The following is a 57,671-nucleotide window of genomic DNA, read 5'->3' as shown; positions in this document are numbered from 1 at the left end:
TGAAATTGAGTTCCAGGTTTTCAGGACGGTCTTCCGGGCGGATTTCGTCCAGTGGCACGAATACGCGGATGTGCCTGTACAGGTTTTCGAATTCTGCCGGCAGGGTGCCGCCGTATTCACCATCCAGGTTCAGCAGGACGGTTTCTTTTGAGTGGACCTTGATCCGGTTCGCCTGGGTATAGATAACGCCAGGATCGTTGATGTGCTCGCCCCGGACAGCAAGTGTCGCGATCCGGATGAAATCGGCAAGGTTCGTCTTCTTCAGGATCAGCAGCGAGAACATGCCATCATTGATCGAGGAGTTCGGTGCCAGGCGTTCAAAGCCTCCGACGGAATTCGTCAGGCCAACGAGGAACATCATGACCTCTCCTTCGAACAGCTTGCCATCGTACTCGATCGTCACTTTCGATGCCCGCAAAGAAGGAAGCATCTCGATTCCTTTTAAATAATAGGCGAGTTGGCCCAGCATGGTCTTCAGCTTGCTTGGGACTTCATAGGTCAGTTCTGTCAGCCTGCCGCCGCCTGCAATGTTTATAAAATATTTATCGTTGATCCGTCCGACATCGACCGGAATCGTTTCGCCCTTGGTAATGATGTCGACTGCTGCCTCGATGTCCCTTGGGATATGGAGCGCACGCGCGAAGTCATTCGTTGTTCCGACTGGAATGATGCCCAGCTGCGGACGGTATTCTTGCTCAGCGATCCCGTTGACCACCTCATTGATCGTTCCGTCACCGCCAGCAGCGATTACGAGGTCGTAACGGCGCTCGACAGCAATCCTTGCTGCATGTGTTGCATCCCCTTCGCCCGTTGTCGCGTGGCAGGAGGTTTCATAGCCGGCATTCTCCAGTTTCACGAGAACATCAGCCAGGCTTTTCTTGAAAATTTCACGGCCTGAGGTTGGATTATAAATGATTCTAGCCCTTTTCATACCCATCATCCTAATTAATATGGTTTTAGATTCCATCATTTTACATCATAGCTCAATTTACGCGGACAAGCAATTGCCTGTCCTTCCTATACTACCGGATATATCATAAACCTTTTTAAGCATTTTGCCAAAGGGAATGGCGATTTTTTAAGCAAAAAGTAAGAATTGATTTTTAAAAACAGTTCCATTCACGCTGAATATTTTTTACAATACAGAAAGAGTGAATAATAAAAAAATTAAGGAGCCTGCGAGCATGGAGCTATTTACCTTTGAAGATCTTGTTTCTCGTTTTGTCAGCTGGGCCCAGGAGCAAGAAGAAATTGAGGCTGCCATTATCATTGGTTCAAGGGCAAGGTCGGAACTGCCGGCCGATGAATGGTCTGACCTGGACATCATCGTTTTGACCGGACAGCCGGAAAAGTACATTTATTCTGAAGAATGGCTTGAGGAGATTCACCCCTATTCCATCACTTTTCTTGAAAAAACGACAATCGGGGATGGCATTGAGCGGCGCGTCATGTTCGACCCATATCTGGATGTAGATTTCGCTCTCCTGTCTCCTGATGACTTCTCCCATCAGATCAAAGATGAAGAAGTTCAGCAGTTGTTCAAAAAAGGTTACCGGATCCTGTTCGATAAAACAGGCGTAACCGATTTGATCAAGCTTCAAAGTGTCCTGCCATCAACCAGGCCTCTCCCCTCGCAGGATGAATACACGAACGCCGTCAATGATTTCTGGTATCACATTGTCTGGCAGGCAAAGAAAATGCTCCGCGGCGAAGATTGGGTTGCCCGTGCGTGCCTCGATGGCAACTTGAAGGGACTGCTCACGACCATGGCGGAATGGCATGCGATTGCCGTGCTGAATCATGCACCATGGCACAATGGCCGTTTCATCGAAGATTGGGCCGACCCAAGGCTCATCGAATCCTTTTCAAAGATTTTCACTAATTACGAACGGACGAATACCTTGAAGGCCATGAAGGAAACGATGGAGATTTTCAGGCTGCTGGCAATCGAAACAGGGATTGCTCTTGAATGCCACTATCCTGCTCATGCTGACAGGGCTGCTGTAGGTTTTGTCTACTTATATGAAGATTTGATCAGCCAGGATAACGGGATGAAGACAAATCTCCATTAACATTTCGACTAAGGGTGAATGATATGACGTGGATCATTGTTTTAGCTGCTTATTTGATTGGATCGATTCCGACAGCTTTATTGATAGGCAAATGTTTTTTCAATGTAGATATCAGGGATCATGGCAGCAAAAATCCAGGCGCGACGAACACATTCAGGGTACTCGGGAAAAGGGCGGCGGTTACTGTCCTGCTGGTTGATGTCGCAAAAGGCATGCTTGCGGCATCGCTCCCTTTGCTTTTCAACCTGTCGATCGATCCGCTGTACACAGGGCTGATTGCCGTAGTCGGCCACTGTTTTCCGGTTTTTGCTGGCCTCCGGGGAGGAAAGGCGATTGCCACTACGGCAGGTACGCTCCTGGTTGCCGACCTTGAGATGTTTTTCATCGCTTATCTGGCATTTTTTCTGGTGACGTTCGCAACCAAATATGTTTTCTTTGGATCCATTTCAGTCGGGCTTGCCCTGTTTGCCCATTCGTTGATCTCTGCTGATTATTCCCATGGATTCCTTTTCCTCGGATTTACTTTCTTGCTCGTTTTCCTCCACCGATCCAATATCCGCAATTTCCTTAGTGGAACGGAAAAGAAAATCAACGACCGAAAAAGGGATGACCGCATTCCTCCCAGAAACCAAGACTTGGTTCCATAAAACAGCCATGGCATTTTGTGTCGTGGTTTTCTTAATTTATATAAGTATATTGAAAAAGTAATTTACTATTAATTCCATAATCTTTTTAATGAAAAAAAGTGATTGAATGTTCTCTATATAAAATGATAGAATATTATATGAATTAGAAATATTTCATAAAAAGGAGACAGAAATATTTCTAAAAAATTTTTCCGGTATAACAAAGGGGGAAAGATTATGTCGAATGATGCTTATCAGCTAATTTCGATCGGGGTTTACATGGCTGCCATGCTGTATATCGGCTGGTATTCCTACAAAAAGACAAGCAACCTCACGGATTACATGCTTGGCGGCCGATCTCTGGGACCTGCTGTAACCGCACTTAGCGCTGGTGCCGCGGACATGAGCGGCTGGCTGCTCATGGGCCTGCCTGGGGGAATTTATGTAAGCGGTTTAGCAAATGCGTGGATCGCGATTGGCTTGACGATCGGCGCTTATCTCAACTGGCTTTTCATTGCGCCGCGCCTCCGTTCCTATTCGCATGTGTCCAACGATTCGATTACGATTCCAAGCTTCCTGGAAAACCGATTCAAGGACAACACAAAACTTCTAAGAATAGTCGCTGGCATTGTTATTTTGGTTTTCTTCACCTTCTATGTTTCTTCAGGAATGGTCGCAGGGGCCGTTTTCTTCCAGAGCTCCTTTGACCTTGACTACCACACTGGATTACTGCTTGTATCTGCCGTTGTTGTTGCCTATACATTATTCGGCGGATTCCTGGCGGTAAGCTACACCGATTTCATCCAGGGCTTGATGATGCTCATTGCCCTGCTGCTTGTTCCGATCCTTGGCTTCTCGAAAACAGGCGGACCTGCAGAGACATTCGATACAATTAGGGCAATCGACCCTGCTTTGCTGGATCTTTTCAAAGGGACTACTGTACTTGGTATCATTTCTACCGCTGCATGGGGACTTGGCTACTTTGGCCAGCCGCACATCATCGTACGCTTTATGGCGATCACAAGCGTGAAAGAAACCAAGAGTGCTAGGAGAATCGGGATGAGCTGGATGATCTTCTCCCTGATTGGAACGATCTTTACAGCCCTTATCGGTCTTGCCTTCTTCACTAAGAACCCACAATTTAAGCTGGACAACCCTGAAGCTGTCTTCATCGAACTTGGGCAGATCTTCTTCCATCCGCTGTTCGCCGGACTGATGCTTGCAGCTGTCCTTGCAGCGATCATGAGCACCATTTCATCACAGCTGATCGTGACTTCCAGCGCTCTTACAGAAGATTTGTACAAAGTGATTTTGAAAAAAGACGGCACAGATAAACAATATGTCTTCATCGGCCGGATGGCTGTACTGCTTGTTGCGATTATCGCCGCTTCCCTTGCCTGGGTGCAGAACGATACGATCCTCGGCCTCGTCGCTTATGCATGGGCAGGCTTCGGTGCCGCTTTTGGACCAGTCATCATCCTCAGCTTGTATTGGAGGAAAATGACGAACTGGGGCGCGATCCTTGGGATGATTGCCGGTGCCGCAACCGTCATCATCTGGAAAAATGTCGGACTTGGAGATACGATGTATGAAATCGTCCCTGGCTTCATCATCAACTTCATCATTTCTGTCGTAGTCAGCATGATCACCTACAAGCCGAATGCCGAAATTGAAAAAGAATTCGACCTAAGCATCAAGAACCTGGAATCCTAAGAGTGGAAGTGCCCCGTCAACAGGGGCACTTTTTTCGTGTTAGGCGGGATTGAGCCATGGATTAGGAATAAAAATGTTACGGGGCAAACATTCCATTCTATTTATTTTCAGGTAAGGAATTCAAGTCATGCAGCAACTATGATGAAAGCTGGCGATGGAAGATTTGCCCGATTTCCTTGTCTTCTTGCCAAAGGACTCGGAATAAACTATCTTTCCTCTGATTGTTCCACATGGAGAATCAGAAAAGTATGACATCTTCTCTTCCAGACGGACTCATTAATGTTTCAGAAAAGCCGGCTAAGGTTCCCTTTAACTGCCTTTTGGCTGTTTTCATGATCGATTTTAAGAGAAACAAAAAAAATTGATTGGAACGGAAGGTGCGAGACTTCAAAGTAATGCTGGCGCACTTTCTTCGTGGGTGGATCAATTTACAGTGTCGAGCGGGTTCAGGGGAAAATCGGAGATTCCCGGCTCAACTCAGCGAGCAGCCCGGAGTGGGAATAAAAAGCAACAAAGTTTACGGTAACAGCCTTGATTTTCACTATTGAAATCCTGCAGCAGGCAGTTGGGTTCGACGATCAAGGATCATCCTGAAAGTGAATGACGATTTAAAAAAGGACCCTGACTGGGCCCTTTTTATCTGAGTCTACTGTTGAACTGTTTCATCAATGATCCCAAGAAGCATTTCTGTGATTTTCACAAGCTCTTCAATTGGGATCCGTTCACTGGTTGTGTGGATATCCTCATAGCCGACAGCAAGGTTTACAGTCGGGATTCCGCAGCCAGATATGATGTTGGCGTCACTGCCGCCGCCGCTATGAAGCAGGGCACAGGGCCTTTCAATCCTGGCGGCAGCCCTATGGGCGATCCGCACGACTTCATCTTCTTCGCAGAGCTTGAATCCTGGGTAGAGGATTTCCACTTCCACCCTGGCTTTCCCGCCCATCTCCTCGGCTGCCTCCTCAAAAGCTGCTTTCATCGTTTTCAGCTGTTGATCCAGCTTGTCGTTCACTAATGAACGGGCTTCTGCAAGGACTGTAACTTCATCACAGACAACATTCAGTTGGCGTCCGCCTTCTATTTTCCCCAAATTCGCAGTGGTGTCTTCATCAATTCTGCCAAGCTGCATTTTGTTGATGGCTGCGGCAGCGATTTGGATCGCATTGATCCCTTTTTCAGGCTCAACACCTGCATGCGCTGTCTTCCCGTATAACACCGCCTTGATTTTCGCTCTCGAAGGGGCAGCCACAACGATATTCCCAACTTTATCATGGCTGTCTATGACAAATCCATATTGGGCATCGAGCAGAGTGGTATCCATTGCCTTCGCGCCTACAAGCCCCGATTCTTCCCCAACGCTGATTACAAACTGGATTTGGCCGTGAGGCAGCCCCGCTTCTTTCAACACTTTGATAGTCTCAAGCATAGCCGCAATCCCAGCTTTGTCATCAGAGCCAAGAATCGTCGTTCCATCAGATTGAATGAAGCCATCTTTGATGAGTGGCTTGATTCCTTTGCCTGGCACCACGGTATCCATATGCGAGGAAAAGAGAATGGGATGGACCCCTGGCCTGGCAGCCTCAATGGTGCAAATCAGGTTCCCTGCTCCATGCCCGGTCCGTTCCATCGAATCATCCTCAACAACTTTAAGCCCCAGCGCTGAGAATTTTCCCTTCAGCACCTTGGCAATTTCCGCTTCATTTTTCGTTTCCGAATCCACCTGAACCAACTCTAAAAACTCTTCTATTAATCTGTCCTGGTTAATCATGGCCGCCTCCTGTTATGCTAAATGGGCGGCGATTCTTTCCCCGCCCATCATGAAATTTGACTGCTTTCCAATTGTTTTTACATTCAACTGATCTCCGGACACTTGACTTTTACATTCAACTTAAAGCCAGCTGATCTCTGGACACTTCGACTTTTACATTCAACCCATAGCCGGCTGATCTTCGGATCCCTGACTTTTACATTCAACCCATAGCCGACTGATCTCCGGACACTTCGACTTTTACATTCAACTTAAAGCAGGCTGATCTCTGGACACTTCGACTTTTACATTCAACCTAAAGCAGGCTGATCTCGCCAGAACCCTTCGATAAGATCGTGCTCCAGCAGCGAACAAGCTTTTCACTTAAGGAATGTTTTTTTATTTGAACGAACCATTGTCTCTCTGTTAAAGGTCTAAAATCACAAAAGAATGATCATTGAGACAATGGTTGCGATGATGATGCCTGGTGCATTGCGCTTTGTCAATTCCATCGGGCTGACTTTGGCGATTCCGGCGCAAACAATGGCGGCACCCGCAATTGGTGACATTGTCCGTCCAAGTGCGCCGCTAAGTAATGCGATACTTCCCATATTAACTTGGCTGATTCCAAACTTCTCTGCGAATGGGGTGACCGCTTCATTGAACGCAAAAGTTGCGGCATCACCAGACCCTGATATGACCGCGAGCACAAATGGACCAAATGTCGCTGCGAACTTGGCGATGCTTGGAGAATTGGTCATGGCTTCAATAAAGGCATCGACAAGGCCAATCGCTGTCATGCCTCCTACAAACACTGCAGCGGCGATGATAATGCCCATGATGTCTCCATACGCCTTTCCCATTCCATCAAAGAAGGATTGGGTTACTTTCGTTGGATTTGAACGGGTTACGATTAGGGTCAGGATCACACCAATCAGCATGGCTGCTGGAACACTCATTTGGATGCTTGGAATCACGGTTGAACCAAGGACCAGGATAATCAGGGGAATGACCGGCATGATGGCATACAGGATATTCAGCTTTGTTTCTTGCTCCTCTACATCAGAAATATATTTAGAGCCTTTATCTTCTTTCAAAACCTTTGCCATCACAGCAAGTGAGATTGCGATGATGAGAACCGAAAGGACGTGGGCGAATGCATGTACTTTAACTACATCCATAGCAGACATCTTTGCGATTTCAGCAATGAAGGGGTTATGGGCCGTCCCGACATTCAGGTTGCTCCCGAATGTCCCTGCCATAACCGCTGCTGCAGCAATTGCCGGTGAGACGCCCGCTCCCATCAATACCGGAATCAGGATCGCCCCAACTGCCGCTGCCGCTCCTGCTGCACTAGGCAATGCAATATTTATGGCGAAGGTTGCGAGAGTCGCTCCAGGGATAAGGAATAAATGGAATCTCTTTAGACCTCCTGCAACCAATTTCACAAGCTGCTGATCACATTTTGTATACTTCATGACAAACGCAAAACCCATTACAGACAGGATTGCTTCAATCAACCCCGCCGTAGACATCCTTTCTGTAAAAGCGGTAAAAGCGGCCATTGGCTTGCCGGCAATCAGCGCCATCAATAAGCCCGCAGCGAACAGCACCATTCTTGCTTCTTTCCGTTTGACAAGGAAGTAGATAGCCCCCAGGATAATAGCCGTACCGATAAAAATTAGCATCGCAATCGCCCTTTCTATTGTTGTATATCCTCTACATTCCTGATTATAAAGAGGGATAAAAAGGAAAACTGTAGCTATTTTATGAATCTTTATTGGGAAATGACTTTGTTAACAAAACAATCATGGAAATGTACAAAAGTGTACATAAATAGAAATGGTATTGGAGGAATTTGTCGTTTCTTTCCTTTCCCGGGAAATATTTTCTTCATTCGACGAAAAAGCTGGCGAAAATTCGCCAGCTTTTTTGTTTATCTTTTATTTAGTTCTTCCACAAGCAGTTTGTTTACGAGCTGAGGATTGGCCTGGCCTTTCGTCGCTTTCATGATCTGACCGACAAGGAAGCCTTTTGCTTTGTCCTTTCCCCCTTTGAAATCTTCAACCGACTGCGGGTTGGCATCAATGATCTCGGAAATGATCTTTAACAGCTCACCTTCATCGGAAATCTGGACAAGCCCTTTTTCCTTCACGATTTTTTCCGGGTCTCCGCCCTTCTCGATGAGCTCCTTGAGTACCTGCTTAGCGATTTTTGAAGAGATAGTCCCGTTTTCAATCAAGGCAATCATTCCTGCTAATGCCTTAGGCGTCAATGCCGTTTCTTGCAGTTCCTTCGATTCTGCCTTTAAGTAAGCGGAGAATTCACCCATCAGCCAGTTGGAAGCCTGCTTTGCGTCTGCTCCGACTTCAACTGCCGCTTCGAAGAAATCCGCCATCTCCTTGGAAACAGTCAAAACTTCCGCATCATAAGCGGGAAGCCCCAGTTCGTCAACATAGCGTTTTTTGCGCTGATCAGGCAGTTCCGGGATTTCCGCACGGACCCTCGCCATCCACTCTTCGTCAATATAAATGTCAGGCAGATCCGGTTCAGGGAAATATCGATAATCATCCGATCCTTCCTTGACGCGCATCAGGATCGTCGTATTTGTATTTTCATCGTAACGGCGTGTCTCCTGCTGGATTTCGCGGCCAGCGAGGATTTCCTGCTCCTGACGTTTTTCTTCGTATTCAAGACCCTTGCGGACGAAATTGAATGAGTTCAGGTTTTTCAGTTCAGTTTTCGTCCCGAACTCTTTTTGGCCAACCGGCCTGATGGAAATGTTAGCGTCACAGCGCAGAGAGCCTTCTTCCATTTTACAGTCGGATACGCCTGTATACTGGATGATCGACTTCAATTTTTCCAAATAGGCATAAGCCTCGTCCGGCGTGCTGATATCCGGTTCGGATACAATCTCGACGAGCGGTGTTCCCTGGCGGTTATAATCGACAAGCGAATAGCCGTTTCCGTGTGTCAGCTTGCCAGCATCCTCTTCCATATGGATCCGTGTGATGCCGATTTTCTTTTTATAGCCGTTCACTTCAATTTCGATCCAGCCATTTTCCCCGATTGGCTTATCAAACTGGGAAATCTGGTAGGCCTTCGGGTTGTCCGGATAAAAGTAATTCTTCCGGTCGAACTTCGTATGTCTCGCGATTTCGCAGTTCAGCGCCATTGCTGCCTTCATCGCATAGTCGACTGCTTTTTTGTTGACGACAGGCAGTACGCCTGGATAGCCCAGATCAATGACACTTGTATTTGTATTCGGTTCGGCGCCGAAATGGTTCGGGCTCGCCGAGAAGATCTTCGATTCTGTTTTAAGCTCCACATGGACCTCAAGGCCGATAACCGTTTCAAACTTCATTGCTTTCACCCCTTACAGCTGCGGTTTTTGTTTATGGTAATCTGTTGCCTGTTCGAAAGCATGGGCAACCTTGTAAATCGTCTGTTCGTCAAAATGGCGGCCGATAATCTGCAGGCCAAGCGGAAGCCCTCCATCGAACCCACATGGAACGGAAATCGCAGGAACCCCAGCAAGGTTCACAGGAATCGTTAAAATATCATTCACATACATGGTCAGAGGGTCAGCGATATTCTCGCCAATTTTGAACGCCGGTGTCGGTGTCGTAGGCCCTACGATCACATCGTATTGCTCGAACACTTTTTCAAAGTCTTGCTTGATCAGCGTGCGGACCTTCTGTGCTTTTTTATAGTAGGCATCATAATAGCCAGAGCTCAGCGCAAATGTTCCAAGCATGATTCGCCGCTTCACTTCCTCGCCGAAGCCTTCCGCACGTGTCTTCTTGTACATTTCGATCAGGTTCTCGGCATCTGGAGTCCTGTATCCGTAGCGGACGCCGTCAAAGCGGGCAAGGTTCGCCGATGCCTCCGAGGAAGCCAGCAAATAATAAGCGGCAAGCGCGTATTTGGAATGCGGCAGGGAAACTTCTTCCCAGGTCGCTCCTTCCTTCTCCAGGACCTTCAAGCCTCCAAGCACGGAATTACGCACTTCTTCGCTGACACCTTCGCCCAGGTACTCTTTTGGCACAGCGATTTTTAAGCCTTTTATATCTCCAGTCAAAGACTTCACATAGTCAGGAATAACCACTTTGGCGGAAGTTGAGTCCATCTCATCATGCCCGGCTATTGCTTTCAGCAAGAAAGCATTGTCTTCAACGCTGCGTGTGATCGGGCCAATCTGGTCAAGCGACGACGCAAACGCTACGAGGCCGAAGCGAGAAACCAAGCCATATGTAGGCTTCATGCCGACCACTCCGCAGAAGGAAGCCGGCTGGCGGATCGATCCGCCTGTATCCGAGCCAAGCGAGAACAGGACTTCTCCAGCCGCGACCGCAGCAGCGGAGCCGCCTGAAGACCCGCCGGGAACTCTCTCAAGGTTCCACGGATTGAATGTTTTTTGGACGCTTGAATTCTCGTTTGAAGACCCCATCGCGAACTCGTCCATATTCAGCTTGCCAATCGTCACCGTTTCAGCCTGATTCAGTTTTTCCATAACCGTCGCGTCGTAAATAGGATCAAAGTTTTCGAGAATTTTGCTCGCGCAGGTGGTGCGCAATCCTTTTGTGACAATATTATCCTTGATGCCGATCGGCATTCCATATAATGTACCGGCCGGTGCCGCTTTTTCATCCAAAGCCTTTGCCGCTGCGCGGGCGTTCTCTTCATCAAAAGTCAGGAAAGCCTGCACCTTACCTTCCACCTCGCCGATCCGCTTGTACGACTCGTCAACGAGGTCGGTAACGCTGATTTCTTTTTTATGTAAAAACTCATGCAGCTCCGAAATCTTATGTTCAAATAAACTCATCGCCGATCCTCCCTACTCCATGATTCCAGGTACTTTAATTTGCCCATCCTGATGGTCTGGCGCATTCTTCAATACTTCCTCACGCGGCAGCCCCTGCTGTGCGCGGTCCTCACGCATCACATTCCTGACCTCCAGCGCATGCGCCATCGGCTCCACATTCTCTGTATCCAGCTCATTCAGCTGCTCCGCGAACGAAATAATGTCGTCCAGCTGCTTCGTGAACTTACTCGCCTCTTCCTCTGTGATCGCCAATCTCGCCAGGTGTGCGACATGCTTTACCTGATCGACTGAAATCCTTGACATAAAAACACCTCCGTATATCCATCCGCTAATCAATATTACTACTGATCATAGCAAAGTTTTTCACGTTAAAGCAATACAAGCTTCCGATGAGTTCTATTTTATCAGAAGTAAGGCCGGATCGCAGTTTTGTGAAGAAAAAGAAATGAAAATCGGCTCTTTCGGCTTGAAAGAGGGGGGTTCCTTTGTGATTATCCCGGTGGATGCTGATATTTTCCTCATTAGAGTGGATTTTCTCCTTTTGGATGCTGATATTTTCCTCATTAGAGTGGATTTTCTCCTTGTTTAGCCGATATTCACCCAGGTCAAGGCCACATCCTCGCGATGGAAGTCAATCCCTAGATGATATTCTCCCAAAGGAAGCCAATATTCTCCCAATTGACCCATGTAATCTCCCAAATCAACTCGTTATTCTCCCAATTCTTTGCCGGATTCTCCTAATCAAACCCTGGAATCCCCCGTTTCCCCTTTTTTTTGGAAAAAACACTGCCTATTTTCCTCATTAGAGTGGATTTTCTCCTTGTTTAGCCGATATTCACCCAGGCCGAGGCCACATCCTTGCGATGGAAGTCGCTCCCGAGATGATATTCTCCCAATGGAAGCCATTATTCTCCCAATCAACCCACGTAATCTCCCAAATCAACTCGTTATTCTCCCAATTCTTTGCCGGATTCTCCTAATCAAACCCTGGAATCTCCCGTTTCCCCTTTTTTTGGAAAAAATACTGCCTATTTTCCTCATTAGAGTGGATTTTCTCCTTGTGTAGCCGATATTCACCCAGGCCGGGGCCACATCCTCGCGATGGAAGTCGATCCCGAGATGATATTCTCCCAATGGAAGCCATTATTCTCCCATTTGACCCATGTAATCTCCCAAACGAACTCGTTATTCTCCCAATTCTTTGCCGGATTCTCCTAATCAAACCCTGGAATCTCCCGTTTCCCCTTTTTTTGGAAAAAGTTATCCCAGTTTGCCATTTTCCTAAAATAAAAAGAGGCCTTCAGATGGCCCCTTAAAATCATTTTTTAAACAGCTTCCCAAATCCCGAGAAAAGCCCTTTCTTCTCCTCGAGTTGGACTTGCGGCTTTTTCTTCGCGAGGTATATATCTTCTTTATCGATTGCGTGGTCATGGGCAAAAACCAGGCCGAGCTCGGAATCGTATTCCTTATTGGTGACGATTGTAAACTCGATGCCTCGTTTTTTGGCTGCTTTGATGTATTTGGAAAGATAGGAGTAAGATATATTGCCATTCAGGAACAGGTGTGCGCTCGGGTTCTCGTCCATCAGCACCAGGACTTCCATCTCGACTCCCTTTTTCATTACTTGCGCCTTTGTGAGTGCGATCACGACCCGTTCGCGGAGCGTTGTCAGGAACCGTCTTCTTTCATCCGGCTTGGTTTGTTTGGCGCCATGGATTCCCTGCTGCAAATACTCATCGACTTTATTGTTGCCCATACGGTCACCTCCATCATCCATTACTACTATGTATGATTCGCCTGAAAAGACGGTGCTAGTTTAATCATAGCCTAATTGTAACAAAAAAACCCTCCCCTTCGACGGAAGAGGAGGCACAAATAGGAGAATGCAAGGTGAAAAAATCAATCAATATGGTAAACCCTTGCGCGAGCCTGGAGCAAAGGCACGCGCAAGGAGAAGACCCAAAAATCAGGTAGTGGTGAATTGCTCTTCTTCGGTGGATCCCTTCAGAGCAGTCGTTGAAGAGGTTCCGCCTGAAATGACCATCGAAACTTGGTCGAAATAGCCAGTACCGACTTCGCGCTGGTGCCTTGTGGCGGTGTAGCCGTGCTTTTCGCTGGCGAATTCCGCCTGCTGCAGCTCGGAGTATGCAGCCATTCCGCGATTCTTGTAGCCGCGGGCAAGCTCGAACATGCTGTGGTTCAGGGCATGGAAGCCTGCCAGTGTAACGAATTGGAACTTGTAGCCCATCTTGCCAAGCTCGACCTGGAATTTCGCGATAGTTTCATCATCCAGCTTCTTTTTCCAGTTGAATGATGGTGAGCAGTTGTAGGCAAGCAGCTTGCCTGGGTATTTTTCATGGATTGCCTCGGCAAACCGGCGTGCTTCTTCAATATTAGGCTCTGCTGTTTCGCACCAGATAAGGTCTGCATATGGTGCGTAAGCCAGACCGCGGGCAATCGCCTGGTCAAGACCGGCAGAAGTCCGGAAGAAGCCTTCAGGCGTCCTTTCGCCCGTGATGAACGGAGCATCGTAAGGGTCGACATCGCTTGTGATCAAATCTGCGGCATTCGCATCAGTACGTGCAACAATCAATGTTGGAACGCCCATGACATCGGCTGCCAGGCGCGCCGCAACCAGGTTGCGTACAGCAGTTTGTGTTGGCAGGAGAACTTTTCCGCCAAGGTGGCCGCATTTCTTTTCAGATGACAGTTGGTCTTCAAAGTGGACACCTGCCGCACCTGCTTCAATCATCCCTTTCATCAGTTCGAACACATTCAACTGGCCGCCAAAGCCTGCTTCTGCATCGGCAACAATCGGCGCGAACCAGTCGACGGAGTCGTCTCCCTCTGAATGGGTGATCTGGTCGGCTCTTTGCAGTGCCTGGTTGATGCGCTTAACAACTGCAGGGACACTGTTTGCCGGATATAAACTTTGGTCAGGATACATATGTCCAGACAGGTTCGCATCGGCCGCAACCTGCCAGCCGCTCAAATAGATTGCCTTCAGTCCCGCTTTTACCTGCTGAACTGCCTGGTTTCCAGTCAAAGCACCAAGCGCGTTGACGAAATCTTCCTCATTCACAAGCTTCCAAAGCTTTTCCGCGCCGCGGCGGGCTAGCGTGTACTCGATATCGATGGACCCGCGGAGCCTGATGACCTCCTCAGCAGTGTAGGGCCTTTCGACTCCGTTCCAGCGGGATTCCAATTCCCAGCTTTCCTGCAATTGCTTTACTCTTTCTTGTGTCATAAAAAAGTTCCTCCTAAGTAATGGATTAGTCTATTCATCTGGCAAACTATCGAATCTGTAAGAAACGATTAGGCAAGCCTCTGGTAACCTGGCAGCGTGAGAAACTCGACAAAGTCATCCTGTAAAATCAACCCGTCGAATAGTTCGACTGCTTCTTTGAATCTTCCTTTTCCAAACTGGTCTTCGCCGACTTCCTGACGAATCTTCTCAAGCTCTTCAACTTTTAGCTCTTCATACATTTCAACGGTGACTTTACGGCCGTCATCGAGAACGCCCTTCGGATGGCGGATCCACTGCCAAAGCTGGGCCCGTGAAATTTCTGCGGTTGCTGCATCCTCCATCAGATTGTGGATCGGAGCAGCGCCTCGGCCGTTCAGCCATGAAGCGACGTATTGGATGCCGACATTGATATTCATCCTTACGCCCTGCTCGGTGATCGTTCCTTCTGGGACAGCAAGCAAGTCCTCCGCAGTTACTTCAATATCCATCTGCTTGCCAGATTCAATCTGGTTGGCCTCATGCATCTCCCGGTTGAAGGCTTCAAGAGCAACTGGGACAAGCCCTGGATGGGCGACCCATGTGCCGTCATGTCCATCGCGCGCTTCGCGTTCCTTATCTGCACGGACTTTGGCAAAGGCTTCTTCGTTTGCTTCCGGATCATTCTTGATCGGGATTTGTGCAGCCATTCCACCCATAGCCGGTGCCTTGCGGCGGTGGCACGTCTGGATTGTCAACAGCGAGTAAGATCTCATGAATGGAACCGTCATCGTCACCTGCGAGCGGTCCGGTAAAATGACATCATCTTGTGAGCGGAGCTTTTTCAAATAACTGAAGATGTAATCCCATCGGCCACAGTTCAAGCCTGCCGAATGCTCCCGCAGCTCATATAGGATTTCATTCATTTCAAAAGCTGCCATGATGGTTTCAATAAGGACCGTTGCTTTAATCGTCCCCTGCGGGATTCCCAGTTCGTCCTGTGCATATTTGAATACATCGTTCCACAGGCGCGCTTCGAGGTGGCTCTCCATCTTCGGAAGGTAGAAGTATGGGCCGGACCCCTTCTCGATAAGGTTCTTGGCATTATGGAAAAAGTACATCGCAAAATCGAACAGTCCTCCGGAAATCGGATTTCCATCGAGCAGCACATGCTTTTCTTCCAGGTGCCAGCCCCTTGGGCGGACCATTAAAACAGCGGTTTCATCTTTCAATTCGTATTTTTTCCCGTTTTGATTCTCGAACGAAATCGTCCGGTTGACCGCATCCCGCAGGTTGATCTGCCCTTCGATGATGCTTTCCCACGTTGGCGAGGTTGCATCTTCGCAGTCTGCCATGAACACTTTCGCTCCAGAATTCAAAGCGTTGATGACCATTTTCCTGTCAGTCGGCCCTGTGATTTCAACCCGGCGATCCTTCAAATCATCCGGCAATGGCGCGATTGTCCATTCACTTTCACGGATATGCTTCGTATCCGCCAAAAACTCCGGCAGCTTGCCGGCATTGATTTCTTCTTGACGTTGTTCCCGTGCCTCCAGCAATTCCCTTCGGCGCTGGCCGAAACGACGTTCAAGCTGTTCGACAAAATTCAGTGCTTCCGGGGTTAGGATCTCGCTGTATTCGGTTTTCAAGTTGCCAATAATCTCAATTCCTGTTGTCTGTGTCGACATCTGCAGCCTTCACTCCTTTTGTTATAGTACAGTAAGAATTACTATAATTCGTATTATATAACAGAAAATTCGAAATGCAATTGTTTTGTTGAATTTTTCTGAAAAAATTTTAGAATTGATTCAAATGCCCTAAAAGCGGAAAAGCCTCTTTTCCTTCGAAAAGAGGCAGTCTATCAGGGTTTAATCTACTTTTGAATAAGTCTTTCTTACTAATGGGAATCTTTGATGAATAATCTGAAGGGCCAGATTTAAACCCAGCAGATCAGAAAAATCTCTTGATGAGGGATGTAGCGGGATCTGTTTGACATCCTCAAGAACCTTAACCTTACATTGGAATTCAAAAAACTCTTTTACTCCCCAAGAACGGCTTAACCCCTCACATCGGAATCCAATGAACCACTTTGACTTCTCAAGACCAGCTTAAATACACATTGGAATCCAATGAAGCTGTTTGACATCCTCAAGAACAGCTTAACTGCAGATTGGAATCCAATGAAGCTGTTTAACATCCACAAGAACAGCTTAATTGCAGATTGGAATCCAAAAAAATTCGCTGACTCGCCCCTTAACCACGCTCTGGGACCGTTTGAACGTTTTTTGCTTACTAAGAGCCTGCTTACTCCTATGCTGGGGCCCTTTGATCCTGCCTGGCAATTCCAGGGAAGGAGCTGAGGGACAAAAAAACCCTTCTCTGAAAAAAGAGAAGGGTTTCACTTGTATTAGAACATTTCTGAAGTTGTCTTCGCTTGCATGTGGAGGAGCAGATAGTCTGGTCCGCCGGCTTTTGAGTCGGTTCCTGACATGTTGAAGCCGCCGAATGGCTGGTAACCGACAATGGCACCGGTGCAGCCACGGTTGAAGTAAAGGTTTCCAACATGGAAATCTTCGCGTGCCTTTTCGATGTTCTCGCGGTTCCTCGTGATGACTGCGCCAGTCAGGCCGTATTCTGTGTTGTTGGCAATTTCAAGCGCGTGGTCAAAGTCCTTCGCTTTCGCGAACGCAACAACCGGACCGAAGATTTCTTCCTGCATGATCGTTGCCTTAGGGTCAACATCAGCAAAGATTGTTGGCTTGATGAAGTAGCCCTTGGAGTTGTCACCTTCACCGCCGGCCATCAATCGGCCTTCCTTCTTGCCGATTTCGATGTACTTCATGATCTTGTCGAATGCGCCCTGATCGTTAACAGGACCCATGAATGTACTCTGGTCTGTCGGATCGTCAAGCTTCAGCTGGTTTGTCAGCTCAACTGCGCGGTTAAGAACTTCATCGTACACGTCCTCTACGATAACAGCACGCGAGCATGCGGAACACTTCTGGCCAGAGAAACCGAATGCGGAAGCAACGATGGATTGCGCTGCCAATTCAAGGTCAGCATCCTTGTCAACAACAATCGTGTCTTTTCCGCCCATCTCTGCGATGACACGCTTCAGCCAGATTTGCCCTTCATTCAATTTAGATGCGCGTTCGTTAATGCGCAGCCCTACATCGCGTGAACCTGTGAAGCTTACGAAACGGGTGTCTTTGTGGTCGACGAGGAAGTCACCCACTTCTGCGCCGCTTCCTGGGACGAAGTTCAGGACGCCTGCTGGCAGGCCTGCTTCTTCCATGACCTCGACGAACTTCGCAGCAACCACTGGAGTCGTGGAAGCTGGCTTCAATAGAACCGTGTTGCCGGAAACAATCGCAGCCACAGTTGTCCCAGCCATGATTGCAAGCGGGAAGTTCCAAGGCGAGATGATGATTCCGACCCCAAGGGGAATGTAGTCATAGCGATTATATTCATTCGGACGGCTTTGTACTGGCACACCGTCTTTAATCCTGAGCATTTGGCGGGCATAGAACTCAAGGAAATCGATTGCTTCTGCTGTATCAGCATCCGCTTCGTTCCATGGCTTCCCTGCTTCTTTTGTTAAAAGCGCGGAGAACTCGTGCTTGCGGCGGCGAATGATCGCAGCTGCCTTGAAAAGAACATCCGCACGTGTCTCAGGCTTCACTTTTTTCCATGTCTTGAACGTTTCAACGGCAGCTTGCATCGCTTTTTCAGCAAGGTCACGGTTTGCCTTTGAAACTCGTCCGATCACTTCTTCTTTATTGGATGGGTTGTAAGATACAATCTTTTCTTCAGTCGAGATGCGCTCCCCGCCAATAACCAAGTCATAATCCTGGCCAAGATAGCCTTCTACTGTCTTCAATCCTTGCAAGTATGCCTGACGGTTTTCCTCAACTTTGAAATCCGTGAAAGGCTCATGTTTGTATGGCTGAACCATTCCTAATCCCCTCCTATGTATTAAAGCGTTTTCATACCCCTTTATTTTATCATGATATCGCAATAGTATTCAATGGCCGAGCCTCATGAAAGAATGGTTTGCGGAATTACTTTATTCTCATCGTCCGTACATGGGAAAGCTTGCTGGGAGGGCTGTTTGCGGTGGCTGATTTGCTCCACTAACTGCACCGTGTTAAGAACCAGGACATGGGGGTAGACATGTTGCAGCTCTTTCACGGAGGCTCGCTCCTAACTCTTCTCCCTATTTATTCGCTAAATGGAAAAAGCCGAATTCCACAAAGGGAATCCGGCTTTCTGACTATTGGAAGTAAATAATAAAGATCAGCCCTGCCAACACGATTCGATAGATGGCGAATGGAATCAATTTGATCCGGCCGATTAATTTCAGGAAAAACTTAATGGATAACAACGCAAAAACAAATGCGCTGATGAAACCGACAGCAAAGACCGGGATGGCATCCAGAGTGAAATATTGCCATTTGCTGATAAGCGACAGCAAGCTGGCGCCAACCATGATTGGAACGGCCATAATGAAGGTGAAATCAGCGGCTGCGCGGTGGCTCATGCCTAGCAGGACACCTCCGGATATGGTAGATCCGGAACGGGAGAAGCCTGGCCACAATGAAAGACATTGGATGAGGCCCACAGCAAACGCCTGCTTATAGGTGATCTGATCGACTGTTTCGATCGTGCGCTTCCTTCCGCCAAAAAGGTCCGCGGCAATCATCAGCAGCGCGCCAACAACAAGTCCGACCAAAACCGTCTTTGTTGAAAATAAATGCTCATCGATGTAATCCTCGAACAGCACACCTAAAATACCGGCGGGCAGCAAACCGACGATTACATGGGTCAGCCGGAGCCTCTCTTCTTTGGCGCGTGCATCTTTCTTCAGTCCAAGCATTTCAATGAACCGGTTCCAGAATACGACGACAACGGCAAGGATGGATCCGAGCTGGATGACTACCTTAAAAGTGTTGGCTACTTTTTCGCCAAGGAAATCCCCGGAGCGGAGCCACATATCATCGACGATGATCATGTGGCCGGTGGATGATACTGGCGCAAATTCCGTAAGCCCTTCTACCAATCCTAAAATCAACGCAACGATCAATTCCCATATATTCATAGCATAACTCCCATTTTTTCATATTTTCCTAACTTAGTATTCAACAATTCAATACCTTATCTACTTTTCCTTAATCGTGCAAGTCCCAAGGAAACAGCCGCCTGCGGGAATAGTACGATGGCTTTCTCAACAATCCGGGAACCCAGTGAAGGGATGGATCAAAATTGAGGGTAAAAAGGCAAAGAGCCTAGGCCCTTTGCCTTTCCTTATTGGTAAATATGGACAAAAGGTTCATCCTTTTCCGGTTTACGTACAATCAGCGCCTCGGGTCCCATGACGGATGAGATGTTGACTTCGACGGTCACATAGTCAGGGAAATGCTCCATCACAAGCCCTGTGACGAACTGGGTAAAACCGATCGCTTCGGCTTTCCCATAAAATTGGATAGGAATATCAATGCTCAATTCCTGCAGCTGGCCGTCAATGTAGAAGCCTCTTCCGATCACTCCGTTGAAGTTAGGAAAATACTTTTCGACCTCTTGTTTGAAATTCTCATAGAACGTCATATCATCACGATGATTCTCTTTCGCATAAGCAGATGGGAACAACACGTATTTTTCCTTTACACTTTCCCAGCTGCCGATGTTGCTGCCATTCTTTGGCACTTTCGTGTAGGCAAAGTAATTGCCGGGGACGACCGAGGAACGGCTTTCCTGCTCAAACAGGCCGATTGTAATCGGCACATCCTTCAATTCATCAATTTTCCGCATCCTGGTCAGTACTTCCTGTGCGATCTTCTTGCCCTCTTTTTCGAGGACAGACCTAGGAATCTTTTTTTCGTACACTGCGCCATATGCTTCTTTCGTATAATAATGGACCGAGTTCAGCGCAATCCCGATCGCCACCCCGCCAAGCTGGTATGTTTCCTTTTTCACATTGACAAGATAGTTGTGTTCAAGGATATGGGAAAGGTAGATTGGATACTTTTCATTCAGTGCCTTGATATCTCCACTATCAGGCATCATCGGGTTCAGGCCAATATTCTCTTCTTTACTCAGCTTCTCTTCCTTCAGCTGTTTATCCGTGAATTTGCGGTTGAGCCAAAGGCGAACCGTCTTGTTGTCAAGGTATTGCCCTTCCTTGAACGCATATTGATCCGTCGGGAAAGAGTTTTGCGCAATTCGCATCAGGCCGGTTTCAAACTCGTTGATATCGTACCGGGTATTCAAGTTGTTGACTGTCATCCCCCTGGTAGCCCCTGGTTCAAATGGCAGTTTTGTCCGGTAGTATTCATCTGAAATCTTGTATTTAGGAATAATCGCTTTTTCCGTCGTGTCGTTATCCTTCTTTTGGACAATCTGTTCTTCCTTCTGAAAGTTGGGAGCACAGGCCGTCAGCAAAAGGACAAGAGATAGAGCGACCATTGAGATCTTCCTCATGGCGTTTACACCTCTTACTTATTTAATTCTCCAAGCATTCTCTCCTCGTTCCACACTTCAATTCCAAGGCTTTCCGCTTTTGTCAGCTTCGAGCCAGCATCCTCTCCGGCAATGACCAGATCGGTCTTCTTGCTGACGCTTCCAGCTACATTGCCGCCAAGCGCCTCGATTTTTTCCTTTGCTTCGTTCCGCGACATTTGCTCAAGCTTTCCAGTAAGGACAATCGTCTTGCCGGCAAAAAACGAATCCGATTCTTCAGCGGATACAGGCCTAGGGCCTTTGTATTCCATATTGACGCCAGCGGCCTTCAGCTCGGAAATAAGTTCCTGGACTTCTTCGCTGTCGAAGTAGGTGACGACCGAGTCGGCCATTTTATCGCCAATTTCATTGATTGCTGTCAAATCCTCGCGTGATGCATCCATCAGTTTGTCCATTGTGATAAATTGCTGTGCGAGCGTCTTTGCTGCCTTGGCTCCGACCAGGCGGATGCCCAGGCCAAATAATAGCCTTTCAAGTGAGTTCGATTTTGAGGCTTCGATGGCTGACAGCAGGTTGCTGACGGATTTTTCACCCATCCGCTCCATAGCAAGCAGCTGCTCGCGCGTCAATTTATAAATATCGGCTACGTCCTTGATCAACTGTTCAGCAAACAGCTGGCTGATGACTCTCTCGCCAAGGCCATCGATATTCATCGCATTTCGGGAGACGAAGTGGATCAACCCTTCCCTGATTTGCGCCGGGCATTTTGGGTTGATGCAGCGGAGCGCGACTTCCCCTTCGATCCTGACAAGGTCGCTTCCGCATTCAGGACAATGGGTAGGCATTTGGAATTCCACTTCATCCCCGGTCCTGTGATCCGCAAGGACATTGACGACCTCGGGTATGATGTCGCCTGCCTTTTTGACGACGACTTTATCGCCGATCTTTATGTCTTTTTCCCGGATCAGATCCTCGTTGTGCAATGACGCCCGGCCGACTGTCGTTCCTGCAACCTGGACTGGTTCAAGTATCGCTGTCGGCGTGACAACACCTGTACGGCCGACGCTCAGTTCAATATCCTTTAATGTCGTGACGACTTCTTCGGCAGGGAATTTATAAGCGATTGCCCAGCGCGGATTTTTCACAGTCGCACCCAGCTTGGCCTGCTGCTCAAGGGAATCGACTTTGATAACGATGCCGTCAATATCATAAGGCAAGCTTGGGCGTCTTTCCACCCAGCTGTTCACATATTCAATCACGCCTTCGATATCCGCTACTTTCCGGCGCTCCTTGTTTGTCTTGAAGCCCATTTTTTCGAGGAAGTCCAGTCCGTCGCTTTGTGACTGAATCCCAGTCTCCCCTAAATTCGCAATCCCATAGAGGAAAATATCGAGATGCCTTGAGGCAGCGATTTTCGGATCTAGCTGACGAAGCGATCCCGCTGCTGCGTTACGAGGGTTGGCGAATGGCTCTTCATCGCGTTCACCTCTCGCCCTGTTCAAAGCTTCAAAGGACTTTTTCGGCATGAATGCCTCTCCCCGGACTTCAATGGACACCGGTTCCTTCAGACGAATCGGCAGTGAACGGATGGTTCTTAAATTAGACGTAATGTCCTCGCCAATCGTTCCATCCCCACGAGTCGCGCCGCGGACGAACAGTCCATCCTCATAAACGAGCGAGACAGCCAGACCGTCGATTTTCAGCTCGCACACATAGGAAACATCATCGCCCGTTCCCTGGCGCACCCTGCGGTCAAAATCGCGAAGGTCCTGCTCATCAAAGGCGTTGCCGAGGCTAAGCATTGGCGTATTGTGTTCAACCTTCCTGAACATATCCAGCACTTCGCCACCTACCCGCTGTGTTGGGGAATCTGATGTCTGCAGTTGTGGATATTGCTCTTCGATCTCAATCAATTCTCTTAATAAACGGTCATATTCCGCATCAGGAACAGACGGCTGGTCAAGAACATGATATTCATAACTATATTGATTCAGCAGATTTTGCAAATCCTTTGCTTTTTTTTCAGCGGTCTGAAAATCCATAAATCCAGCCCCTTCATTCATGAATTTAATGATAGATGCACTTCATTAAGCTTTTTGGATTGGAGCGAATTTAGCCAGCAGGCGTTTGATGCCGATCGGGCTTGGGAATGCGATGTCAAGCTCCATCCCTTCGCCGGAGCCCTTTACGCTGACAACGGTGCCTGTGCCCCACTTGCCGTGCTGTGCTTTGTCCCCGACCTTCCAGCTGATTTCTGCGCCGCCGTTTGAAGCTGAAACTGGCCGGACGACCGCGCTGCGCTGAGGCTGTCTTGGTGTGCTGGCTGCCGGCCTATCTCCGAATGGAGACGGCCGCTTCGCTTTCGGTGCCGCATCCTCAATCAGTTCAGCCGGGATTTCCTTAATGAACCGGGATTCCGGATTGATATTTGTGCGGCCGAACAAGGTCCGCATCTGGGCGTTCGTGATGAATAGTTCTTCCTCTGCCCTGGTTATGCCCACATAAGCGAGACGGCGTTCTTCCTCCATCTCTGCTTCCTCCATCAGCGAACGGCTATGCGGGAAGACTCCCTCTTCCATGCCGATCAGGAAGACGACCGGGAATTCCAGTCCCTTCGCGGAGTGGAGGGTCATCAAAGTGACAAAATCGGTCTTCTTCTGTCCTTCATCATCAAGCCGGTCGATGTCCGCGACCAAGGCAAGGTCTGTAAGGAAGGCAACCAGCGATTTATCTTCATTGCTCTCTTCAAAGCTTTTTGTAACGGTAAGGAATTCATCCAAGTTCTCAAGCCGGCTCTGGGATTCAAGTGATTTTTCAGCCTTGAGCATCTCGCGGTAACCAGACTTGTCCAGGACTTCTTCAACCAATTCCGTGACAGACAGGTATTCTTGCTGGCGTGTATAGTTGGTGATTATGTCCCTGAATTCAGCAGCTGATTTTGCCGCCTTGGGGCTGAGCCCGATCATATCGATCATCTCAAGCGCCTGATACATAGACATGTCGTGTGTCATCGCGAAGTTTGCGATTTTATCAATCGACGTCGCCCCGATTGCCCGCTTCGGTACATTGATGATCCTCTGCAGGCTGATATCATCGTCCGGATTTGAAATTAGGCGCAGGTAGGCAAGGATATCCTTGATTTCCTTCCTGTCATAGAACTTGATGCCGCCAACGATCGAGTAGTCGATATTCGACTTCAGGAACGATTCCTCAATCACACGCGACTGGGCGTTCGTCCGGTATAAAATAGCGATATCAGAGAGCTTGCGGCCCTGCCGTTGCATCTCCTGGATCTTGCCGATGACAAATTGCGCTTCACCCTGCTCGCTGTCCGCACGATAATAGACGATTTTGTTGCCGTCAGGATTCTCGGTCCAAAGGTTTTTCGGCTTTCGGTTCGTGTTGTTCTGGATGACCTTGTTCGCAGCGAGCAGGATTTTTTTCGTCGACCGGTAATTCTGCTCAAGCATGATCACCTTCGCGTTCGGATAATCTTTTTCAAAAGAAAGGATGTTCGTGATGTCCGCGCCGCGCCAGCGATAAATCGATTGGTCGGAATCGCCGACCACACAAAGGTTCTTGAAGCGCTGGGCGAGCAATTTCACTAGCATGTACTGTGCCCTGTTCGTATCCTGGTACTCATCGACATGGATATACTGGAACTTGCGCTGGTAGTACTCGAGCACATCAGGCACGCGCATGAACAGCGTGATGGTCGTCATGATCAAATCGTCGAAATCAAGCGCGTTATTCTTGCGCAGCCTGCGCTGATACTCTGTATACACCTCGCTGACCTGCTGGGAAAAATAATCGCCAGCCGTCTTCGCGTACTCTTCAGGGGTGATCAATTCATTCTTCGCCGAACTGATCGTCCCAAGGATCGCTCGCGGGTCGAATTTCTTTGTATCCATATTCCTGTCCTTAAGGATTGATTTGATGACCGATTGCTGGTCTGTCGAATCAAGGATCGTGAAGTTGCGGTTATATCCGAGGCGATCGATGTCCCTTCTCAAAATCCGCACACACATCGAGTGGAACGTCGAAATCCAAATCTCATCCGCTGCACCGCCCATCATCTTCTGGATCCGCTCGCGCATCTCGCGCGCCGCTTTATTCGTGAATGTAATCGCGAGGATGTTATAAGGATTCACTCCTTTTTCAACCATCAAATACGCAATCCGATGCGTCAGGACCCTCGTCTTTCCGCTTCCGGCCCCAGCCATCAAAAGCAGCGGGCCGTCTAGCGTCTTAACCGCCTTCTGCTGCTGAGGATTCAAGCCATTCAATAATCTATCAGTCAAAAATTGCACTTGCCCTTCACCACCATACAAACATTTGTTCTTATTTTATCTCATAACTACAGAGTCCACAATAATATATCAGGAGGTCTAACCTCAGTGAACGCATGCAATCCTGGAGTCAGAGCCCGACGATTAACTGCCTCACCGCACCTGGGGCCATTCCCCCGTTAACCCACGCCACTTTTGGAGGCCTGAACTCCTTGGTTTGTTGCACCACCGAAACAGAGGGCCGCTCCCCATTAACACACGCCACTTTTAAAGTCAGAGCACCGACGATTAACGCTTCACCGCAACCGGGGTCCGTTCCCCGTTAACGCATGCCCCTTTTGAATTCAGAACCCCGTCTAATTCTTCACCACAACCGTGGGCGTTCCCCATAGCGCATGCCTTTTTAGAGCCCTAACCTCCATGGTTTTGTCGCACCACCGCAACAGAGGGCCAGCCTCCGTCAACACATGCTTTTTGGTGGAGCTGACCTCCATGTATTGTCGCACCACCGCAACCCGTTACTTTACGGCGGAAACGGTTTTCAGTGCTTCTCCGAGGTTTGTGTAAACGACGTTGCCTATTACGATGACGTCGGAGTGAGCAGCCATTTCTTTTGCCTGTTGGGCTGTTTCGATGCCTCCTCCGTAAAAGAGCACCGTTTTGCTTAGTGCGTTCTTGGCTGCTTTCACAAGCTCCGGATCCCCGTAAGTTCCGCTGTATTCGATATAAAAAATCGGCAGGTTGAACATTTTTTCGGCCATCATCGCATAAGCCCTGACATCTTCAGCATCGAGGCCTGTTTGTGCGTCTGTCAGCCTGGCCGCTTTGCAGTCGGGATTCAGGATACAATAGCCTTCCACCAATATTTCATTCCAATCCATCACGTCTCCGTATTCCTTCATCGCTTCATGGTGCAGACCGGTGACCCATTGTGGATTTCCGCTGTTCAGCACTGTCGGGATATAGTAAAAATCAAATCCCGGCGTGATGGAATCGATCGTCGAGACTTCGAGTATGCACGGGACCGTGTAACGGCGGATACGGGACATCAAATCAAGGACACCTTCCAGAGTGACTCCATCCGTCCCTCCCACTATGATCGCGTCGGTTCCCGACTCACAAATTTTTTCAAGATCTTGATCGCTTATTTCCTTATCAGGATCGAGTTTGAACACATGCTTCCACTCGCGAACATCGTACATCCTTGACTTGCCCCCATTCTATCTTTCCATTCAACCATTATAGCATTTGTTGATGGTATTAAAAAAGGATACATCAGGGTGTTGGAGCAATTTTACAAAAAGTAAATAGCCGCCATGAAAAAAACGTTCCCCCTGAGGAACGCTTTTTCGAAACCCTTAAAGATCTCGCTGTGCATATTGCTTTGGCAGCATTAAGGATACAGCGTAAAAGCTGATTGCACTGACAATCAAGGCAAGATAAATCGGATCGAGGCCGAAGAAATCCACATAGCCCCTTTCTCCAAGGAATACAGCCAGGCTTCCCAGGAACAAGGATGCAAGACTGCCTGCCGGGCTCGCTTTTTCCCAGATATGGCCGACGACATATGGGATGAACGCGCCTCCTGCCCTTAATGTGAATGAAAACATCAATAAAGAGATAATATCGGAGACATTCCAGATTGCTGTTACTAGGCTTAATCCCCCAACAACATACATTGTGTAACGGACCATTCTTAACAGCTTCTTATCGGGAGCATTCTTGTTGATGTACTGATGGTAGATATCATTCGTGAAAATCGATCCAGCTGCCAGCAGATTGCTTGATGCGCTCGACATCGTTGCCGAGATTAAGGCCGCAAAAAGGATTCCGGTCACCACATCCGGAAGCACCTCAACAGCTAGGACAGGAAGCGCATACTGCGCCCCTTTTTCCATCAGCATCCCACCATCAATGGCGCCGTTTTCGACCATCCCATACATGAATAAACCGATCACAGCCGGGATGAAAGCAAAGAGTACGTAAACCACAGATGTAATATAAGAAGCATGCTTAGCCGCCTTTCCATCCTTTGCTGAATAGTAGCGCTGGACCGCTTCCTGGCCAACGGTGAAGGACGCAATATACATGACAATAAGAGCGATGATTGTTTTCCACCCGGCGCCTTCCACAAGGCTCCACTTGGCATCAGGAATATTCGCGGTTACCTGTTCAAAACCGCCGCCAGCCTGAAGCGTGAATGGGATGATCAATGCCATTCCGACAATGATGAATATCCATTGGACGACATCCGTATAGACCACACTGTACATACCGCCCATGACGCTGTAGAGGGTGACGACAACGGTGCAAATGATGACGGACACCGTATAGCTCCAGCCCGTCATAACGGAAAGGATGGTCGCCGAAGCAATGAATTGCACCGCTGTAAGTCCGACCATAGGCAAAAGCATGATAATTGAGGTGATCAGCGAGTTTGCTTCCCCGTATCTTCTGCGGAAATACTCCGGCACGGTTTTTACGGCCGCGCGCCTGAGCATCGGCGCCAGGAAAGCGAGCACGATAAAAGCAACAGCCATCGTGATGACATACCAAACAGCTGAAAGCCCCCAATCACCATATGCTTTTTCAACAACGCCAAGCGAAGAACCGCCCCCAACCTCGGTCGCGGCAAGGCTCCCCGCCAGCAGCCACGGACCCATTTTCCGGCCAGCGACGAGGAAGTCCTCATTGTCATCGATCTTTTTCGAAGATGCGTATCCAATCCAAATCATGATCGCTAGATAAATAATGACAATTCCAATAACTGCCATACTTGCTCCCATAACCAGCCCCCTAACCCTTTCTGTTTACTCCCCTTCCTACCCGAAGAATGAGACAGTTAAGCCATCAATCCCTGGAAGTTTTCAGAAAATACTGGCAGGTTTAGCACTTTTCATCCTGGTTTTTGTAAATACAGGATTGGACAGCAGTTGGTGATGTTTAGGATGACTTCGTCTCGGTGTTGGATGTTATGGGTTTGCTGTGAACAACTGCCAAATAGCAGATAATCCACTTACAATGCTTAGAATGATTCGAAAAATCACTAATTAAGGAAAAATTGCACACGAGAAAAGGCACTCTATCCATACTTGGCCGGAATTAACTTGGTTCGGGGCCCGGAATCTCCCGATTATCCTCATAATCTTTCTTCCGGAGCACAAAATTTTCCGATTACCCAGGATAATCTCCCTGCCGACCTTCGTTACTCTCCTTCGATGCCCGGAATCTCTCAATCATCCTGCTTATTCTCCCAATTATGTGGCCGATTCTCCCAATTACCCAGCGGATTCTCCCGTTTGTCCAATTTATCCCAAAAAATCCCGCCAACTCTGGCCCATTCATGCCGGATTCTCCCAATCATCCTGCTTATTCTCCCAATTATGTGGCCGATTCTCCCATTCATCCCGCGTATTCTCCCAATTATGCGTCGGATTCTCCTAATTACCCAGCGGATTCTCCCGTTTGTCCAATTTATCCCAAAAAATCCCGCAACTCTGGCCATTCATGCCGGATTCTCCCAATCATCCTGCTTATTCTCCCAATTATGTGGCCGATTCTCCCATTCATCCCGCTTATTCTCCCAATTATGCGTCGGATTCTCCCAATTACCCAGCGGATTCTCCCGTTTGTCCAATTTATCCCAAAAAATCCCGCCAACTCCGGCCCATTCATGCCGGAATCTCTCAATCATCCTGCTTATTCTCCCAATTATGTGGCCGATTCTCCCATTCATCCCGCGTATTCTCCCAATTATGCGTCGGATTCTCCCAATTACCCAGCGGATTCTCCCGTTTGTCCAATTTTTTCCAAAAAACCGCCAACTCCGGCCCTTCCTTCCCCATCCTCATCCTCATCCCCATCCTCATCCTCTCAAATCTATTTAATTAAAAAACCGGAGTCCTCCTTCTGGACTCCGGTTTTCACTATTGGCTATTATTTGGTTGTTTCTTTTTCGGCGTTTTCCTGTTCCTTCAGCCTGTCTAGTGCCATTTCATAAGCGTCGTTACCGTAGTTAAGGCTTCGCTTGACACGGGAGATCGTCGCGGTGCTGGCGCCGGTTTCGGTCTCGATTTTATGGTAGGTCTTTCCTTCGCGCAGCATCCGGGCTACTTCAAGGCGCTGTGCCAATGACTGGATTTCATTCACGGTGGCGAGGTCATCGAAAAAGCGATACGCTTCATCCAAATCCTTCAATGACAAAATCGCTTTGAATAATTGATCGAGTTCTTTCCCTCTTAATTTATCAATTTGCATATATTCATACCCCTTTTTAGTGAGTGTCGAATGAGACATTGGCGATGGATGGAACGATGTTGATCCATGTTCTGCCTGGTACGAAACCGGCTTTTGCCCCGCCTTTGTAGGGAACGATCCTGCCGGCTTCATTCTTCCATTCTATCTCATTGACTTTGCCTTTTTGGAACAAATATCCTTTGCCGCCTGAGGTAAGGTTGATTGCCCGGCGGCCGGCTGAGTCGACCACCCGGTGGTTCATTTGCACAACCAGGATGTTGTCAACGCGCACTGGTTTCTTGGACTCATAATCAATCATTTCCTCACTGCCGACAAAGCGGTGATACTTGCCTGATTTCTTGTCGTACTCAAAGATCGAGTCGACAGAAGGGTCGCCATATGACACCATCAAATCTTCCGCGGCTGCACCTTCAAGCTTGCCAGCTTCTTCCTTGCTTAAAAATGTTGCCGGTCCGGGAGCCTGGTCCATCTTATAACCTTTTTTATCTGCGCCTTTTAAAATATTTTCGAAGGTGATATAGGAATTGTGCGGCGCTTTGCGGAAGCTTGCCCGTTTGAACAGCGTTCCGTCATATTGCATGCCATTGATATTGTCGATTTCCCCGCGTCCGAGCCTTGCTTTCGCATCAGGGCTGTAGCCGTGCGCGACAAAGAAACTGCCGTAGCCGGCAGCGAGATCAATAAAGTACTCCCTTGCACTGCGGACTGGTCCTATTTTCTTAGGGCGCTCGCTCTGAAAGATCGCGACGAATCTCGTTACATCGCCTTCAGCAAGGACCTCATAGATGATGTCCGCCTTATCAAGGCCTGTCTGCGGCCGCGCCTTCGGATGGTTATTGACTACTACAGCAACAGCACGCGCAGCAGGTTCTTCCTTCGAGCCGATTCCGGTCAGTGGATACTTGTATGGAAGCTCGACAATGCCTTTGGAGACATCCAGCACTTCTTTTTCCTTATGGTCTTTGACTTCTTCTTTCTCTTTATTGCTGCAGCCGGAAATCAGCATGATAACTGCCGCTGCAACAGCGATCCATTTTTTCATTATTATCGCCACCCTTGTGAACTCCCAGTTCATTTATGGCATTCTCTCTCTGCACTTTTATATTTTAACGCATTATCGTTGGAAAGAGTACCGTTTTTTTCATTACATCATATACGCCTTGCTGAGTGATGCGGATATAAGGCAAATGCGTTGATGAGAAAAATAGGAGCGAGTAGATCGGATCGGCAAATGGATAGCCTTTTCCCTTCAGATAGCTTAGCAGCTGTTTTTCTTCCTCCATCAGCTCGCTAACCGGGTGGCTGGACATGATGCCATGCAGTGACAGCGGGATCTCGCGTACCGGAACACCCTCTTCACAAGCAACAATTCCTCCGCCGAGCTCCTTCATTCGGTTAAAAGCGGCCATCATATCCCGCTTGCTTTTGCCAATCAGGATGATGTCCCCTGTATTTGAAAAGGAACTGGCTAGCCCCTTCAGCTCTGTGGCGAAGCCTTTCAATAACGTGTTGATGCGCCATTCGCCATTTCTATCGACAAGCATGAAATAGCATTCATCGTGGCTCGTTGGCAATTCGTCGACAGAAACATCAATCGAAATCGAATAAGGTTTGGTAATGACCGAATTCTCCATCTTGATGCCAAACGGCATCGAGAATTGGATGTCATCGAAGGAAAGCTCCCAGTCGAGTTCAAGTGGTTCAAGGCCAAAATCTCGCCAGTCGACACTGCCAGCTGACGGAATCGCTTCCCCTTCCCTTTTTACCCACTTTCCCTTTGCCAGAACGGAAACTGGGGTCGGTTCTTTTTCATCCGCTAAAAAGTTGATGTTCGCTATCCTTCCTGTTGCGATATTTCCATGCAAATGTTCAAAGTTATAATAGCGCGCCACATTGATGGTCGCCATATTGTACGCGTCGATAACCGGCACTCCTTTGCTGAGCGCGATCCGGATGAGCTCATCGATGACCCCGTTTTCGTAAAAAGCTGTGGAGGCCCCGTCTGTTGTCATCATGAAGCGGTCATAAACGGCGATATCCATCTCATGAATGTCATCAAGCAGTTTCGGCAGGTCCGGCCGGATCGATGAATGCCTGAGCGAAACCATATAGCCCTGCATCAGCCTTTTTTTGACCTCATCGCCAGTCATCGCTTCGTGGTCGCAATCCGCCCCAAACAGCATCATTTTAGCCAGCGTTTTTTCCGACGCGCCAGGAAAATGCCCTTCGATTTTCTTATGGAGGCGTTTTGTTTCCTGCATCCAGTGGAGAATCATGTCATCCCCGCTCAGGAGCCTCGGCCAGCAAGTCAATTCGCCTCCCTGCACGACACATTCATGCTCTAGCCAGCTTCTGATGTTCCCGTTTGAAAAAACAGTTTCCTCGTCCTGGATTTCCGTCTGGGCATCAAAACGGCACCACCAATACATTGTGACCGGGTTACGGTTCAGCTCCTGTATAAAAGAAAACGCTTTCTTTTTATCCAATTGCAAAGCAAGCACCATGTTGTCATTGATCAGGGTCGTCGTTCCCGTCTGGGATGCATAGGCAGCAAAGGAATGGGGATTATAAAGTTGAAACGGATGGGCATGCGGCTCGATATACCCTGGCACAAGCTTCATCCCGCTGCAATCCACTGTTTCGCAATGCTCTGTATTTTCGGGCAGATTTTCACCAACATACACAATCCGGTCTTTGTAAATCCAAATGTTCGCAGTCAGCCACTTGCGGAATATCTGGTTCAAGTACGTAGCGTTTTTCAATAAAATCGTCGGTGAAAGGGTCCCGTCCAAAACAGCAGCATGGTCTCGTAATTGTTTGTTTTTCCATCGATAACGTTGTTCCATACCTGTTCCTCTTTTCTCTATCTATTTTTGCGGAAACGCAAAAGAAAGCCCTTTCATTCTTGATATTTATGGTAACATATTTCACTATTTAACGCACTAAAGAATTACAAAAAAACTGTAAGAATAACGGAAAGGAGTTTTTTACATGAACATACGCCAGAATATCGGCATCCTTAACTCATTGATCAGGATTACAGCGGGGTTGACCATCCTTGCCTGGGCAACGGCAAAGATGGTGAAGAGGCCATGGCGCGATTCGTATTTATTCATGGCGATGATGGGGGCGATGAAGGTAGGCGAAGGCATCGTCCGCTACTGCCCGATGACCGCGCTCTATGAAAAAGGACAGGAAATGATGGAAGAACGCCAATCTGCAGACGATGACGGGTTCATACCTTATAATCCAAGCTAATAATAAACAAGAGCCCCCAGATGATGGGGGCTCAAAAAGGAGATGATCTTAATGATTTGGGAATACATGATGGATATCGGTTTTGTCTGGATTGCGGTGATTGGCAGCATCATCGCCCTGGTGTACGTCTATATCCAAAGCCCGTGGAAAAAGCAGGCAAAGTAACAGCGGTACACCATTTCGGACTTGCCGATTCCGATGATTAATACCGATCCGATTCATCTGCATCGAAGCCAGCTGGAGAAGATCCTATCGCCGTACCAGCTCCGGGCGGGTTGAAGTTAAAGGACCGGGTCTTTCCTTGCGTGCCGGATCGCCTTGCTGCCGATGTCCCTGCGGTAAAAAGTTCCCTGGCAGTCGAGCTTCTCCAGCTCCTTGTATACTTTCCTTTGGGCTTCCTCGAGTGTGTCTGCCTTTGCCCCGACAAGCAGCACCCTGCCGCCGTTGGCCACGAATTCACCCTGGCTGTTTTTAGCTGTGCCAGCGTGGAAGACATCAGACATTTGCTCAATGCCCTTCAAAACAGCCCCTTTTTCGTACTGTTCCGGATAGCCATTCGCGGCGACGACAACGCCGACCATGGCTTCATCATGCCACTCGAGCTTCGGGGAATGGCCATCAAGTACCTCAAGCATTACCCCAACCAGGTCCGATTTCAGCCGTGGCAGGATGACCTGCGTTTCCGGGTCGCCAAACCGCGCGTTGAACTCGATCACCTTTGGGCCATGATCTGTTTCAATCAAGCCGGCGTAAAGGATTCCCGTGAAGCTCCGGCCTTCCTGCACCATAGCCTTCGCGGCTGGATAAAGGACCTTTTCGACGGCTTCCTCCACTGTTTCTTTTCGGATATGCGGCACCGGAGAATAAGCTCCCATCCCGCCGGTATTCGGTCCCTCATCGCCATCATATGCCCGTTTGTGGTCCTGGGCGATTTCCAGAGGGGTTACGGTTTCACCGTTCACGAACGCCATCAGCGAAAACTCTTCCCCTGTTAAAAACTCTTCCATAACCACGCTGGCGGATGCTTCACCGAACTTTGCGCCAAGCATCATCTCTTCGAGCGCTTTTTCAGCTTCCTGTTCGGTCATCGCAACGACGACGCCTTTCCCTGCTGCCAGTCCGTCCGCCTTGATGACGATTGGGGCACCGATTTTTGCAAGGTATGCCCTTGCCTGTCCATACTCTGAAAAAACTTGATAATCCGCAGTCGGGATGCTGTACTTTTTCATCAGATCCTTCGCGAATGACTTGCTGCCTTCAATGATCGCAGCCGCTTTGCGCGGGCCGAAAACCTCGAGCCCTTCCTCTGCCAGCCGGTCCGCCAATCCGTCAAGCAGCGGCACCTCTGGCCCGATGATCGTCAGGCCAATCTGTTCGATGACTGCGAATGAAACCAACTCATCATGCTGATTTTCATTTATCCCAACCAGCGTCGCGCAATCAGCCATCCCGGGATTGCCCGGGGCCACGAAAACCTCCGTCACCATCGGGCTTTCGCTTACCTTACGGCAAATCGCATGCTCACGGCCGCCTCTGCCAATCACAAGAACCTTCATTCCCAGCACCTCCAAATTTGTTTTGGGTTTTGCCATTCGCATTTAATGCTTGAAATGCCTTACCCCTGTAAACACCATGGCAATTCCATACTCATCAGCTTTTTTGATGGAGTCGGCGTCCTTTTTCGAACCGCCCGGCTGGATGATTGCGGTAATGCCTGCTTGCGCCGCTGCCTCAACTGTGTCATCCATCGGGAAGAACGCATCAGATGCAAGAGCCGCCCCCTTTGCTTTCTCATCTGCTTGCTCGAGTGCGATTTTTGCAGAACCGACACGGTTCATCTGTCCGGCACCGATCCCTAAAGTTGAATCATTGCCGGCAACGACAATCGCATTCGATTTCACGTGCTTGACAACCTTCCAGCCAATCTTCAACGCTTCCCATTCAGCTTCTGTTGGTTCCCGTTTCGTCGGAATCGTGATTTCCGCATCTTCCAGGCCATATCCATCCTGGTCTTGCACAAGCAAACCGCCTTCGATGGAAGAAAGCATGGATTCATTTGCTGCTTCGCCGCCAAAAGGAACTTTTAGCAGGCGGATGTTTTTCTTTGCTGTCAAAATGTCGATTGCTTCCTTGCTGAAAGCCGGGGCGATGATGATTTCAAGGAAAATCTCCGATAGCTTGCCAGCTGTTTCTGCGTCAACTTCACGGTTCAAGGCGATGATCCCGCCAAAAATCGAAACCGGATCGGCTTCGAACGCTTTTACGAACGCTTCATGAACGCTTTCGCCGATACCGACGCCGCACGGGTTCATATGCTTGACCGCTACGGCAGCCGGTTCAGTAAATTCCTTCACGATCTGCAAAGCGGCATTCGCATCGTTGATATTGTTATAGGAAAGCTCTTTTCCATGAAGCTGTTCTGCTGCTGCAACAGAAAATGCGGAACCTAGCGGCTTTTGGTAAAAAGCGGCCTTTTGATGCGGATTCTCCCCGTAACGGAGGTTTTGCTTCAGCTCATAAGTGACCGTCATCTTTTCCGGATTGGTTTCTCCTGCAAGCCCTGTCATATACTCTGCGATCAAAGCGTCGTAGGCAGCTGTATGGCGGAATACCTTTGCCGCAAGACGGCGCCTTGTTTCAAGTGTCGTTTCGTTCTTGCTCTTGTATTCTTCGAGCACCTGCTGGTAATCAGCCGGATCGACAAGCACAGTTATGTACTGGTGGTTCTTCGCAGAAGCACGCAGCATAGCCGGTCCGCCGATGTCAATGTTTTCGATCGCATCTTCTGGTGTCACGCCAGGCTTTGAGATTGTCTCTTTGAATGGATACAGATTGACGCAGACGAGTTCGATTTTTTCGATTTCATTTTCTGCAAGTTGGCTTTGGTGGCCCGGATCACTATATTTCGCTAGCAGGCCGCCATGGATTTTCGGATGGAGCGTCTTCACACGGCCTTCAAGAATTTCTGGAAAACCAGTTACATCACTTATGCCAATGACAGGCACCCCGCCATCCTGCAGCGCTCTTTTCGTCCCGCCGGTAGAGACAATTTCAAAACCAAGCTCCACCAGGTTCCTGGCGAACTCGACAATCCCCTCCTTATCTGACACACTGATCAGTGCACGCTTTGTTCCCATTGTGCTTCCTCCTTTTTTCCTGACAGCAGTTGTTCCAGGACTTCTGGATACAAGCTGTGTTCAATCCGCTGTACTTTCTTCTGGAGCGATTCCCTTGTTTCTCCGTCCTCTACCTGGACGGCCGCACTTGCGATGATTGGTCCTGTGTCCATTCCTTCATCGACATAATGGATGGTCACTCCTGTTGTTTTCACTCCCGCAGCCAATGCCTGGCCAATTGCATCCTTTCCTGGGAATGCCGGCAAAAGCGATGGGTGGATGTTGACGATCTTGCTTTCATAAGCCTTCAAGAGCACTGGGCCGATCAGCCGCATGTAACCGGCAAGCACAATGAATTCCACATCCATCTCCGTCAGCTTCTGTAAAATTTCAGCCTCATAGGCTTCTTTTGTCTTGAAATCCTTCGGACTGATGACCATGGCTGGAATGCCCAGCATGCCTGCCCGCTCAACAGCGAAAGCTCCTGGCTTATCGCATACGAGAAGGCAAATTTCCGCATTCAGGCTGCCTGACTGGGCAGCAGCGGCGATTGCCTGAAAATTGCTTCCACTTCCCGATGCGAATACTGCGATTTTTTTCATGATCGGCCTCCTTTCTGGTGAATGGTCTAGATTAATACGACTGCCGGACACGGATGCCTTCTGTTTTCGACACAGAGCCAATCACGCTGGCCTGCTCGCCGTTTTTGTTAAAAAATGCAACAACGTCATCAGCAATCTCCTGATCGACTGCTGCGACCATGCCGATTCCCATATTGAAGATGTTGTACATGTCCTCACGCTTCAGAGTGCCAAGATCCTCAAGCTTCGTGAACACCTGCGGAATTGTCCAGCTGCCTTCCTGTATGTCAGCGCCAAGCCCGTCCGGCAGCATTCTCGGGATATTTTCGATGAATCCCCCGCCCGTGATATGGGCCAGGCCTTTTACATTGAATTGCTTCAGAGCAGCGAGCACGGATTTTACATAAATGCGTGTCGGCTTGAGGAGCTCCTCCCCAAGTGTACTGCCAAACTCTTCCACGTACCGGTCCAGCACCCAGCCGGCTTCTTCAAGGAATACCTTGCGGACAAGGGAATAGCCGTTGCTGTGAATGCCGCTGGACGCAAGTCCGATCAGCACGTCACCCTCTTTGATCTGTTCCCCGGTAATGACAGCCGATTTTTCGCAGGCACCGACCGCAAAGCCGGCCAAATCGTATTCCTCTGCAGAATACATGCCTGGCATTTCTGCCGTTTCCCCGCCAACGAGCGCGCATCCAGCCTGTTCGCATCCATCGGCAATCCCTTTGACGATAGCCTCGATTTTCTCAGGCTCCGCTTTCCCGCAAGCGATATAATCCAGGAAATAAAGCGGCTCTGCGCCCTGGACGACAATATCATTCACGCACATCGCGACCGCGTCGATGCCGATGGTATCATGCCGATCCATCATGAAAGCGAGCATCAGCTTCGTGCCCACTCCATCCGTACCCGAGATGAGCACCGGCTCCTTAAGATTGAGGCTTGAGATATCGAACATTCCCCCGAAACCGCCCAGCGCCCCCATCACGCCAGGCCGAACCGTCCGATTCACATGCTTCTTGATCCGTTCCACCGCTTCATAGCCGGCCTCAATATCCACACCCGCCTGCTTATACGCGTCTGCCATGTTCACTACCTCCGATTTGGATGGTTTAGTTTTGAAACTCATCTATCTAATTTGAATGAACTCAAGGTCTCCCGAACGGAGATAATTTTTCCATATTTAAAGAAAATTTTCTAATTTTCGTTTTTCTTTTCGAATAATCCTATAGAATTTTTCAATTGAAGCCATACTTTCCTTATCAATCAATCGGATTCTCCAAATTGAACCTAGTGTTTTTTTCATAAATCAATGGATTCTCCGGATCGAACCTTGTGTTTTTTCATAAATCAATGGATTCTCCGGATCGAACCTTGTGTTTTTTCATAAATCAATGGATTCTGCGGATCGAACCTAGTGTTTTTTCATCACTGGTGATGGATTCTCCCGATCAATCCCGATATTCTCCCAATTAACCGACGGATTCTCCCATTCGAAGCCGTTATTCTCCCAATTAACCTCTGGAATCTCCCATTTGAACCCGATATTCTCCCGTTCTACCATCATTTGGAAAAACATCAGCATTTTTGGGCAGCAGGGACCGCACCTGGCTCCTTTTATGAAGGTTTCCTGTTAAGGCATTGCGCCATTCATCTTTTTATTTTGAACTTCCGTTTCCCCACGATACTCTACCAAACGGAGATGGTTTTTTAAAACCAAAGCCCGATTTTTCCATCTATCGATTTTTCTCTCGATCAATCAATGGATTCTCACGATTGAAGCCTTCACCTTTTCAAAAATCAATGGATTCTGCGGATCGATAAATCAATGGATTTTCCGGATCGAACCTAGTGTTTTTTCATCACTGGCGATGGATTCTCCCGATCAATCCCGATATTCTCCCAATTAACTGACGGATTCTTCCATTCGAAGCCGTTATTCTCCCAATTAACCTCGGGATTCTCTCATTTGAACCCGATATTCTCCCGTTCTGCCATCATTTGGAAAAACATCAGCATTTCTGGGCAGCAGGGACCGCACCTGGATAGATTTCGGTCGGGTATTTACCTGTAAAGCATGCGAGGCATTGCCCTCTTGTTTCACCTGGTACATCGCGGCCAATTGCTTCCAGCATTCCTTCGGCGCTCAGGAATGTGAGTGTGTCTGCGCCAATCAATTGGCGGATTTCTTCTACCGATTTGTCTGCGGCAATCAATTCTTCCCGTGTGGAAGTGTCGATGCCGTAAAAACATGGATTCTTGATCGGCGGCGAGCTGATGACGACATGCACTTCGACCGCACCGGCCTCTTTTAGCATTTTCACAATCCTGCGGCTTGTCGTGCCGCGGACGATGGAATCATCGACCATGATGACTCGTTTTCCTTCAACGACTCCGCGAACGGGGGAAAGCTTCATTTTCACGCCCTGTTCCCTTAATGATTGCGAAGGCTGGATGAATGTCCGTCCGACATAGCGATTCTTTATCAGTCCCATTTCGTATGGGATGCCTGATTCCTCGGCATAGCCAATCGCCGCGGAAATGCTGGAATCCGGCACACCTGTGACTACATCGCCCTTGATCGGGGCTTCCTTGGCCAGCTGTTTGCCCAGATTCTTCCTGGCGGTATGGACATTGATTCCGTGGATGTTGCTGTCAGGCCGTGAAAAATAAATATATTCCATCGTGCAAATAGCAGTTCCTGAATTCATTGAGTACATTTCAGAATGCAGGCCGTCCTCATTGACGATCAGCAATTCTCCCGGAAGGATATCCCGGACGAATTCCGCCCCAACGATATCGAATGCGCATGTTTCGGAAGCGACAACGTAGGCATCGCCCAGCTTGCCGAGTGACAATGGACGCAGGCCATGCGGATCCAGCGCGACCATCATTTCAGTCTCCGTCATGATCAGGAATGCATATGCCCCTTTGAGCATTGGGAGGGCATTTTTCACGCGATCCTTCAATTCGCTGAAGCCAGCTCTCCGGATCAGGTGGGCAAGCACCTCGGTATCGGAGCTTGTCTGGAAAATGCTCCCCTGGGCCTCGAGCTGGTTCCTCAAGGCATCTGCGTTCACAAGGTTGCCGTTATGGGCAAGCGCGAGCCCGCCGCTCTGCGATTGGAACAGGAGCGGCTGGACATTCTCATAGCCGCCCCCGCCAGCGGTCGCGTAACGGACATGGCCAATCGCGCCTGATCCCGTCAACTCCTCGATGACATCCGCAGGGAAAATTTCCGTGACAAGCCCTTCCCCCTTGGCCGCTTTCAGCTGCTGGCCATCCGATACAACGATGCCGGTGCCTTCCTGGCCGCGATGCTGCAAGCTGTGCAGCCCATAATACGTGATTTGCGCCGCTTCAGGATGGCCCCAGATTCCGAAAATGCCGCACTCCTCATTCAAGCCTTTTATTTCAGCAAGCATGGGATAGCTCCTTTCCAGGCTGATTTCAGCCCTTCTGCATCTAGCTCAATTGCTTTTTCACCATTGACCGCGACCCTAAGGATCGGTTCTTCTGTGACTTTGCCGATCAATACGGCGTCTGTCAGGCTTTCGAACTCGGTTCTATGCTCAGGTTTTACGGATAAAATAAACCTTGATTGTGATTCACTGAATAAAGCGGCCACAGCGTTTCCTTCTAGCTCCACTTCTGCGCCAAGTCCCTGGCTGCCGATGACCGATTCAGCGATTGCCACCGCAAGACCGCCTTCCGCGATATCGTGGGCGGAAGCGACAAGGCCATTCTTGATTGCGGCCAATACTTGCCGCTGATAGCCTGCCTCGACTTCAAGATCCAGCTCAGGAGACTTCCCGAAAATCTTTCCGTAGACAAGCTTCTGCAGTTCACTGCCGCCGAATTCATCCTTTGTTTCCCCTAGCAGATAAATGAGGTCGCCGGAATTCTTGAACGGCTGTGTGGTAACGTGCTGCAGGTCCTCAACAAGGCCGACCATGCCGACAACCGGTGTCGGGTAGACAGCTGTGCCATTCGTTTCATTGTATAGGCTGACGTTCCCGCCGATGACAGGCGTACCAAGTGTGCGGCACGCATCGCTCATGCCATCGACTGCTTTTTCAAACTGCCAGAAAATCTCCGGCTTCTCAGGATTCCCGAAATTCAGGCAGTCGGTGATCGCCAGCGGCTCTCCTCCGGAACAGACGATGTTCCTTGCTGCCTCTGCAACTGCGATTTTCCCGCCTGTTTCCGGGTCAAGATAGATGTAGCGCGAGTTGCAGTCCGTCGTCATCGCCAGGCCTTTCTTCGTACCGCGGACCCTGACGACAGCGGCATCCGAACCAGGAGAGACAACCGTGCTTGTGCGTACCATATGGTCGTATTGGTCATAGACCCATTCCTTGCTCGCAATCGTTGGCTGCTGCAACAGCTTCAGCAAGGTTTCTTCATAGTCGCCAACTTCCGGGATTTCATTTTCCATCGCCTGGAACTCGCGGAAGTATGCTGGTTCGCTTGAAGGCTTGTGATAGACTGGCGCCTCTTCAGCAAGCGCATCCGCCGGGACATCGGCAACGATTTCACCCTTATGGAAAAGGCGGAGCATTTTATCATCGGTTACCCTGCCGATCGCGACTGCTTCGAGTTCATATTTTGAAAAAAGATCGATGACTTCCTGTTCCCGTCCTTTTTCCACGACAATCAGCATCCGTTCCTGCGACTCGGACAGCATCATTTCATACGCTGTCATGCCGGTTTCACGCTGAGGGACAAGGTCAAGGTTCATTTCGATACCCGAACCTGCTTTGCTCGCCATTTCGGCAGAGGAGCTTGTCAAACCAGCAGCTCCCATATCCTGGATGCCGACAAGCGCGTCATTCTTCACTAGTTCAAGGCATGCTTCAAGCAGCAGCTTTTCCATGAACGGGTCGCCAACCTGTACGGCTGGACGCTTTTCCTCGGATTGCTCTGTCAGCTCCTCTGACGCGAATGTCGCCCCATGGATCCCGTCACGGCCCGTCTTCGCACCAACATACATGACCGTGTTCCCGACGCCATGCGCCTGGCCCTTCTTGATATCTTCGTGGTTGATCAGACCGACGCACATCGCGTTGACGAGAGGGTTCCCTTCATACGAGCTATCAAACTGGACCTCGCCCCCGACGGTCGGGATTCCGATGCAGTTCCCATATCCGGCAATCCCGGCAACGACCTGTTCAAACAAATATTTCACCCGCGGCGTTTCAAGTTCGCCAAAACGGAGGGAATTCAATAAGGCGACCGGCCTTGCTCCCATCGAAAAAACATCGCGAATGATGCCGCCTACACCTGTTGCGGCACCCTGGTACGGTTCGATTGCCGATGGATGGTTGTGGCTTTCGATCTTGAAAACGACTGCCTGGCCATCGCCGATATCGACGATTCCGGCACCTTCTCCGGGCCCCTGGAGGACCTTCTCCCCGGTTACCGGGAACCTTTTCAACACAGGCTTGGAGTTCTTATAGCTGCAGTGCTCGGACCACATGACCGAGAACAGGCCTGTTTCTGTATAGTTTGGCAAACGACCGAGGATTTTTTCGACAGAAGCAAACTCGCTGTCTGAAAGTCCCATTTCCCGATAGATTTTTTCATCTCTGATTTGCTCTGGACTTGGTTCAAGCATTAACCGCATTTGCTTCCCTCCATTGTTTGACGATTGAACGGAACAGCTTCAGGCCATCCGCTCCTCCCAGCAGCGTATCGACCGCACGTTCTGGGTGGGGCATCATCCCGAGGACATTTCCTGCTTCGTTGATGATCCCGGCAATATTTTCAAGGCTGCCATTTGGATTTTCGCCATGGTATGTGAACACGATTTGATTATTTTCCTTCAATTTTGCCAGCGTTTCTTCATCACAGTAGTAGTTGCCTTCGCCATGGGCAATCGGGATGGTGATGATTTCGCCTTTTTCATATTCGTTGGTGAACAAGGTTTGATTATTTTCCACCTTCAGTTCCACCTGCTTACAGATGAATTTCAGGCTGTCATTGCGGCGCATCGCCCCTGGCAGCAGGCCCGCCTCCAATAAAATCTGGAATCCATTGCAGACGCCAAGCACTGGCTTGCCAGCTTCAGCCGCCTTAACTACTTCCTTCATGACATTGCTGAACTGCGCAATGGCACCTGATCGCAGATAATCTCCATATGAAAAACCTCCAGGCAGGAGAACCGCATCATATTCTTCAAGGCTGCCGGCATCGTGCCAGACGTACTCCGCCTCTTCGCCAAGCTCATCCTTTGCCGCGTGGTACATGTCGATGTCACAATTCGAACCTGGGAACACGATCACCGCGAATTTCACTGTGCAACAACCTCCTCGACTTCATACCTGTAATCCTCGATGACCGGGTTCGCAAGCAGGCGTTCGCACATTTCCTTCACCGCAGCGTCGACATCCTTCACTGTTTCATCGAGTGTCAATTCCATATACTTGCCGATCCGAACGTCCTGGATGCCTTCGTATCCATGAGTCGCAAGCGCATTTTTCACAGCTGTTCCCTGGGGATCCAGTACACTTTCCCTTAACGTGACATACACCTTTACTTTATACATTCAGTTGTCCTCCCAATCTCGTTAAAATGGTTTCGTAAGCATCTGTCAGATTTCCTAAATCGCGGCGGAACACATCTTTATCAAGCTTCTCCTGTGTTTCCTTATCCCAGAGCCGGCAAGTATCCGGCGAGATTTCATCAGCAAGCAGGATATCTCCTTCGGCATCCTTGCCAAATTCAAGCTTGAAATCAATCAAGGTGACACCGATTTCTTCGAAAAATCCGCCAAGTACCTTATTGATGTTCAATGCTGCTTCCTTCAGTTGATCTGCCTCAGCTGCTGACGCAAGGCCCAGCACATCGACATGGTCGTCGGTAATCAGCGGGTCGCCAAGCCCGTCATCCTTCAAATAAAACTCGACAATCGGCCGCGAAAGTTTCTTTCCTTCCGGAACGCCAAGGCGCTTTGAAAAACTGCCTGCCGCAAAATTCCTCACGACAACCTCAAGCGGAATGATGTCGACTCTCTTGACAAGCTGCTCGTTTGCTGAAATTTTTTTAATAAAATGGGATTTGATCCCTGCCTCAGCCAGCTTCAAGAATAGCAGGCTCGTAATCTCGTTATTCAGGCGGCCTTTCCCGACAATCTCCGCCTTTTTTTCACCATTGAATGCGGTCGCTGAGTCCTTGTACTGCACGCGGACGACAGCCGCATCATCGGTCGCATAAATCCGCTTCGCTTTTCCTTCGTACAACAATGCTTGCTCTTCCATTTCAACGCCCCCGATTGGAAAAATTGGCAATCTTCAGTAACTTGCAGGTAAAGCAAAGGCAGGAACCCCCGCCCTTATTGTATCTCTGTCTTTTTAAAGCCCCAGACGTTCGAAGATCATGTCAACATGCTTGATATGATAGTTATAATCAAAACAATCATCGAGTTCTTCCGCATTCAACAGCCCGGTGATTTTACCGTCATTCTCGATCAGGCTTCGGAACGGAACCTGCTTTTCCCATGCTTCCATCGCCCTTGGCTGGACTGTATCGTAGGCTTCTTCACGAGACAGGCCTTTGTCGATCAACGCAAGCAGGACACGCTGCGAATAAATCAGGCCAAGCGTCCGGTCCATATTGCGCTTCATGTTCTCAGGGTAGACCGTCAGATTTTTGACGATATTGCCAAAGCGATTCAGCATATAGTCCAAAGCGATGGTCGCGTCCGGCAGGATCACCCTTTCTGCGGATGAATGCGAGATATCGCGTTCGTGCCACAGCGGCACATTTTCATAGGCTGTCGCCATGTAGCCGCGGATGACCCTTGCCATCCCTGTCATATTCTCGGAGCCAATCGGATTCCGCTTATGAGGCATCGCGGAAGAACCTTTCTGTCCTTTCGCAAAAAACTCCTCGACTTCCCTTGTTTCACTCTTTTGCAGACCGCGGATCTCGACTGCGAATTTTTCCATCGAAGTCGCAATCAAAGCGAGTGTCGCCATGTAATGCGCATGGCGATCGCGCTGCAAGGTCTGGGTCGAAATCGGAGCTGGCTGCAGGCCAAGCTTTTCACACACATACGCTTCAACGGACGGATCAATGTTCGCGTAAGTGCCAACCGCTCCGGAAATCTTCCCGAACTCGACTCCGGCTGCCGCCTGCCTGAAGCGCTCAAGATTGCGCTTCATTTCCTCAAGCCACAATGCCAGCTTCAGCCCGAAAGTCGTTGGCTCCGCATGGACACCGTGCGTCCGGCCCATCATTACCGTATACTTGTGCTCTCTTGCCTTGTCCGTCAGGATGGCGATGAAGTTCTCGATATCTTTGAGTAAGATTTCGTTCGCCTGCTTGAGCAGGTAGGAGAGCGCTGTATCGACGACATCTGTTGAAGTGAGGCCGTAATGGACCCATTTCCGCTCCTCGCCAAGGGTTTCCGAGACCGCCCTTGTAAAAGCAACGACATCGTGGCGCGTTTCTTCTTCAATTTCCTTGATTCGGCCGATGTCAAAGGAAGCATTCCTGCGGATTTTCTCAACGTCCTCCTTTGGGATCTCGCCAAGTTCGGACCAGGCTTCACATGCGAGGATTTCCACTTCGAGCCAAGCCTTGAAGCGGTTTTCTTCCGTCCAGATGGCCCCCATTTCAGGTCTTGTATAACGATCTATCATTTCTTTTGTCCCCCGATCATTTCAGCTGCGCCTTCCCAGATGCCGCTTTCTTCAGCTTCTTTAAGCGCTTCTTCCACTTTTTCACGTAAAAGGGTCACATGCCCCATCTTCCGTTTGAATTTGGCCTCTTTTTTGCCGTATAAATGGATTTTCCAATCCTTCAGTCCAGCAATTTTCTCAATTAACGGCTGCTGGTGCTCTCCGAGGATGTTCACCATCACCGCTGGTTTCAACAGCTTCGTGCTGCCGAGCGGCCAATTGCAGACAGCCCTGATATGCTGCTCGAATTGCGATGTCTCGCAGGCTTCGATTGTATAGTGGCCGGAATTGTGCGGCCTTGGCGCCAATTCATTGATATACAGTTCATCCTCGCTGGCAAGGAACATCTCGACTGCCAGCGTACCGGTCAGATTCAGAGACAAAGCGATCCGCTTGGCGGCATCGATTGCCTTTTCCTCAGCTGCACTGCTGATGCGCGCGGGTGCGATTGTCTGATGTAGGATATTGTCCCGATGGACATTTTCCGCTGCCGGGAAAACGGCTGTTTCTCCGGAAGCGCTTCTTGTGATGATAATGGAAATCTCCTTCTCGAACGGAATCCACTTTTCCAGTACGCATCGGCCCTGGCTGATCAAGCCTTCTGCTTGGGCAAGGTCCGCCGGTGACTTGATGACATGCTGCCCTTTGCCGTCGTAGCCGCCTCTGGCTGTCTTCAATACTGACGGAAATCCCAGTTTATCAAGCCCTGTTTCCACATCCTCGATCTTCGTGATCACCTCGTACGGCGCCACCCTGACTCCGGCGTGCTGGATGCTTCTCTTCTCTTCTATCCTGTCCTGTGTCACCCTCAGCAATTCCGTTCCCTGCGGCACATACGCGTTCTTGCTCAGCCACTCCAAGGCATCCGCATCGATATTCTCGAATTCATAGGTGATGACATCACTCTTCGCGGAAAGCTGTTTAATTTTTTCCAGATCCCCATACGCGCCAACGATTTGTTCGTCCGCTACCTGTCCGCATGGGCAATCCTCCGTCGGATCAAGGACAATCACCCTGAAGCCCATCGCTTTTGCCGACAATGCCATCATCTTGCCTAGTTGGCCGCCGCCAATGATTCCGATTGTTTGTCCCGGTAAAATCACTTTAGACAAGTTCATCACTGCTTTCCAATACTGACTTTTTTGTTTCTTCCCTTAGTTTGTCCAGTTTATCTGCTACTCCGCCGTCAAAAGCGGAAATGATCTGGGCTGCCAGCAAGCCCGCATTCGTCGCCCCCGCCTTTCCGATTGCGACGGTCGCCACTGGAACGCCGCCAGGCATCTGCACGATCGATAATAGCGAATCGAGGCCGTTCAGCGCTTTTGATTGGACCGGCACGCCGATCACCGGCAGTGTCGTCTTGGCGGCAACCATCCCTGGCAAATGCGCGGCTCCGCCTGCTCCAGCGATAATCACCTTAATGCCCTTTTCCCTGGCGCCTTCCGCGAACTCGAACATCAGGTCAGGCGTCCGATGGGCTGAAACCACTTTTTTCATGTAAGGTATCTCAAGGGAATCAAGGATGTCGCACGCATGCTTCATCGTTTCCCAATCCGATTTGCTTCCCATGATGACTGCAACCAAAGCGTTCATTATTTTACCTCCTCCTGGAGTTTCACTGATTAAAAACAAAAAAACCGGACAGAACTCCCTCTGCTTAAAAAGAAGAGAAAGTAGTCTGTCCGGGCGCGAGCGCAAAGAAACCCATATCCACCTTGAAGTGGACATGTTTCCTTTTCCCTTCACATCTTCACTACTTCCCCTCATAGTCCGGTACTTTACGGGTACCAGGTAGAAACTTATGGGCCATATCCCCATGATTATATGAGAGAAACCTTTTCACTATCGACAACTACATATTAACAACCATTTCGACATTTTGTCAATCAATAATCGAACATTACCGACCAAAACATTTACATTGTTCGTGAATTAACGAATTTTTGAATACCCGGCCCGAAATGGGCTTAATAAGCCCTGACCCATGCTGTTAGCAGACAGCTTGCGCAATGCGATTATTTTAACGGCCTGGCTTCAAAGACGATCCGCCTTCCGGCAGGCTCATATTCAAGCTTGCCATCCTTTTCAATTTCCTTGAAAACAGGCTTTTCCATCCTGCGGACCGGCATATATCCCTCGTTTTTCATCCTGTCGAGGATGGCATCGATTGTCTCATTTTCCCCGACTTCATACAACTTTTTTCCCTTGCTCATGAAAACAACTTCCCTTTCCGCACCGTTTTCACCCAGAAGCCCCCGTGGATCGTTTTCGGTTCATAGGCAATGATGAAAGCTTTTGGATCAAGCTCCTTAATCGTTTGGTACAGCTTCAGTTCATATTTCCGCGGCGTCAAGATCTGCATTGCCATCCGATCCCCCTCCAGGCCATTCGCAGCCCAATTCGTAACGCCATACCCTTTTTCACGAAGGACCTTCGGAAGGTCGCGGTCGTACTCTTTCGTGATGACATTGACCGTAATATATCCAAGCGCAAGCTTTTCTTCAATCTTCATGCCGACAATCACGCCAAGGCCATAGCCGAGCGCATAGGCAATCAGGTTCTGGATTTCATTCAGGTTCTCAAGCACAAGGCCAAGCCCGACCACATAGATCACAACCTCAACCGTACTGAGCCCGGCAGCAAGATACCTTTGTCCCTTAAGCGTCAAGATCATCCTGATCGTGAAAAATGAAACATATACAATGTTTATTATAAGGATAATAGCAACCATCACATAACTATTTTCCAGCATATAAAACCCTCCAGACAACGTCCTTAATAACCTATAATCCTCCCAGAAAACCTTGTGCTTGTAAAGTAGGTTGTGGAAAAAGACAACATTTGTTAATAGTTGGCCATTTGAGATAGGTAGAACCCTCTAAATACGCAGGATGAAAATCTAAGTGAAAATAACAAAAGCGAGCAATTTTTGCTCGCTTTTGTTGTCTCACTTAACGATCAACCTTAAATTATTGTCATTCTGGTCCATGATCCTCTCGAGGATTTCCTCTACATAGCTGGCAAATAACAATTGCGATCTCTGCCTTGGCCTTGGGATGGAGATGGTTTTGCTCAAGACCACTTTCCCGTCCTCGATCAGGACCACCCGATCGGCAAGGGCGACTGCTTCTTCCACGTCATGTGTTACAAGGATTGTAGTGATTTTCTCCTGTTCCCAGATGGATTCGATCAACTCCTGCATCTCCAGCCTGGTGAGCGCATCAAGCGCACCGAGCGGCTCATCGAGCAGAAGGATGTCCGGCTTATGCACCAGCCCTCTGGCCAGCGCGACCCTTTGCTTTTGGCCGCCTGAGAGCCTTGACGGCCAATCCTTCACCCTCTCTTGGAGTCCGACGCTCCTCAGTGCCTCCATCGCTTTCCCGCGCCAGTCGCCTGATAAGCCAACCGCCACATTTTCCAACACCCTTTTCCAGGGAAGCAGGCGTCCATCCTGGAACATGATCCTTGCACTCCTGTTCAGCCCTTTAAGCTGTCTACCTCTCATCTCTATGAGTCCATCATCAGATGCTTCAAGCCCGGCAATCAATCTAAGCAGCGTGCTTTTCCCGCATCCGCTTTTACCAACGATCGCGATGAACTCCCCCTGCTCAATATTGAGATTGACTCCATCCAATACCAGCCTGTTCCCGTAGCTTTTCTTCACCGCCTTGATGCTCAAATGGTGTTGTGCATTCCCCGTCATATCCATCCCCTCCTGCTAACGAATTTAATTCTTCCACTGGAGCCACTTGCCCTCCATATAGCGGGCAATCATATCAGATAATTTACCGAAGAGAGCGTATAGGAGAATGCTCAGGACAATGACGTCCATCTGCATGAATTCGCGTGCATTCATCGCCATATATCCGATGCCTGAATGCGCTGATATCGTTTCAGCGACTATCAGGGTAAGCCACATGACGCCAAGCGAAAAACGGATTCCTACCAGGATCGATGACAGGGCCCCTGGAAAAATCACGGTGAAGAACAGCTGCGGCCCTTTTAAACCATAAGCCCTTCCCATTTCAATCAAATCCTTATCAACCGACTTGATTCCATGATAAGTGTTGATATAGACAGGGAACATCACCCCGAGCGCAACGAGGAAAATCTTTGATGTTTCATCGATTCCGAACCACAGGATCACTAACGGGATCAACGCGAGATGCGGGATATTCCGCAGCATCTGGATGGACGTATCAAGAATCATGTCTGATACACGGAAGATCCCATTGATCATTCCAAGCGAAAAGCCAAGGATGCCGCCAAGCGCAAAGCCGGCAAGCGCCCTCTCCAAGCTGATCGAAATATGGCCGATCAGTTCTCCTGTCCCGATCAATTCAATTCCCGCCTGGAAAACTTCAGTAGGGGCAGGAAGAATTCTTGCTGATAAAATGCCCTGCCATGATAAAAGTTGCCAGAGGACCAACAGCAAGGCCGGCAAAGCCCACGGAACCAGCTTGCTGATGCCAAACGATAATCGTGCTTTCATACTGACCCCCCTAGAATTCGCATTCATTTTATCAGCGCTTCCTCTACATTGATTCTTTTTGGGATGATGTTCAGCTTGTAAAACGTATCCGCCTTCTCCTGCTGTTCTTTCATGATGTCCTCTGTCAGCGGATCTACGCCATAAACCCTTCTCTTGACAGCCATATCAATTGATTTTTCATCAATCTTCAAAAGCGGCGCGAGCATTGATACCAGTTCTTCATGATGCGTATTTGCCCACTCGGAAGATGCCTGGACCTGCTGGATCAAAATATCAAGGGTCTCTTTATGGTCCCTGGCATAATTCGCATTCGCGAGGAAGAAATCCCTGTCCGATGTCAATCCTTCGCCATTTACGAGCATCCTTGCGTTGGAGTTCAGCTCGGTATCGGAGGCGAATGGATCCCAAGCAACCCAGGCATCAATATTGCCCTGCTCAAATGCAACTCTGGCGTCCCCCGGCTGCAGGAACGCAGGTGTGATATCAGAATAATCGAGATCCGCTTTTTCAAGAGCCTTTACCAGCAGGTAATGCGAACTGGATCCTTTGGCAAAGCCTATTTTCTTTCCTTTCAAATCCTCAATCGACTGGATTGGAGAATCTTTCGGCACGAGGATCCCACTGCCCTGGAATTTGGAATAGCCCGCAGCCACATACACGAGAGGCGCATCTGCAGCCTGCGCGAATATAGGCGGCGAATCACCCGTCCTTCCAAAGTCAATGCTTCCTGCATTCAGTGCCTCCAGCAATGCCGGGCCAGCCTGGAACTCTTTCCACTCCACTTTCACTCCCGTTCCTTCCAACTCTTTTTCGAGGGTGCCCAAAGATTTTAATATCACGAGCGGACAGTTCTTCTGATAGCCAATCCGTATCACATTCCCGGATTGCCCTGATTCAACGGCTCGCTCTTTTTCGGATTCCTGGCTGCACCCCGACAGGAACAAGCCAGCGAACAGCACTACATTCAAGATAGCAAACAGGAATTTCACTTGTTTCTTTTTCATCTCCAAGCTCCCTTTTCATCTTAATGTTCAATCCACTGTTTTAGCCTATGTTCAGGAAAAAATGCAGGTTCCTGTCTATCCCAAATTAAAAAATAAACATAAAAAACAGCAGGAACAGGAAAACTAGTTCACATGGATGGACGAAACAATCAGGAGGAATGTTTTATGGGCATTTTAAGCGGCCAGCCAGAACAGGAACCATTGCATTCAGGGGAAGTATTCAATCTCTGGTCCCATCTGTATGCAGCGAAAGCGTACCTGGTAACACTGCAAATCCTGATCAACCATTCAGGTGACCAGGATTTAAAGGCATACCTCGAGGACTTGCTTGAGAATTGTTTTAAGCAGGAAGAACAGCAATCAGAGGCCATCTTAAAGACAAATGGAATCAGGCTTCCGCCAGCACCGCCCGGGAGGCCGGACGTGCAGGTCGAGGATATCCCCGCCGGAGCAAGGTTCAACGATCCCGAGATTGCCTTGCTTGTCCAAAGGGAATTGATGGCCGGAAAAATCATGTGCAGTTATGTGATGGGGATTTCAACGCGGCAAGATATCGCCGAAATGTTTGGAGAATTCCATGCGCAGAAAGCGGAATATGAAGAGAAACTCCTCAAAATAACGAAAGAAAAAGGCTGGCTTGTTCTTCCGCCTATCAGCCTGAAATGACACGGAAGGATTTTACGATGAAGAAGGGTGTGCAGGAGGTTGGCAAAAAAGAATAAAGGGATGCTGATCGCGGCGATCGGGTCAATCCCACTTATCATGACACTCGGTAATTCCATGCTGATTCCGATCCTTCCGGAAATGAAAGCAGAGCTACGCTTGACCCAGCTGCAGGTAAGCTTGACCATAACCGTCTTTTCGATCGCTGCCGCTATATTCATTCCTATCCTCGGATATTTGTCCGATCGCTTCTCAAGGAAAGTGATCATCCTTCCAGCCCTGATTTTGTATGGGATTGGCGGCTTGCTGGCAGGGCTAGGATCGAATGTCTTTGCCGGGTCTTATATCTGGATTCTTATCGGGAGGATCCTTCAAGGAATCGGCGCAGCAGGAACAGCTCCCATTGCCATGGCCCTTACTGGTGATTTATTCAAGGGCGGGGAACAAAGCCGTGTACTTGGCATAGTCGAAGCTTCGAATGGTTTAGGGAAAGTCCTTTCCCCTATACTCGGGGCTCTGCTTGCCCTCGTTGCGTGGTATGCCGTTTTCTATGCATTCCCGGCGATCTGCCTTGTGTCAATTTTATTGACATGGATCTTCATCAAGGAAAAGCGCAACCGCCAAGTCCCGCCTCCTTTCAGAAAATATGCCCGCGGGCTTCTCGGCGTCTTCAAAAAAGAAGGCAGATGGCTTTTTACCGCCTACCTGGCAGGAGCCACATGCTTATTCACCTTGTTCGGGATTCTCTTTTACCTATCGGATATCCTGGAGGCAAAGTATGGCATAAACGGCGTCAAAAAGGGGCTGATCTTAGCGATCCCGCTGCTGGTCCAGGGTTCGGCTGCCTATATTACCGGGGCAAAAATCGGGAAGAACTTGATGATGATGAAACGGCTGACTGTTTTGGGCTTCCTTCTTATGACGCTATCATACGGATTATTGACACTCGTAGAGAGCCTTGTTCCCTTCCTGTTCGTCCTTGTCATCAGCAGCCTGGGAACCGGCCTGGTCCTCCCGTGCATCAACAGCTTGATTACCGGATCAGTCGGGAAGGAAAGAAGAGGATTCGTTACATCCCTTTACGGTTCTGTCCGTTTCCTGGGGGTCGCAATCGGGCCTCCAATCTTTACACGCCTGATGGATTGGTCGCGTCCGGGAATGTTCCTGTCAATCGCGGCCCTGACTCTATCCGTCGGACTGCTCGCCCTGACGCTCATACATGTCAAGGACTCTGGTGAAGGAAAACAAAAGCCCCAGCCATTCCGCTATAATTACATCTAGTTTATTTTTTTCGCCAGCTAAGGCTATAAGCCTGGTTGAAGTTATAGTAATACACAATATCAACCATTTTTGTCGAGATCCATTGGCTGATCAAAGCCTGGACAGTGATTTCCCAGCTGATGATTGAACCGGTCAGCACGAAGATGCTGCAGTTAATCCAGAACAATGCTGCCCCGGGAAGTGAATTCCTATGCCTGGCGATGATCAGGGCGATCACCCCTACTCCGCCATTGGAAACTCCCTCCCTGAGCAGCATTCCAATGCCAGTGCCTAAAAAAATCGATCCGGCCACAAGGTCGACCCATTCATTCCGGAATTGCGATATATAGTAATGCTCGCTAACAGTGACCGAAACCGATGTAATGGAAATCGCAAACATGGTCCATAAAGCGCAGCTGTTCCCCAGATACCTTACAGCGACAACGAGCATCGAGAAATTCACGACCCATAAAGCCAGGCCCATATCCAGGGATAGAAAATAATTCAGGAGCACAGCCATCCCGCCTGCCCCTCCCGAAGGAATCGCATGCGGAAATAGAAAAAGCCCCATCCCTATTCCCTGTATCGCCCCTCCTGCTATGACGATGCTGTTCTTCCGGAGGAAATCTTTCATTTTCATGATTGCACCTCATATTCTTGAAGATGGCTGTTTTCGTAAGCTTGGACTTTTATAGCAGCTGCTGATTCCTATCCTATCGCTGCTGGCTTTCCTTGGGGGTTAGGCAGGCCACCCTGACGCACAGCATCACGAGACAAAAACAGTCCAGCTGTTCTAGGACACTAAATGGGCGTATATGAACCGACCTGCGCCAGCGCCCAAAGTTTCACATGCTTTCAAAATTCTTTGCCTGGAAGATCGAAATGATAGGATTACCATCTTTCATTTTTATTCTTTGTGTACAAGAGTTATGAACATTAATTTGGATAAGCTCACTGCTTCAACAATGGAGGAGAGCTATGTGATAGCAGCAGAACATATTATCATGATCATCACCTCTATAACCATTGGGACAATCGCAAGGGTTGTGACTGTAAAAGAGGACTTCAGGCAATATCCAAGTTATCCGAACGGCTACCTGACCAATTTAGTGACGGGATTTACCGCTTCGGCACTTGGAGCCGTTGCCATTCCAGCATTAATGACCAAGAATTTCATCGCCGTCACCTTCTTGACATTAGCAATCCAGCAATTCAGGGATGTCCGGAAAGCAGAAAGAGAAAGCCTGAAAGACCTTGAGCATTCTGAATATGCAAGACGCGGAAATGCCTACATAGATGGAATTGCGAAAACTTTTGAAGCAAGGAATTATTTTGCACTCATCGTTTCCTTCAGCTGCGCGCTTACGATGCAAATAATTGACAGCAGCTGTGCTGCTGTCAATATCACAGCCGGGCTTGTCGCCGGAATGATTGTCCTTTATTTTCTCAAACGGTTCTCCAAAGGAAAGACAATCGGAGACATCGCACAGGTTAAAGCAGGGAGAATCGAACTTCGCGATTCAGGGCTCTATGTGGATGGGCAATTCGTAACCAATCTGTTAGGCGATGAAAGCGCCTCAGCCTTATTCGAAAAGGAAGGGATCGCCGCTGTCATCTGTCCGAATGAGGAGCGGTTCAGGATTACCCTGGACCATCTTGGCCAGCAACAAGCTGCTTTGTTTGAAGCAACCCGGTCACTAGGCCTGAAGCGATACCACTTCACAAGAAAGAATTTCGACACAGGAGCAGTCATACTGACCTTTGTCCCGATTTCCCATGATCCAGACCGGTTAATCGAAGCAGTCAAAAAAACACCATTGCTCGAAAGCACAAAAAAGAATAAAGACGTACTCAGAACAAATATAGCAGGGAGGGAATAAAAATTGAGTGAAGAAAGAGCAAGTTTTCTTCGCGTAGATATCCTCGCCATCGTCACACTATCAAAAGAACGAATCATGGGCGGAAAACAGCTCACCATACACGCAAAAAACGAAGAAGAACAAAAATCAATATCACACGACCTCGCCCTCACCCTAAAAGGAGACCTCGTAAAACTAAAAACCGGAGACCACCTAATAGTCAGGTGAAGCGGAGGGACGGTTCTCCTGCTTCATTTTACCTTAGGGGTGCAGTGGAAGTTCAAATTGCGGTTGTAGCTGGCAGAGGGTATCGAAATAAATGTCTTAACTGGGAGATGATTGATCGTTACAGGAAGAAAAACTTTGTTTACCGAGAATTATTGATCATGACTTGGAGAAAAAGTGCCCGGATAGGCGAAATCGGAACCTTACAGAACAGTTAGTGCCCAAATGGGTTCCCAGAAAGCCAAAACGGGAACAATCCAACTCTTAGTGCCCGTATGGGCGGGCGGATAGCCGAAATGGGAACGATACGAACAGGGAATTGAGGCGGCTACTGACGAAGCACTGGTGAACCATGACGGAATACTTGATGTCTTTCATTCCCATTTTTCATTTTGTCTGTTCAAGAAGCGGCTGAAAGACACAAAAAAAGAACAGCCCAGATCAGCTGTTCTTGTCGTTTGCCCGGCGGCGTCCTACTCTCACAGGGGGAAACCCCCAACTACCATCGGCGCTGAGAAGCTTAACTTCCGTGTTCGGCATGGGAACGGGTGTGGCCTTCTCGCCATCGCCACCAGACAATTTTCAAAGACACTATTTATTATACTGTCTTTTATGTATTTTTCAAGTGGAATTTTCATTCCCTCAAAACTAGATAATGTGTAAGAAGAGTTCGGAAGAACGAATGATCATCAATAATTTTTTGGTTAAGTCCTCGAACGATTAGTATCAGTCAGCTTCACATGTCACCATGCTTCCACCCCTGACCTATCAACCTGATCATCTTTCAGGGTTCTTACTAGCTTGCGCTATGGGAAATCTCATCTTGAGGGGGGCTTCATGCTTAGATGCTTTCAGCACTTATCCCGTCCGCACGTAGCTACCCAGCTATGCCTTTGGCAAGACAACTGGTACACCAGCGGTGCGTCCATCCCGGTCCTCTCGTACTAAGGACAGCTCCTCTCAAATTTCCTGCGCCCACGACGGATAGGGACCGAACTGTCTCACGACGTTCTGAACCCAGCTCGCGTACCGCTTTAATGGGCGAACAGCCCAACCCTTGGGACCGACTACAGCCCCAGGATGCGATGAGCCGACATCGAGGTGCCAAACCTCCCCGTCGATGTGGACTCTTGGGGGAGATAAGCCTGTTATCCCCGGGGTAGCTTTTATCCGTTGAGCGATGGCCCTTCCATGCGGAACCACCGGATCACTAAGCCCGACTTTCGTCCCTGCTCGACTTGTAGGTCTCGCAGTCAAGCTCCCTTGTGCCTTTACACTCTGCGAATGATTTCCAACCATTCTGAGGGAACCTTTGGGCGCCTCCGTTACTCTTTAGGAGGCGACCGCCCCAGTCAAACTGCCCGCCTGACACTGTCTCCCACCCCGATCAGGGGCGCGGGTTAGAATTTCAATACAGCCAGGGTAGTATCCCACCGACGCCTCCACCGAAGCTGGCGCTCCGGCTTCCAAGGCTCCTACCTATCCTGTACAAGCTGTACCAAAATTCAATATCAGGCTACAGTAAAGCTCCACGGGGTCTTTCCGTCCTGTCGCGGGTAACCTGCATCTTCACAGGTACTATAATTTCACCGAGTCTCTCGTTGAGACAGTGCCCAGATCGTTACGCCTTTCGTGCGGGTCGGAACTTACCCGACAAGGAATTTCGCTACCTTAGGACCGTTATAGTTACGGCCGCCGTTTACTGGGGCTTCGATTCAGAGCTTCGCGTGAGCTAACCCCTCCTCTTAACCTTCCAGCACCGGGCAGGCGTCAGCCCCTATACTTCGCCTTGCGGCTTCGCAGAGACCTGTGTTTTTGCTAAACAGTCGCCTGGGCCTATTCACTGCGGCTCATCCGGGCTATGCACCCAAATGAGCACCCCTTCTCCCGAAGTTACGGGGTCATTTTGCCGAGTTCCTTAACGAGAGTTCTCTCGCTCACCTTAGGATTCTCTCCTCGCCTACCTGTGTCGGTTTGCGGTACGGGCACCTTCCATCTCGCTAGAGGCTTTTCTTGGCAGTGTGGAATCAGGAACTTCGGTACTTTATTTCCCTCGCTGTCACAGCTCAGCCTTCACGCAAGCGGGATTTGCCTCACTTGCAGCCTAACTGCTTAGACGCGCATGTCCATTCGCGCGCTTACCCTATCCTCCTGCGTCCCCCCATTGCTCAAACGATGAAGAGGTGGTACAGGAATATCAACCTGTTGTCCATCGCCTACGCCTTTCGGCCTCGGCTTAGGTCCCGACTAACCCTGAGAGGACGAGCCTTCCTCAGGAAACCTTAGGCATTCGGTGGATGGGATTCTCACCCATCTTTCGCTACTCATACCGGCATTCTCACTTCTAAGCGCTCCACCAGTCCTTGCGGTCTGGCTTCAATGCCCTTAGAACGCTCTCCTACCACTGACATCGAAGATGTCAATCCACAGCTTCGGTGATCCGTTTAGCCCCGGTACATTTTCGGCGCAGAGTCACTCGACCAGTGAGCTATTACGCACTCTTTAAATGGTGGCTGCTTCTAAGCCAACATCCTGGTTGTCTAAGCAACTCCACATCCTTTTCCACTTAACGGATACTTGGGGACCTTAGCTGGTGGTCTGGGCTGTTTCCCTTTCGACTACGGATCTTATCACTCGCAGTCTGACTCCCATGGATAAGTCTTTGGCATTCGGAGTTTGTCTGAATTCGGTAACCCGATGAGGGCCCCTAGTCCAAACAGTGCTCTACCTCCAAGACTCTTTCTACATGAGGCTAGCCCTAAAGCTATTTCGGAGAGAACCAGCTATCTCCAGGTTCGATTGGAATTTCTCCGCTACCCACACCTCATCCCCGCACTTTTCAACGTGCGTGGGTTCGGGCCTCCAGTAGGTGTTACCCTACCTTCACCCTGGACATGGGTAGATCACCTGGTTTCGGGTCTACGACCACATACTCATTCGCCCTGTTCAGACTCGCTTTCGCTGCGGCTCCGTCTTCTCGACTTAACCTTGCATGGGATCGTAACTCGCCGGTTCATTCTACAAAAGGCACGCCATCACCCATGAACGGGCTCTGACTACTTGTAGGCACACGGTTTCAGGATCTCTTTCACTCCCCTCCCGGGGTGCTTTTCACCTTTCCCTCACGGTACTGGTTCACTATCGGTCACTAGGGAGTATTTAGCCTTGGGAGATGGTCCTCCCAGCTTCCGACGGGATTTCTCGTGTCCCGCCGTACTCAGGATCCACTCAGGAGGGAACGAAGTTTCGACTACAGGGCTTTTACCTTCTCTGGCCGGCCTTTCCAGGCCGCTTCACCTACCCCGTTCCTTTGTAACTCCA

The 57,671-nt window shown here is 49.2% G+C and carries 50 protein-coding genes, 2 rRNA genes and 1 riboswitch (1 of these 53 running past the window's edge); of the genes, 9 read left to right on the top strand and 43 right to left on the bottom strand.

Translation table 11 applies throughout. The annotated features are described in order from the left end of the window. Nucleotides 1–931 carry the 5' portion of a diacylglycerol kinase gene (locus JJQ88_RS17230; RefSeq protein ID WP_210367276.1) on the bottom strand. It extends 11 nt beyond the left edge of the window, so the window shows 931 of its 942 coding nt (coding positions 1–931); it begins with the start codon at nt 929–931; its stop codon lies beyond the left edge, outside the window. Nucleotides 932–1,184: 253 nt separating this feature from the next. Here JJQ88_RS17230 and JJQ88_RS17225 point away from each other — a divergent pair, with 253 nt between their 5' ends. The 3 genes from JJQ88_RS17225 (at nt 1,185) to putP (ending at nt 4,411) form a co-directional block, all read left to right on the top strand. Further along, nucleotides 1,185–2,072 carry an aminoglycoside 6-adenylyltransferase gene (locus JJQ88_RS17225; protein WP_210367275.1) on the top strand — a complete coding sequence of 296 codons (888 nt, stop codon included), beginning with the start codon at nt 1,185–1,187 and terminating at the stop codon, nt 2,070–2,072. A 23-nt stretch (nt 2,073–2,095) separates the two neighbouring features. Next, nucleotides 2,096–2,719: a glycerol-3-phosphate 1-O-acyltransferase PlsY gene (plsY, locus tag JJQ88_RS17220; protein ID WP_210367274.1), complete on the top strand. Its 624-nt coding sequence runs from the start codon at nt 2,096–2,098 to the stop codon at nt 2,717–2,719. 216 nt (nt 2,720–2,935) lie between these two features. After that, nucleotides 2,936–4,411: a sodium/proline symporter PutP gene (gene putP, locus JJQ88_RS17215; protein WP_210367273.1), complete on the top strand. Its 1,476-nt coding sequence runs from the start codon at nt 2,936–2,938 to the stop codon at nt 4,409–4,411. 646 nt (nt 4,412–5,057) lie between these two features. On the opposite strand, the gene JJQ88_RS17210 is transcribed toward putP, so the two are convergent. The 21 genes from JJQ88_RS17210 to JJQ88_RS17115 form a co-directional block, all read right to left on the bottom strand. After that, a complete protein-coding gene (locus tag JJQ88_RS17210; RefSeq protein ID WP_210367272.1) occupies nt 5,058–6,179 on the bottom strand; it encodes a M20/M25/M40 family metallo-hydrolase in 1,122 nt (373 codons plus the stop codon). Nucleotides 6,180–6,598: 419 nt separating this feature from the next. After that, complete coding sequence (dcuC, locus tag JJQ88_RS17205; protein ID WP_210367271.1) at nt 6,599–7,846, bottom strand: C4-dicarboxylate transporter DcuC; 1,248 nt, start codon at nt 7,844–7,846, stop codon at nt 6,599–6,601. A gap of 248 nt (nt 7,847–8,094) precedes the next feature. Further along, nucleotides 8,095–9,522: an Asp-tRNA(Asn)/Glu-tRNA(Gln) amidotransferase subunit GatB gene (gene gatB / locus JJQ88_RS17200; protein ID WP_210367270.1), complete on the bottom strand. Its 1,428-nt coding sequence runs from the start codon at nt 9,520–9,522 to the stop codon at nt 8,095–8,097. Nucleotides 9,523–9,534: 12 nt separating this feature from the next. After that, complete coding sequence (gene gatA / locus JJQ88_RS17195; protein WP_210367269.1) at nt 9,535–10,983, bottom strand: Asp-tRNA(Asn)/Glu-tRNA(Gln) amidotransferase subunit GatA; 1,449 nt, start codon at nt 10,981–10,983, stop codon at nt 9,535–9,537. A 12-nt stretch (nt 10,984–10,995) separates the two neighbouring features. After that, nucleotides 10,996–11,286 (bottom strand): Asp-tRNA(Asn)/Glu-tRNA(Gln) amidotransferase subunit GatC, encoded by a 291-nt coding sequence (gene gatC / locus JJQ88_RS17190; RefSeq protein WP_210367268.1) that lies wholly within the window; start codon nt 11,284–11,286, stop codon nt 10,996–10,998. Nucleotides 11,287–12,301: 1,015 nt separating this feature from the next. Next, nucleotides 12,302–12,739: a YueI family protein gene (locus tag JJQ88_RS17185; protein ID WP_210367267.1), complete on the bottom strand. Its 438-nt coding sequence runs from the start codon at nt 12,737–12,739 to the stop codon at nt 12,302–12,304. 210 nt (nt 12,740–12,949) lie between these two features. Beyond that, nucleotides 12,950–14,230, bottom strand: a complete 1,281-nt coding sequence (aceA, locus tag JJQ88_RS17180; protein ID WP_210367266.1) for an isocitrate lyase — start codon at nt 14,228–14,230, stop codon at nt 12,950–12,952. 68 nt (nt 14,231–14,298) lie between these two features. Further along, entirely contained in the window at nt 14,299–15,894 is a 1,596-nt protein-coding gene (aceB, locus tag JJQ88_RS17175; RefSeq protein WP_210367265.1) for a malate synthase A, read from the bottom strand. A gap of 719 nt (nt 15,895–16,613) precedes the next feature. Further along, nucleotides 16,614–18,161 carry an L-glutamate gamma-semialdehyde dehydrogenase gene (gene pruA, locus JJQ88_RS17170; RefSeq protein ID WP_210367264.1) on the bottom strand — a complete coding sequence of 516 codons (1,548 nt, stop codon included), beginning with the start codon at nt 18,159–18,161 and terminating at the stop codon, nt 16,614–16,616. A 318-nt stretch (nt 18,162–18,479) separates the two neighbouring features. Continuing rightward, nucleotides 18,480–19,304 (bottom strand): undecaprenyl-diphosphate phosphatase, encoded by an 825-nt coding sequence (locus JJQ88_RS17165; RefSeq protein ID WP_210367263.1) that lies wholly within the window; start codon nt 19,302–19,304, stop codon nt 18,480–18,482. A 206-nt stretch (nt 19,305–19,510) separates the two neighbouring features. After that, on the bottom strand, nt 19,511–20,683 hold the full coding sequence (locus tag JJQ88_RS17160) for a CamS family sex pheromone protein (protein ID WP_210367262.1): 1,173 nt from the start codon (nt 20,681–20,683) through the stop codon (nt 19,511–19,513). A gap of 14 nt (nt 20,684–20,697) precedes the next feature. Next, complete coding sequence (gene ligA / locus JJQ88_RS17155) at nt 20,698–22,704, bottom strand: NAD-dependent DNA ligase LigA (RefSeq protein WP_210367261.1); 2,007 nt, start codon at nt 22,702–22,704, stop codon at nt 20,698–20,700. Nucleotides 22,705–22,749: 45 nt separating this feature from the next. Then, entirely contained in the window at nt 22,750–24,972 is a 2,223-nt protein-coding gene (pcrA, locus tag JJQ88_RS17150; RefSeq protein WP_210367260.1) for a DNA helicase PcrA, read from the bottom strand. 497 nt (nt 24,973–25,469) lie between these two features. Further along, a complete protein-coding gene (gene pcrB / locus JJQ88_RS17145; protein ID WP_210367259.1) occupies nt 25,470–26,153 on the bottom strand; it encodes a heptaprenylglyceryl phosphate synthase in 684 nt (227 codons plus the stop codon). Nucleotides 26,154–26,309: 156 nt separating this feature from the next. Then, nucleotides 26,310–27,737, bottom strand: a complete 1,428-nt coding sequence (locus JJQ88_RS17140) for a sodium:solute symporter family protein (RefSeq protein ID WP_210367258.1) — start codon at nt 27,735–27,737, stop codon at nt 26,310–26,312. Between the two features lie 446 nt (nt 27,738–28,183). Beyond that, entirely contained in the window at nt 28,184–28,315 is a 132-nt protein-coding gene (locus JJQ88_RS21590; protein ID WP_282597718.1) for a hypothetical protein, read from the bottom strand. A gap of 141 nt (nt 28,316–28,456) precedes the next feature. Further along, nucleotides 28,457–28,645, bottom strand: a complete 189-nt coding sequence (locus tag JJQ88_RS17135; RefSeq protein ID WP_210367257.1) for a hypothetical protein — start codon at nt 28,643–28,645, stop codon at nt 28,457–28,459. Continuing rightward, complete coding sequence (locus JJQ88_RS17130) at nt 28,638–28,808, bottom strand: hypothetical protein (protein ID WP_210367256.1); 171 nt, start codon at nt 28,806–28,808, stop codon at nt 28,638–28,640. Before JJQ88_RS17130 ends, JJQ88_RS17135 begins: the two co-directional genes overlap by 8 nt. Before the next feature lie 79 nt (nt 28,809–28,887). Continuing rightward, entirely contained in the window at nt 28,888–29,208 is a 321-nt protein-coding gene (locus JJQ88_RS17125) for a YerC/YecD family TrpR-related protein (RefSeq protein WP_210367255.1), read from the bottom strand. Between the two features lie 16 nt (nt 29,209–29,224). Further along, nucleotides 29,225–30,250, bottom strand: coding sequence for a DUF3048 domain-containing protein (locus JJQ88_RS17120; protein ID WP_210367254.1), 1,026 nt, complete (start codon nt 30,248–30,250; stop codon nt 29,225–29,227). A gap of 64 nt (nt 30,251–30,314) precedes the next feature. After that, nucleotides 30,315–32,054 (bottom strand): adenine deaminase C-terminal domain-containing protein, encoded by a 1,740-nt coding sequence (locus JJQ88_RS17115; RefSeq protein WP_210367253.1) that lies wholly within the window; start codon nt 32,052–32,054, stop codon nt 30,315–30,317. A 145-nt stretch (nt 32,055–32,199) separates the two neighbouring features. On the opposite strand from JJQ88_RS17115, the gene JJQ88_RS17110 reads away from it, so the two are divergent. Together JJQ88_RS17110 and JJQ88_RS21720 are read left to right on the top strand one after the other, a co-directional pair. After that, nucleotides 32,200–32,466 carry a YgaP family membrane protein gene (locus tag JJQ88_RS17110; protein ID WP_210367252.1) on the top strand — a complete coding sequence of 89 codons (267 nt, stop codon included), beginning with the start codon at nt 32,200–32,202 and terminating at the stop codon, nt 32,464–32,466. A 51-nt stretch (nt 32,467–32,517) separates the two neighbouring features. Further along, entirely contained in the window at nt 32,518–32,631 is a 114-nt protein-coding gene (locus JJQ88_RS21720) for an EYxxD motif small membrane protein (protein WP_349237156.1), read from the top strand. A 116-nt stretch (nt 32,632–32,747) separates the two neighbouring features. Here JJQ88_RS21720 and purD read toward each other — a convergent pair whose 3' ends face one another. From purD to JJQ88_RS17020, 18 genes are all read right to left on the bottom strand, one after another. Next, nucleotides 32,748–34,022, bottom strand: coding sequence for a phosphoribosylamine--glycine ligase (gene purD, locus JJQ88_RS17105; protein ID WP_210367251.1), 1,275 nt, complete (start codon nt 34,020–34,022; stop codon nt 32,748–32,750). Nucleotides 34,023–34,064: 42 nt separating this feature from the next. After that, complete coding sequence (gene purH, locus JJQ88_RS17100) at nt 34,065–35,603, bottom strand: bifunctional phosphoribosylaminoimidazolecarboxamide formyltransferase/IMP cyclohydrolase (RefSeq protein ID WP_210367250.1); 1,539 nt, start codon at nt 35,601–35,603, stop codon at nt 34,065–34,067. Continuing rightward, nucleotides 35,582–36,184 carry a phosphoribosylglycinamide formyltransferase gene (gene purN, locus JJQ88_RS17095; RefSeq protein ID WP_210367249.1) on the bottom strand — a complete coding sequence of 201 codons (603 nt, stop codon included), beginning with the start codon at nt 36,182–36,184 and terminating at the stop codon, nt 35,582–35,584. Before purN ends, purH begins: the two co-directional genes overlap by 22 nt. 31 nt (nt 36,185–36,215) lie before the next feature. Then, the gene (purM, locus tag JJQ88_RS17090; protein WP_210367248.1) at nt 36,216–37,250 is read right to left on the bottom strand and encodes a phosphoribosylformylglycinamidine cyclo-ligase; all 1,035 of its coding nucleotides are present in this window, start codon (nt 37,248–37,250) and stop codon (nt 36,216–36,218) included. Between the two features lie 327 nt (nt 37,251–37,577). Continuing rightward, nucleotides 37,578–37,730: a hypothetical protein gene (locus JJQ88_RS17085; RefSeq protein ID WP_210367247.1), complete on the bottom strand. Its 153-nt coding sequence runs from the start codon at nt 37,728–37,730 to the stop codon at nt 37,578–37,580. A 445-nt stretch (nt 37,731–38,175) separates the two neighbouring features. Then, entirely contained in the window at nt 38,176–39,588 is a 1,413-nt protein-coding gene (purF, locus tag JJQ88_RS17080) for an amidophosphoribosyltransferase (protein ID WP_210367246.1), read from the bottom strand. After that, nucleotides 39,573–41,789, bottom strand: coding sequence for a phosphoribosylformylglycinamidine synthase subunit PurL (purL, locus tag JJQ88_RS17075; RefSeq protein ID WP_210367245.1), 2,217 nt, complete (start codon nt 41,787–41,789; stop codon nt 39,573–39,575). Before purL ends, purF begins: the two co-directional genes overlap by 16 nt. Then, entirely contained in the window at nt 41,773–42,459 is a 687-nt protein-coding gene (purQ, locus tag JJQ88_RS17070) for a phosphoribosylformylglycinamidine synthase subunit PurQ (protein ID WP_210367244.1), read from the bottom strand. Before purQ ends, purL begins: the two co-directional genes overlap by 17 nt. Further along, entirely contained in the window at nt 42,456–42,710 is a 255-nt protein-coding gene (gene purS, locus JJQ88_RS17065) for a phosphoribosylformylglycinamidine synthase subunit PurS (RefSeq protein WP_210367243.1), read from the bottom strand. The genes purQ and purS overlap by 4 nt, the downstream gene beginning before the upstream one ends. Then, nucleotides 42,703–43,422, bottom strand: coding sequence for a phosphoribosylaminoimidazolesuccinocarboxamide synthase (purC, locus tag JJQ88_RS17060; protein ID WP_210367242.1), 720 nt, complete (start codon nt 43,420–43,422; stop codon nt 42,703–42,705). The genes purS and purC overlap by 8 nt, the downstream gene beginning before the upstream one ends. A 93-nt stretch (nt 43,423–43,515) precedes the next feature. Continuing rightward, entirely contained in the window at nt 43,516–44,808 is a 1,293-nt protein-coding gene (purB, locus tag JJQ88_RS17055; RefSeq protein ID WP_210367241.1) for an adenylosuccinate lyase, read from the bottom strand. Next, nucleotides 44,805–45,965: a 5-(carboxyamino)imidazole ribonucleotide synthase gene (gene purK, locus JJQ88_RS17050; protein ID WP_246861251.1), complete on the bottom strand. Its 1,161-nt coding sequence runs from the start codon at nt 45,963–45,965 to the stop codon at nt 44,805–44,807. The genes purB and purK overlap by 4 nt, the downstream gene beginning before the upstream one ends. After that, entirely contained in the window at nt 45,952–46,440 is a 489-nt protein-coding gene (gene purE / locus JJQ88_RS17045; RefSeq protein WP_210367239.1) for a 5-(carboxyamino)imidazole ribonucleotide mutase, read from the bottom strand. The genes purK and purE overlap by 14 nt, the downstream gene beginning before the upstream one ends. 153 nt (nt 46,441–46,593) lie before the next feature. Continuing rightward, nucleotides 46,594–46,695: riboswitch (purine riboswitch) on the bottom strand. Between the two features lie 167 nt (nt 46,696–46,862). Continuing rightward, nucleotides 46,863–47,060: an NETI motif-containing protein gene (locus JJQ88_RS17040; protein ID WP_210367238.1), complete on the bottom strand. Its 198-nt coding sequence runs from the start codon at nt 47,058–47,060 to the stop codon at nt 46,863–46,865. Then, on the bottom strand, nt 47,057–47,599 hold the full coding sequence (locus JJQ88_RS17035; protein ID WP_210367237.1) for a DUF2179 domain-containing protein: 543 nt from the start codon (nt 47,597–47,599) through the stop codon (nt 47,057–47,059). The genes JJQ88_RS17040 and JJQ88_RS17035 overlap by 4 nt, the downstream gene beginning before the upstream one ends. Nucleotides 47,600–47,794: 195 nt before the next feature. Beyond that, nucleotides 47,795–48,550: an ATP-binding cassette domain-containing protein gene (locus JJQ88_RS17030; protein ID WP_210367236.1), complete on the bottom strand. Its 756-nt coding sequence runs from the start codon at nt 48,548–48,550 to the stop codon at nt 47,795–47,797. Between the two features lie 24 nt (nt 48,551–48,574). Next, nucleotides 48,575–49,339, bottom strand: a complete 765-nt coding sequence (locus tag JJQ88_RS17025) for an ABC transporter permease subunit (protein ID WP_210367235.1) — start codon at nt 49,337–49,339, stop codon at nt 48,575–48,577. A gap of 23 nt (nt 49,340–49,362) precedes the next feature. Continuing rightward, nucleotides 49,363–50,343: a sulfonate ABC transporter substrate-binding protein gene (locus JJQ88_RS17020; protein WP_210367234.1), complete on the bottom strand. Its 981-nt coding sequence runs from the start codon at nt 50,341–50,343 to the stop codon at nt 49,363–49,365. Between the two features lie 165 nt (nt 50,344–50,508). Here JJQ88_RS17020 and JJQ88_RS17015 point away from each other — a divergent pair, with 165 nt between their 5' ends. Both JJQ88_RS17015 and JJQ88_RS17010 read left to right on the top strand, forming a co-directional pair. Beyond that, complete coding sequence (locus JJQ88_RS17015) at nt 50,509–51,009, top strand: DUF3231 family protein (RefSeq protein ID WP_210367233.1); 501 nt, start codon at nt 50,509–50,511, stop codon at nt 51,007–51,009. Between the two features lie 60 nt (nt 51,010–51,069). Beyond that, entirely contained in the window at nt 51,070–52,287 is a 1,218-nt protein-coding gene (locus JJQ88_RS17010) for an MFS transporter (protein ID WP_210367286.1), read from the top strand. Nucleotide 52,288: 1 nt separating this feature from the next. Here JJQ88_RS17010 and JJQ88_RS17005 read toward each other — a convergent pair whose 3' ends face one another. Continuing rightward, complete coding sequence (locus JJQ88_RS17005) at nt 52,289–52,906, bottom strand: YitT family protein (RefSeq protein WP_246861250.1); 618 nt, start codon at nt 52,904–52,906, stop codon at nt 52,289–52,291. Between the two features lie 340 nt (nt 52,907–53,246). On the opposite strand from JJQ88_RS17005, the gene JJQ88_RS17000 reads away from it, so the two are divergent. Both JJQ88_RS17000 and JJQ88_RS16995 read left to right on the top strand, forming a co-directional pair. Then, nucleotides 53,247–54,146 carry a YIEGIA domain-containing protein gene (locus tag JJQ88_RS17000; protein WP_349237155.1) on the top strand — a complete coding sequence of 300 codons (900 nt, stop codon included), beginning with the start codon at nt 53,247–53,249 and terminating at the stop codon, nt 54,144–54,146. Between the two features lie 3 nt (nt 54,147–54,149). Beyond that, nucleotides 54,150–54,353, top strand: a complete 204-nt coding sequence (locus JJQ88_RS16995; protein WP_210367232.1) for a capping complex subunit for YIEGIA — start codon at nt 54,150–54,152, stop codon at nt 54,351–54,353. Nucleotides 54,354–54,810: 457 nt separating this feature from the next. Here JJQ88_RS16995 and rrf read toward each other — a convergent pair. Both rrf and JJQ88_RS16985 read right to left on the bottom strand, forming a co-directional pair. Further along, a 5S ribosomal RNA gene (gene rrf, locus JJQ88_RS16990) occupies nt 54,811–54,926 on the bottom strand. Between the two features lie 124 nt (nt 54,927–55,050). Then, nucleotides 55,051–57,671 (bottom strand): 23S ribosomal RNA (locus JJQ88_RS16985); the annotation flags it as partial.

It is taken from the genome of Bacillus sp. REN3, from assembly GCF_017912555.1.
Classification (GTDB): Bacteria; Bacillota; Bacilli; order Bacillales; family Cytobacillaceae; genus Mesobacillus.
Note: the sequence above shows the minus strand (reverse complement) of the source record. Positions and strands in the feature narration are given on the sequence as shown.

Bases quoted from the DNA above. Each gene is read 5' to 3' on its own strand.
- JJQ88_RS17225 (WP_210367275.1), top strand. From the start codon at position 1,185: ATGGAGCTATTTACCTTTGAAGATCTTGTTTCTCGTTTTGTCAGCTGG.
- plsY (WP_210367274.1), top strand. From the start codon at position 2,096: ATGACGTGGATCATTGTTTTAGCTGCTTATTTGATTGGATCGATTCCG.
- putP (WP_210367273.1), top strand. From the start codon at position 2,936: ATGTCGAATGATGCTTATCAGCTAATTTCGATCGGGGTTTACATGGCT.
- JJQ88_RS17210 (WP_210367272.1), bottom strand. From the start codon at position 6,179: ATGATTAACCAGGACAGATTAATAGAAGAGTTTTTAGAGTTGGTTCAG.
- dcuC (WP_210367271.1), bottom strand. From the start codon at position 7,846: ATGCTAATTTTTATCGGTACGGCTATTATCCTGGGGGCTATCTACTTC.
- gatB (WP_210367270.1), bottom strand. From the start codon at position 9,522: ATGAAGTTTGAAACGGTTATCGGCCTTGAGGTCCATGTGGAGCTTAAA.
- gatA (WP_210367269.1), bottom strand. From the start codon at position 10,983: ATGAGTTTATTTGAACATAAGATTTCGGAGCTGCATGAGTTTTTACAT.
- gatC (WP_210367268.1), bottom strand. From the start codon at position 11,286: ATGTCAAGGATTTCAGTCGATCAGGTAAAGCATGTCGCACACCTGGCG.
- JJQ88_RS17185 (WP_210367267.1), bottom strand. From the start codon at position 12,739: ATGGGCAACAATAAAGTCGATGAGTATTTGCAGCAGGGAATCCATGGC.
- aceA (WP_210367266.1), bottom strand. From the start codon at position 14,230: ATGACACAAGAAAGAGTAAAGCAATTGCAGGAAAGCTGGGAATTGGAA.
- aceB (WP_210367265.1), bottom strand. From the start codon at position 15,894: ATGTCGACACAGACAACAGGAATTGAGATTATTGGCAACTTGAAAACC.
- pruA (WP_210367264.1), bottom strand. From the start codon at position 18,161: ATGGTTCAGCCATACAAACATGAGCCTTTCACGGATTTCAAAGTTGAG.
- JJQ88_RS17165 (WP_210367263.1), bottom strand. From the start codon at position 19,304: ATGAATATATGGGAATTGATCGTTGCGTTGATTTTAGGATTGGTAGAA.
- JJQ88_RS17160 (WP_210367262.1), bottom strand. From the start codon at position 20,683: ATGAGGAAGATCTCAATGGTCGCTCTATCTCTTGTCCTTTTGCTGACG.
- ligA (WP_210367261.1), bottom strand. From the start codon at position 22,704: ATGGATTTTCAGACCGCTGAAAAAAAAGCAAAGGATTTGCAAAATCTG.
- pcrB (WP_210367259.1), bottom strand. From the start codon at position 26,153: ATGTACGATGTTCGCGAGTGGAAGCATGTGTTCAAACTCGATCCTGAT.
- JJQ88_RS17140 (WP_210367258.1), bottom strand. From the start codon at position 27,737: ATGGGAGCAAGTATGGCAGTTATTGGAATTGTCATTATTTATCTAGCG.
- JJQ88_RS21590 (WP_282597718.1), bottom strand. From the start codon at position 28,315: ATGATTGGGAGAATCCGGCATGAATGGGCCAGAGTTGGCGGGATTTTT.
- JJQ88_RS17135 (WP_210367257.1), bottom strand. From the start codon at position 28,645: ATGATTGAGAGATTCCGGCATGAATGGGCCGGAGTTGGCGGGATTTTT.
- JJQ88_RS17130 (WP_210367256.1), bottom strand. From the start codon at position 28,808: ATGAGGATGAGGATGGGGAAGGAAGGGCCGGAGTTGGCGGTTTTTTGG.
- JJQ88_RS17125 (WP_210367255.1), bottom strand. From the start codon at position 29,208: ATGCAAATTGATAAATTAAGAGGGAAAGAACTCGATCAATTATTCAAA.
- JJQ88_RS17120 (WP_210367254.1), bottom strand. From the start codon at position 30,250: ATGAAAAAATGGATCGCTGTTGCAGCGGCAGTTATCATGCTGATTTCC.
- JJQ88_RS17115 (WP_210367253.1), bottom strand. From the start codon at position 32,054: ATGGAACAACGTTATCGATGGAAAAACAAACAATTACGAGACCATGCT.
- JJQ88_RS17110 (WP_210367252.1), top strand. From the start codon at position 32,200: ATGAACATACGCCAGAATATCGGCATCCTTAACTCATTGATCAGGATT.
- JJQ88_RS21720 (WP_349237156.1), top strand. From the start codon at position 32,518: ATGATTTGGGAATACATGATGGATATCGGTTTTGTCTGGATTGCGGTG.
- purD (WP_210367251.1), bottom strand. From the start codon at position 34,022: ATGAAGGTTCTTGTGATTGGCAGAGGCGGCCGTGAGCATGCGATTTGC.
- purH (WP_210367250.1), bottom strand. From the start codon at position 35,603: ATGGGAACAAAGCGTGCACTGATCAGTGTGTCAGATAAGGAGGGGATT.
- purN (WP_210367249.1), bottom strand. From the start codon at position 36,184: ATGAAAAAAATCGCAGTATTCGCATCGGGAAGTGGAAGCAATTTTCAG.
- purM (WP_210367248.1), bottom strand. From the start codon at position 37,250: ATGGCAGACGCGTATAAGCAGGCGGGTGTGGATATTGAGGCCGGCTAT.
- JJQ88_RS17085 (WP_210367247.1), bottom strand. From the start codon at position 37,730: ATGATGGTAGAACGGGAGAATATCGGGTTCAAATGGGAGATTCCAGAG.
- purF (WP_210367246.1), bottom strand. From the start codon at position 39,588: ATGCTTGCTGAAATAAAAGGCTTGAATGAGGAGTGCGGCATTTTCGGA.
- purL (WP_210367245.1), bottom strand. From the start codon at position 41,789: ATGCGGTTAATGCTTGAACCAAGTCCAGAGCAAATCAGAGATGAAAAA.
- purS (WP_210367243.1), bottom strand. From the start codon at position 42,710: ATGTATAAAGTAAAGGTGTATGTCACGTTAAGGGAAAGTGTACTGGAT.
- purC (WP_210367242.1), bottom strand. From the start codon at position 43,422: ATGGAAGAGCAAGCATTGTTGTACGAAGGAAAAGCGAAGCGGATTTAT.
- purB (WP_210367241.1), bottom strand. From the start codon at position 44,808: ATGATAGATCGTTATACAAGACCTGAAATGGGGGCCATCTGGACGGAA.
- purK (WP_246861251.1), bottom strand. From the start codon at position 45,965: ATGAACTTGTCTAAAGTGATTTTACCGGGACAAACAATCGGAATCATT.
- purE (WP_210367239.1), bottom strand. From the start codon at position 46,440: ATGAACGCTTTGGTTGCAGTCATCATGGGAAGCAAATCGGATTGGGAA.
- JJQ88_RS17040 (WP_210367238.1), bottom strand. From the start codon at position 47,060: ATGAGCAAGGGAAAAAAGTTGTATGAAGTCGGGGAAAATGAGACAATC.
- JJQ88_RS17035 (WP_210367237.1), bottom strand. From the start codon at position 47,599: ATGCTGGAAAATAGTTATGTGATGGTTGCTATTATCCTTATAATAAAC.
- JJQ88_RS17030 (WP_210367236.1), bottom strand. From the start codon at position 48,550: ATGACGGGGAATGCACAACACCATTTGAGCATCAAGGCGGTGAAGAAA.
- JJQ88_RS17025 (WP_210367235.1), bottom strand. From the start codon at position 49,339: ATGAAAGCACGATTATCGTTTGGCATCAGCAAGCTGGTTCCGTGGGCT.
- JJQ88_RS17020 (WP_210367234.1), bottom strand. From the start codon at position 50,343: ATGAAAAAGAAACAAGTGAAATTCCTGTTTGCTATCTTGAATGTAGTG.
- JJQ88_RS17015 (WP_210367233.1), top strand. From the start codon at position 50,509: ATGGGCATTTTAAGCGGCCAGCCAGAACAGGAACCATTGCATTCAGGG.
- JJQ88_RS17010 (WP_210367286.1), top strand. From the start codon at position 51,070: ATGCTGATCGCGGCGATCGGGTCAATCCCACTTATCATGACACTCGGT.
- JJQ88_RS17005 (WP_246861250.1), bottom strand. From the start codon at position 52,906: ATGAAAATGAAAGATTTCCTCCGGAAGAACAGCATCGTCATAGCAGGA.